At 52.6% G+C, this 56,265-nt stretch carries 54 protein-coding genes and 1 pseudogene (1 of these 55 only partly in view); 23 read left to right on the plus strand and 32 right to left on the minus strand.

Annotation, left to right across the window (positions count from 1 at the left end):
- The 3 genes from PsWM33_RS00705 to cyoD form a co-directional block, all read left to right on the plus strand.
- Nucleotides 1-1,501: cbb3-type cytochrome c oxidase subunit I (locus PsWM33_RS00705; protein ID WP_063298870.1), on the plus strand; the 1,501-nt coding region annotated here is incomplete at its 5' end.
- Nucleotides 1,498-2,106, plus strand: coding sequence for a cytochrome o ubiquinol oxidase subunit III (gene cyoC, locus PsWM33_RS00710; protein WP_063298871.1), 609 nt, complete (start codon nucleotides 1,498-1,500; stop codon nucleotides 2,104-2,106). The genes PsWM33_RS00705 and cyoC, both read left to right, overlap by 4 nt.
- A 9-nt stretch (nucleotides 2,107-2,115) precedes the next feature.
- On the plus strand, nucleotides 2,116-2,415 hold the full coding sequence (cyoD, locus tag PsWM33_RS00715; protein WP_063287574.1) for a cytochrome o ubiquinol oxidase subunit IV: 300 nt from the start codon (nucleotides 2,116-2,118) through the stop codon (nucleotides 2,413-2,415).
- Here cyoD and PsWM33_RS00720 read toward each other — a convergent pair.
- Nucleotides 2,384-3,445: a glycosyltransferase family 4 protein gene (locus PsWM33_RS00720; RefSeq protein ID WP_063298872.1), complete on the minus strand. Its 1,062-nt coding sequence runs from the start codon at nucleotides 3,443-3,445 to the stop codon at nucleotides 2,384-2,386. The two genes, cyoD and PsWM33_RS00720, sit on opposite strands and share 32 nt — an antisense overlap.
- A gap of 18 nt (nucleotides 3,446-3,463) precedes the next feature.
- Nucleotides 3,464-4,609 (minus strand): NAD-dependent epimerase/dehydratase family protein, encoded by a 1,146-nt coding sequence (locus PsWM33_RS00725; protein ID WP_063298873.1) that lies wholly within the window; start codon nucleotides 4,607-4,609, stop codon nucleotides 3,464-3,466.
- A gap of 567 nt (nucleotides 4,610-5,176) precedes the next feature.
- Here PsWM33_RS00725 and PsWM33_RS00730 point away from each other — a divergent pair.
- The 5 genes and pseudogenes from PsWM33_RS00730 (at nucleotide 5,177) to PsWM33_RS27820 (ending at nucleotide 9,929) form a co-directional block, all read left to right on the plus strand.
- A complete protein-coding gene (locus tag PsWM33_RS00730) occupies nucleotides 5,177-6,166 on the plus strand; it encodes a TRAP transporter substrate-binding protein (RefSeq protein WP_063297125.1) in 990 nt (329 codons plus the stop codon).
- Nucleotides 6,167-6,287: 121 nt separating this feature from the next.
- Nucleotides 6,288-6,851, plus strand: coding sequence for a TRAP transporter small permease (locus PsWM33_RS00735; protein WP_208991924.1), 564 nt, complete (start codon nucleotides 6,288-6,290; stop codon nucleotides 6,849-6,851).
- Between the two features lie 9 nt (nucleotides 6,852-6,860).
- Nucleotides 6,861-8,132, plus strand: coding sequence for a TRAP transporter large permease (locus PsWM33_RS00740; RefSeq protein ID WP_063298874.1), 1,272 nt, complete (start codon nucleotides 6,861-6,863; stop codon nucleotides 8,130-8,132).
- 17 nt (nucleotides 8,133-8,149) lie between these two features.
- Nucleotides 8,150-9,004, plus strand: a complete 855-nt coding sequence (locus tag PsWM33_RS00745; RefSeq protein ID WP_063298875.1) for an isocitrate lyase/PEP mutase family protein — start codon at nucleotides 8,150-8,152, stop codon at nucleotides 9,002-9,004.
- Between the two features lie 283 nt (nucleotides 9,005-9,287).
- Nucleotides 9,288-9,929, plus strand: a pseudogene (locus PsWM33_RS27820) (glycosyltransferase).
- Nucleotides 9,930-10,102: 173 nt separating this feature from the next.
- On the opposite strand, the gene map reads toward PsWM33_RS27820, so the two are convergent.
- From map to fahA, 11 genes are all read right to left on the minus strand, one after another.
- Entirely contained in the window at nucleotides 10,103-10,882 is a 780-nt protein-coding gene (gene map, locus PsWM33_RS00755; protein WP_063298876.1) for a type I methionyl aminopeptidase, read from the minus strand.
- Nucleotides 10,879-11,085, minus strand: a complete 207-nt coding sequence (locus tag PsWM33_RS00760) for a ParD-like family protein (protein WP_057461352.1) — start codon at nucleotides 11,083-11,085, stop codon at nucleotides 10,879-10,881. The genes map and PsWM33_RS00760 overlap by 4 nt, the downstream gene beginning before the upstream one ends.
- 104 nt (nucleotides 11,086-11,189) lie before the next feature.
- Complete coding sequence (locus PsWM33_RS00765) at nucleotides 11,190-12,440, minus strand: NAD(P)-binding domain-containing protein (RefSeq protein ID WP_063298877.1); 1,251 nt, start codon at nucleotides 12,438-12,440, stop codon at nucleotides 11,190-11,192.
- A 158-nt stretch (nucleotides 12,441-12,598) separates the two neighbouring features.
- Nucleotides 12,599-13,915, minus strand: a complete 1,317-nt coding sequence (locus PsWM33_RS00770; protein ID WP_063297131.1) for a TRAP transporter large permease — start codon at nucleotides 13,913-13,915, stop codon at nucleotides 12,599-12,601.
- 4 nt (nucleotides 13,916-13,919) lie between these two features.
- The gene (locus PsWM33_RS00775; RefSeq protein WP_208981804.1) at nucleotides 13,920-14,432 is read right to left on the minus strand and encodes a TRAP transporter small permease; all 513 of its coding nucleotides are present in this window, start codon (nucleotides 14,430-14,432) and stop codon (nucleotides 13,920-13,922) included.
- The gene (locus PsWM33_RS00780; RefSeq protein ID WP_063298879.1) at nucleotides 14,429-15,478 is read right to left on the minus strand and encodes a TRAP transporter substrate-binding protein; all 1,050 of its coding nucleotides are present in this window, start codon (nucleotides 15,476-15,478) and stop codon (nucleotides 14,429-14,431) included. The genes PsWM33_RS00775 and PsWM33_RS00780 overlap by 4 nt, the downstream gene beginning before the upstream one ends.
- 88 nt (nucleotides 15,479-15,566) lie before the next feature.
- On the minus strand, nucleotides 15,567-16,109 hold the full coding sequence (locus tag PsWM33_RS00785; protein ID WP_063297134.1) for a VOC family protein: 543 nt from the start codon (nucleotides 16,107-16,109) through the stop codon (nucleotides 15,567-15,569).
- A gap of 19 nt (nucleotides 16,110-16,128) precedes the next feature.
- Entirely contained in the window at nucleotides 16,129-16,350 is a 222-nt protein-coding gene (locus tag PsWM33_RS00790) for a DUF2783 domain-containing protein (RefSeq protein WP_063298880.1), read from the minus strand.
- Nucleotides 16,347-17,969, minus strand: coding sequence for an FAD-dependent oxidoreductase (locus tag PsWM33_RS00795; RefSeq protein ID WP_063298881.1), 1,623 nt, complete (start codon nucleotides 17,967-17,969; stop codon nucleotides 16,347-16,349). Before PsWM33_RS00795 ends, PsWM33_RS00790 begins: the two co-directional genes overlap by 4 nt.
- Before the next feature lie 401 nt (nucleotides 17,970-18,370).
- Entirely contained in the window at nucleotides 18,371-19,321 is a 951-nt protein-coding gene (locus PsWM33_RS00800) for an MBL fold metallo-hydrolase (RefSeq protein ID WP_057461345.1), read from the minus strand.
- A 15-nt stretch (nucleotides 19,322-19,336) separates the two neighbouring features.
- Nucleotides 19,337-20,605, minus strand: a complete 1,269-nt coding sequence (gene fahA, locus PsWM33_RS00805) for a fumarylacetoacetase (RefSeq protein ID WP_063298882.1) — start codon at nucleotides 20,603-20,605, stop codon at nucleotides 19,337-19,339.
- A gap of 310 nt (nucleotides 20,606-20,915) precedes the next feature.
- Between fahA and PsWM33_RS00810 the strand changes: the two genes are divergently transcribed.
- From PsWM33_RS00810 to PsWM33_RS00845, 8 genes are all read left to right on the plus strand, one after another.
- Complete coding sequence (locus PsWM33_RS00810; protein WP_208994329.1) at nucleotides 20,916-21,416, plus strand: MarR family winged helix-turn-helix transcriptional regulator; 501 nt, start codon at nucleotides 20,916-20,918, stop codon at nucleotides 21,414-21,416.
- 88 nt (nucleotides 21,417-21,504) lie between these two features.
- Complete coding sequence (gene maiA, locus PsWM33_RS00815; protein WP_063298883.1) at nucleotides 21,505-22,140, plus strand: maleylacetoacetate isomerase; 636 nt, start codon at nucleotides 21,505-21,507, stop codon at nucleotides 22,138-22,140.
- A 413-nt stretch (nucleotides 22,141-22,553) separates the two neighbouring features.
- Nucleotides 22,554-24,131, plus strand: a complete 1,578-nt coding sequence (locus PsWM33_RS00820; protein WP_063298884.1) for an ABC transporter substrate-binding protein — start codon at nucleotides 22,554-22,556, stop codon at nucleotides 24,129-24,131.
- 185 nt (nucleotides 24,132-24,316) lie between these two features.
- The gene (locus PsWM33_RS00825; RefSeq protein ID WP_063287592.1) at nucleotides 24,317-25,258 is read left to right on the plus strand and encodes an ABC transporter permease; all 942 of its coding nucleotides are present in this window, start codon (nucleotides 24,317-24,319) and stop codon (nucleotides 25,256-25,258) included.
- The gene (locus PsWM33_RS00830) at nucleotides 25,255-26,130 is read left to right on the plus strand and encodes an ABC transporter permease (protein ID WP_063298885.1); all 876 of its coding nucleotides are present in this window, start codon (nucleotides 25,255-25,257) and stop codon (nucleotides 26,128-26,130) included. Before PsWM33_RS00825 ends, PsWM33_RS00830 begins: the two co-directional genes overlap by 4 nt.
- Entirely contained in the window at nucleotides 26,130-27,125 is a 996-nt protein-coding gene (locus PsWM33_RS00835) for an ABC transporter ATP-binding protein (protein ID WP_063298886.1), read from the plus strand. Before PsWM33_RS00830 ends, PsWM33_RS00835 begins: the two co-directional genes overlap by 1 nt.
- Entirely contained in the window at nucleotides 27,122-28,123 is a 1,002-nt protein-coding gene (locus tag PsWM33_RS00840) for an ABC transporter ATP-binding protein (protein ID WP_063298887.1), read from the plus strand. Before PsWM33_RS00835 ends, PsWM33_RS00840 begins: the two co-directional genes overlap by 4 nt.
- Before the next feature lie 26 nt (nucleotides 28,124-28,149).
- Nucleotides 28,150-29,955, plus strand: coding sequence for a M24B family metallopeptidase (locus PsWM33_RS00845; protein ID WP_063298914.1), 1,806 nt, complete (start codon nucleotides 28,150-28,152; stop codon nucleotides 29,953-29,955).
- Between the two features lie 78 nt (nucleotides 29,956-30,033).
- On the opposite strand, the gene PsWM33_RS00850 is transcribed toward PsWM33_RS00845, so the two are convergent.
- The 7 genes from PsWM33_RS00850 to PsWM33_RS00880 all read right to left on the minus strand — a co-directional run bounded on the left by PsWM33_RS00850 (nucleotide 30,034) and on the right by PsWM33_RS00880 (nucleotide 38,006).
- Complete coding sequence (locus tag PsWM33_RS00850) at nucleotides 30,034-31,197, minus strand: iron-containing alcohol dehydrogenase (RefSeq protein ID WP_063298888.1); 1,164 nt, start codon at nucleotides 31,195-31,197, stop codon at nucleotides 30,034-30,036.
- Between the two features lie 5 nt (nucleotides 31,198-31,202).
- Nucleotides 31,203-32,585: an aldehyde dehydrogenase family protein gene (locus PsWM33_RS00855; protein ID WP_063298915.1), complete on the minus strand. Its 1,383-nt coding sequence runs from the start codon at nucleotides 32,583-32,585 to the stop codon at nucleotides 31,203-31,205.
- Between the two features lie 35 nt (nucleotides 32,586-32,620).
- Nucleotides 32,621-34,018: a glutamine synthetase family protein gene (locus PsWM33_RS00860; RefSeq protein ID WP_063298889.1), complete on the minus strand. Its 1,398-nt coding sequence runs from the start codon at nucleotides 34,016-34,018 to the stop codon at nucleotides 32,621-32,623.
- A 131-nt stretch (nucleotides 34,019-34,149) separates the two neighbouring features.
- Nucleotides 34,150-35,205 (minus strand): TRAP transporter substrate-binding protein, encoded by a 1,056-nt coding sequence (locus PsWM33_RS00865; RefSeq protein ID WP_057461334.1) that lies wholly within the window; start codon nucleotides 35,203-35,205, stop codon nucleotides 34,150-34,152.
- A 139-nt stretch (nucleotides 35,206-35,344) separates the two neighbouring features.
- Nucleotides 35,345-36,670: a TRAP transporter large permease gene (locus PsWM33_RS00870; RefSeq protein ID WP_063287599.1), complete on the minus strand. Its 1,326-nt coding sequence runs from the start codon at nucleotides 36,668-36,670 to the stop codon at nucleotides 35,345-35,347.
- Nucleotides 36,667-37,176, minus strand: a complete 510-nt coding sequence (locus PsWM33_RS00875; RefSeq protein ID WP_063287600.1) for a TRAP transporter small permease subunit — start codon at nucleotides 37,174-37,176, stop codon at nucleotides 36,667-36,669. The genes PsWM33_RS00870 and PsWM33_RS00875 overlap by 4 nt, the downstream gene beginning before the upstream one ends.
- The gene (locus tag PsWM33_RS00880) at nucleotides 37,176-38,006 is read right to left on the minus strand and encodes an N-formylglutamate amidohydrolase (RefSeq protein WP_063298916.1); all 831 of its coding nucleotides are present in this window, start codon (nucleotides 38,004-38,006) and stop codon (nucleotides 37,176-37,178) included. Before PsWM33_RS00880 ends, PsWM33_RS00875 begins: the two co-directional genes overlap by 1 nt.
- A gap of 162 nt (nucleotides 38,007-38,168) precedes the next feature.
- Here PsWM33_RS00880 and PsWM33_RS00885 point away from each other — a divergent pair, with 162 nt between their 5' ends.
- On the plus strand, nucleotides 38,169-39,044 hold the full coding sequence (locus tag PsWM33_RS00885) for a MurR/RpiR family transcriptional regulator (RefSeq protein ID WP_063287601.1): 876 nt from the start codon (nucleotides 38,169-38,171) through the stop codon (nucleotides 39,042-39,044).
- Here the strand turns inward: PsWM33_RS00885 and PsWM33_RS00890 are convergent.
- On the minus strand, nucleotides 39,041-40,018 hold the full coding sequence (locus PsWM33_RS00890; protein WP_063298890.1) for a TDT family transporter: 978 nt from the start codon (nucleotides 40,016-40,018) through the stop codon (nucleotides 39,041-39,043). The two genes, PsWM33_RS00885 and PsWM33_RS00890, sit on opposite strands and share 4 nt — an antisense overlap.
- A 155-nt stretch (nucleotides 40,019-40,173) precedes the next feature.
- On the opposite strand from PsWM33_RS00890, the gene PsWM33_RS00895 reads away from it, so the two are divergent.
- From PsWM33_RS00895 to PsWM33_RS00905, 3 genes are all read left to right on the plus strand, one after another.
- Nucleotides 40,174-41,067, plus strand: coding sequence for a LysR substrate-binding domain-containing protein (locus PsWM33_RS00895; RefSeq protein ID WP_063298891.1), 894 nt, complete (start codon nucleotides 40,174-40,176; stop codon nucleotides 41,065-41,067).
- A 272-nt stretch (nucleotides 41,068-41,339) separates the two neighbouring features.
- Nucleotides 41,340-42,308 (plus strand): AraC-like ligand-binding domain-containing protein, encoded by a 969-nt coding sequence (locus PsWM33_RS00900; protein ID WP_063298892.1) that lies wholly within the window; start codon nucleotides 41,340-41,342, stop codon nucleotides 42,306-42,308.
- A gap of 116 nt (nucleotides 42,309-42,424) precedes the next feature.
- On the plus strand, nucleotides 42,425-44,416 hold the full coding sequence (locus PsWM33_RS00905; RefSeq protein WP_063298893.1) for a copper amine oxidase: 1,992 nt from the start codon (nucleotides 42,425-42,427) through the stop codon (nucleotides 44,414-44,416).
- A 53-nt stretch (nucleotides 44,417-44,469) separates the two neighbouring features.
- On the opposite strand, the gene PsWM33_RS00910 is transcribed toward PsWM33_RS00905, so the two are convergent.
- Nucleotides 44,470-45,114 (minus strand): DJ-1/PfpI family protein, encoded by a 645-nt coding sequence (locus PsWM33_RS00910; protein WP_063287606.1) that lies wholly within the window; start codon nucleotides 45,112-45,114, stop codon nucleotides 44,470-44,472.
- Between the two features lie 404 nt (nucleotides 45,115-45,518).
- Here PsWM33_RS00910 and PsWM33_RS00915 point away from each other — a divergent pair, with 404 nt between their 5' ends.
- Complete coding sequence (locus tag PsWM33_RS00915; protein ID WP_063298894.1) at nucleotides 45,519-46,127, plus strand: TetR/AcrR family transcriptional regulator; 609 nt, start codon at nucleotides 45,519-45,521, stop codon at nucleotides 46,125-46,127.
- Between the two features lie 44 nt (nucleotides 46,128-46,171).
- On the opposite strand, the gene PsWM33_RS00920 is transcribed toward PsWM33_RS00915, so the two are convergent.
- From PsWM33_RS00920 to PsWM33_RS00950, 7 genes are all read right to left on the minus strand, one after another.
- Entirely contained in the window at nucleotides 46,172-46,522 is a 351-nt protein-coding gene (locus PsWM33_RS00920) for a RidA family protein (protein ID WP_063298895.1), read from the minus strand.
- Nucleotides 46,523-46,557: 35 nt separating this feature from the next.
- Nucleotides 46,558-47,673 (minus strand): NAD(P)/FAD-dependent oxidoreductase, encoded by a 1,116-nt coding sequence (locus PsWM33_RS00925; RefSeq protein WP_063298896.1) that lies wholly within the window; start codon nucleotides 47,671-47,673, stop codon nucleotides 46,558-46,560.
- Nucleotides 47,670-49,085, minus strand: a complete 1,416-nt coding sequence (locus PsWM33_RS28605) for an FAD/NAD(P)-dependent oxidoreductase (protein ID WP_063298917.1) — start codon at nucleotides 49,083-49,085, stop codon at nucleotides 47,670-47,672. The genes PsWM33_RS00925 and PsWM33_RS28605 overlap by 4 nt, the downstream gene beginning before the upstream one ends.
- Complete coding sequence (locus PsWM33_RS00935) at nucleotides 49,078-49,407, minus strand: (2Fe-2S)-binding protein (RefSeq protein WP_063298897.1); 330 nt, start codon at nucleotides 49,405-49,407, stop codon at nucleotides 49,078-49,080. Before PsWM33_RS00935 ends, PsWM33_RS28605 begins: the two co-directional genes overlap by 8 nt.
- A 146-nt stretch (nucleotides 49,408-49,553) precedes the next feature.
- Nucleotides 49,554-50,558, minus strand: coding sequence for a TRAP transporter substrate-binding protein DctP (gene dctP, locus PsWM33_RS00940; RefSeq protein ID WP_063298898.1), 1,005 nt, complete (start codon nucleotides 50,556-50,558; stop codon nucleotides 49,554-49,556).
- 95 nt (nucleotides 50,559-50,653) lie between these two features.
- Nucleotides 50,654-51,952, minus strand: a complete 1,299-nt coding sequence (locus tag PsWM33_RS00945) for a TRAP transporter large permease (RefSeq protein WP_063298899.1) — start codon at nucleotides 51,950-51,952, stop codon at nucleotides 50,654-50,656.
- 1 nt (nucleotide 51,953) lies between these two features.
- Complete coding sequence (locus tag PsWM33_RS00950; RefSeq protein WP_063298900.1) at nucleotides 51,954-52,469, minus strand: TRAP transporter small permease; 516 nt, start codon at nucleotides 52,467-52,469, stop codon at nucleotides 51,954-51,956.
- 143 nt (nucleotides 52,470-52,612) lie between these two features.
- Here PsWM33_RS00950 and PsWM33_RS00955 point away from each other — a divergent pair, with 143 nt between their 5' ends.
- Nucleotides 52,613-53,554 carry a LysR substrate-binding domain-containing protein gene (locus PsWM33_RS00955; RefSeq protein WP_063298901.1) on the plus strand — a complete coding sequence of 314 codons (942 nt, stop codon included), beginning with the start codon at nucleotides 52,613-52,615 and terminating at the stop codon, nucleotides 53,552-53,554.
- Nucleotides 53,555-53,649: 95 nt separating this feature from the next.
- Here PsWM33_RS00955 and PsWM33_RS00960 read toward each other — a convergent pair whose 3' ends face one another.
- The 3 genes from PsWM33_RS00960 to PsWM33_RS00970 are packed head-to-tail and all read right to left on the minus strand — an operon-like array spanning nucleotide 53,650 to nucleotide 55,343.
- On the minus strand, nucleotides 53,650-54,267 hold the full coding sequence (locus PsWM33_RS00960; protein ID WP_063298902.1) for a pyridoxamine 5'-phosphate oxidase family protein: 618 nt from the start codon (nucleotides 54,265-54,267) through the stop codon (nucleotides 53,650-53,652).
- A gap of 14 nt (nucleotides 54,268-54,281) precedes the next feature.
- Nucleotides 54,282-54,746 carry a nuclear transport factor 2 family protein gene (locus tag PsWM33_RS00965; RefSeq protein ID WP_063298903.1) on the minus strand — a complete coding sequence of 155 codons (465 nt, stop codon included), beginning with the start codon at nucleotides 54,744-54,746 and terminating at the stop codon, nucleotides 54,282-54,284.
- A 51-nt stretch (nucleotides 54,747-54,797) separates the two neighbouring features.
- Nucleotides 54,798-55,343 (minus strand): carboxymuconolactone decarboxylase family protein, encoded by a 546-nt coding sequence (locus PsWM33_RS00970; RefSeq protein ID WP_063296063.1) that lies wholly within the window; start codon nucleotides 55,341-55,343, stop codon nucleotides 54,798-54,800.
- Nucleotides 55,344-55,473: 130 nt separating this feature from the next.
- Between PsWM33_RS00970 and PsWM33_RS00975 the strand changes: the two genes are divergently transcribed.
- A protein-coding gene (locus PsWM33_RS00975; protein ID WP_063298904.1) for a LysR family transcriptional regulator crosses the window boundary here: on the plus strand, nucleotides 55,474-56,265 show its 5' portion. The gene runs 108 nt beyond the window's last position; only the first 792 of its 900 coding nucleotides appear in the window; its start codon is at nucleotides 55,474-55,476; its stop codon lies beyond the right edge, outside the window.

Here is a 56,265-nt window from a genome sequence, read left to right on the forward strand (position 1 = left end):
GGCTGGGTGGACCGGCTACCCGCCGTATTCCGGCGCTGAGTATAGTCCGGGTGTGGGCGTTGATTACTGGATCTGGGCGCTGCTGGTCAGCGGTGTGGGCAGCACCATGACGGGGATTAATTTTGTTGTCACGATCATAAAGTGCCGCGCGCCCAAAATGCGCCTGATGCAGATGCCCCTGTTCACCTGGACCACTTTATGCACCAGCCTCCTCATGTCTTTCGCTTTTCCGGCACTGACAGTTGTTGCTGCGATGCTCGGATTGGACCGGATTCTCGGGTTTCACTTCTTCACCAATGACGCTGGCGGTAACATGATGAATTACGCCAATCTGATTTGGATCTGGGGACACCCGGAAGTTTATATCCTCATACTACCCGCATTCGGAGTTTTCTCCGAAGTGACTGCAACCTTCTCTCAAAAAAGGCTTTTTGGATATCGGTCACTGGTTTACGCAACAGCGGTAATTACCATACTATCCTTCACCGTTTGGCTGCATCACTTCTTCACCATGGGTTCCAGTCCCAATGTGAACGCTGTTTTTGGTATTGCGACCATGATTATCGCTGTGCCGACGGGTGTGAAGATTTTTGACTGGGTGTTCACCATGTACAAGGGCCGAATCATCTTCCACCCTGCCATGTTATTCACCATCGGTTTTCTGATTACCTTCGTGCTCGGCGGTGTTTCCGGCGTGTTACTGGCAATCCCACCTGCAGACTTTTTGATGCATAACTCCACCTTCCTTGTGGCGCACTTCCACAACGTGCTGATCCCCGGCGCGGTCTTTGGGTACTTTGCTGGCTTCCAATACTGGTTCCCCAAAGCAACAGGCTTCACGCTCGACAGAGCGTGGGGTGTTCGTACTTTCTGGTTCTGGATTATCGGCTTCTACCTCGCCTTCATGCCTCTCTATGCGCTTGGTTTCATGGGTATGTCTCGCCGAATGGAACGCTATGAAATGGCTGAGTGGCAGCCGTTTCTGATCCTTGCAGCGGTTGGAGCACTGAGTGTGTTGATTGGTATTTTCTGTCAGGGAATGCAGCTTTATGTGAGCATTCGCGACCGTGAGAAGAACAAGGACATCACGGGTGACCCATACAATGCCCGGACTTTGGAATGGCAAACCTCTTCACCACCTGCCGAGTATAACTTTGCCAAGGTCCCGGACGTGCAGGACATTGATGCCTTCTGGGACATGAAGCAGCGCGGCGTGGCTTATGCCCCTGCGCAAGACTACGAGGACATTCACTTGCCGCGAAACACAGGCATTGGTGTCTTCCTCGGTGGCCTCGGGTTCCTCATCGGCTTCGCGGTCACATGGTACATCTGGTGGCTGGTCGCCCTCGGGTTCCTCGGCGTGCTGGCGTGTTTGATAACTCGGAGTTCGCAAGATCACACCTACGAGATTATCCCCGCTGCCGAGATCGAGGCCCATGAGAAGACCCGTATCAAAGCACTGGAAGACCACAAACCAACACCGGGGGATTTCTGGTCATGAGCACATACAGCCCTAAAACCACCGGCTCTCCCGGACCGACAGAAGAAACGTTAGATATCAGAGACTTGGGCTTCTGGCTCTACCTGATGACAGATGCGATTATCTTCTCGCTTCTGTTTGCAACTTACGTGGTCATGTTCCAGAACACTGCCACCGGACCGCTGCCGATTGACGTGTTCGACATCAAACACGTTTTTGCCGAAACCATGTTCCTACTCTTTTCAAGCGTAACGTTTGGCTTCGCGTCCCTCGCCTCTGTCAGAGAGCATAAAAGTCAGGTAGTGTTCTGGCTGATTGTTACCATCGTGCTTGGTATGGGCTTCATATCTCTGGAAGTGATTGAATTTATTGGCATGATTGAGTCTGGTGCCGGACCTCAGACCAGTGGCTTCCTCACCTCGTTCTTCACGCTGGTGGGAACACATGGCGCACATGTGAGCCTTGGCATGATTGGGATCACGGTGATGATCTTCCAGATTCTCATCAAGGGGCTGACCTCTCCGGTCAAATCCCGCCTCCATCGCCTCGGCATGTTCTGGCATTTCCTCGACATCGTCTGGATCGGCATTTTCTCAATCGTCTACATGCCCGGCTGGCTTATTTAGGAGAGTAAGATGCACCCGCAATCTCACAGTGCAAAGAGGCTGATCACCGGGTTTATCCTCGCGTTGGCGCTCACACTCATTCCGTTTGCCATTGTCTGGACCATGGCGTTTCCGGTTGAACTGACCTTCGGCATCATCGCTTTATGCGCGCTTGTTCAGGTTGGCGTACATCTGCATTACTTCCTTGGCATTGATAGCAGAACCCCGATTGAAAACGTGCTTGCCATGAGTTTTGCAGGCGTTCTGATCTTCCTGATGGTTGGCGGAACGCTCTGGATTATGTTTGATCTGTATGAGCGGATGATGTGAGGATATCCTTGGCTTTCTGAGACTGCTCAGTAGAGAAGCTGACGAGGTTATTCAGAAAGTCCTGCGTTGCCCGCTCCCAGGAGAATGTTTTGGCATGGGCGATGCAATCCTCTGGTTTCATTGGTAAAGCACGTTGGATTGCAACTGCGAGATCCTCATCCATCGCCCCAACCGGCTCATCACTAATAATGTCTTTGGGGCCCGTCACCGGATAGGCTGCAACGGGGATACCACAGGCCATCGCCTCCAGATTAACGAGGCCGAATGTATCGGTTTTAGATGGAAACACCATCACATCTGCCCCACAATAAGCCTTGATCAGATCATCTCCGGTTTTTGCCCCAGTAAAGACGGCATCTGGATAACGCTTTGTAAGCGATGCCAGATCCGGCCCATCCCCCACCAGAATCTTCGTTCCCGGCACGTTCAGATCTAAAAACGCCTCCAGGTTCTTCTCGGGCGCAATCCTCCCCACATAGAGCATTATTGGTTTGGGAAGGTCTGCAAACATTTCAGAAGGAACAGGCCGGAACTTCTTCAGCTCAACTCCCCGCCGCCAACGCACGGCACGCTTAATTCCGATACGATTGGCCGTTTCCAACATAGTCTGTGTGGTGACCATGGTGTGGGTGGCTTGATTGTGAAAGGTAATCAACCACTTGTAAAACCAAGCCTCAGGCAGACCGGTGCGCATGGAGGCATACTCCGGGAACTTGGAGAGCCATGAACTGGTGAAGTGATGCGCATTGCGGCGGCAGTATTTGCGAGTGGCCCAACCTAACGGCCCTTCGGTCACCACATGCAATGCATCGGGTTTCAGCTCGCGCAGCATGCAGGAAAGCTTGTAATAGGGGAACAGCGCCAACTTGATGTCCGGATAGGTTGGCAGCGGCATTTGGTGAAACTGATCGGGCGTGATGAGGATAACTTCATGCCCCAGGGCGGATAACTCGCGGCGTGTGATCTCTAAAACACGAACCACCCCGTTGATCTGCGGGTGCCAGGCATCGGAGACAATGACAATTTTCATCGGCCTATCCCCGTAACGTTACCAGAGGGACAAGCAAGGGATTTTAGTCGTATCGCAGCGATCAGAATACTTTTTCGCAATATCAGTCACTTCCTCAAGCAACCGATCACTTAGCGTGATTGGCTCCAGTCCCATCTCCAGAAATTTATGATTGGCCACCATTAAATCGTTTTCGGCAGCTTCCTTGCGCGGATTTTCCAGATATGCGATTTCCACATTTGCCATTTTGGCGACCATCTCAGCCAGATCACGAACCCGGTGAACCTCTGTCATCTGGTTGAGGATCTTCACGCGATCTCCACCCTCTGGTGGATTTTCGACAGCGAGCTGAACGCAGCGCACAGTGTCCTGAATATGGATGAAAGCCCGCTTCTGGCCGCCTGTGCCGTGCACGGTCAGCGGATACCCAATTGCGCCTTGCATGAGGAAGCGGTTGAGTACGGTGCCATAGTCGCCGTCATAATCAAAACGATTGATGAGCCGCTCGTCCAGTGAGGTTTGCTCGGTCTGTGTGCCCCAGACGATACCCTGATGCAGATCGGTTATCCGCAGTCCATAATTCTTGGCATAGAACTGGAAGAACAGCTGATCCTGCGACTTGGTCATGTGGTAGATGGAACCGGGGTTTGTGGGATAAAGGATCTCCTGCTCGCGCATATCTCCGTTCACATCCAGATGAACCCGCAAGTATCCCTCGGGAATTTCGCAGCCCACCGTGCTGTATCCGTAAACCCCCATGGTACCAAGATGAACGAGATGAGTATCCAGTTCCGCTTCAACAATTGCAGAGAGCACATCATTGGTCGAGTTGAGATTGTTAGAAACCGTGTAGCGCCGGTGCCAGGAAGACTTCATGGAGTACGGCGCTGCTCGTTGCTCTGCAAAGTGGATGATCGCATCCGGCTTCTCGTGCTTCAACAACTGCAGGAGACGGTCATAATCTGTGCCAAGCGTTATATTAGCAAAACGAATGGTGTTGCCCGTCAGTTCTTCCCAGGTTGCCAGCCGCTCACTGATCGGCTCAATGGGAGTGAGAGAGGAAACCTCAAGCTCTACGTCGATCTTGCGGTGAGAGAGATTATCGACAATGACAGTGTCGTGGCCAAGGCTGGAGAACAACAGACTCGTGGGCCAGCCGCAAAAACCATCGCCGCCCAGTACCATAACTTTACCCACGAAATCGCCCTTCCCGCCGACTCACCCATGTTTGAATGAGGTAGCATCCGATTGGTACAGACTGATGACCTCGCCTTTTGCCCATGACGAAAATCCTGCATGATTAGCCCACACTCTTTCAGGTGGTCACAATGCGCAGTCTAAACACACGCTAGATAAGCACGTGCGCAGGCTGGCTTCATCTCCATAAAATCAAGGGCAAAGACCGCTGAATATGCAGGGAGCAACGCTGTCGTGCGAGCTGTGCCGTGCACGTCATGTTTATAACTCGGGCTCCTTTCGTTTGAATTTGCCGAAATGTTTTGCGGCAGTCGAAACGTGATTTTCAGAGGAATTGGTCAGATGTGATCCCTGTTAGAGGTCACAGGAACGTAACGGTCACTGGGAGTTCGCCGCAAGGTCTCGCAGACAAGAGATGCCTTTCTAGCCAGCTGGAATTGAGAGATCTGGACAATATAATTACATTTTCTCAGCAATAACGGCCTGTACTTCCGCAAAAAACACTCTCTAATATACCACATATTTCAAAAGATTTGTTTTGGGAGAGGGACACCAATGAGAGTTAAACTAATTTCAATGCTGGGCGCAGCCGCGCTTTCCTTGTCATGCGCGACCGCAATGGCTGCGGAAACAATTCGCGTTACTTTACAGCTGCCTGAAAGCCATAGTCTTGGCCAGAACTGGAATGCCTTCAAGGAAATTATTGAGGAAAAATCGGGTGGTGAGCTGAGTCTTCAGCTGTTCCCGTCTGCGCAGCTGTTTAAGGACAAAGAAGTTCCGGAAGCGGTTGGTTCTGGCGCGATTGAAGCAGGTTCAGCGTTTCTTGGCCGTTTTGCAGGCTCCGTTCCTGCCGTTGAAATCGTCAACCTGCCGTTCTTCTTCCGTGATGAAGACCACCTGAGAGCAGCTGCTGCCAACGGCTCGCCGATGCGTGAGATTCTCGATAAAGCCGTACTGGAAGAAACCGGCGCCCGCGTTTTGTGGTGGCAGGCTTATGGCCGTAACATTTATCTCAACAACGGTGATCCGATCAGAACCCCTGAAGACATCAAAGGTGAAAAAGTTCGTACCTACGGCAAAGTTTTGGGCTGGACTGTTGAAGCACTCGGCGGTGCACCTACTATGATGTCCGGGTCGAAACAGTTCCTCGCTTATCAGCAAGGTGCAGTTGATGTGGGGATGACTGGCACCTCTGGCGTAACCAGCCGCAAACTTTATGAAGTGATGGAGAACATGACCCTCTCCTATGACTTTGCGATTGAGTTTGTTGCGGTGATCAACAACGAGTTGTTCGAGAGCCTTTCTGCTGAAAACCAGCAAATCATTCTGGATGCGGCAGCCGTGGTCGAAAAACAGCTGCGTGATCAGGTGTACTCTGGTGAGGATGCTTTGGTTGAAAGCGTCAAGGACAAGATCAACGTGATCCGCCTCAGCGATGAAGAACGCGCCAAATGGGTGGAAGCAACTGCGTCTGTTCAGGACCGCTTTGTTGAAGCTGCTGGCCCTGTTGGTCAGCAAGCCATTGATGCTGCAAAAGGCATGTAAGATCTACTGGTAGGTTCACCTGCTCAGATCTTCAACTTGATTTGGAAAGGGAGCCATTGGGCTCCTTTCCTGCCCATCCTGTTCTGGGTCCCCTTTATTTTGAGGGAGCCGACTGCACAAAATGATCATTCCAAACAGTGTGTGTCTGCTCTCCGGCAAGTCCATTTGGTGTTCAGCCGTGATTAAGCTCATCGATCATATTTCCGAATTCACCGGCAAATTGGCTGCCTGGGTGTTTTTCGCAATTGGTTTTTTCATCTGTTATGAGGTCGTCTCCCGGTACGTCTTCAACAGCCCGACTGTATGGGTGGATGAAATCTCTCGGATCGGTCAGATCTGGGGGGCTTATCTTGCCGCAGCCTTTGCACTGAAGCACCGCGAGATGATCGTCATTGATGTTGCCTTCCGACGTCCTGATACAGTGCTGCGTAAGGTGGTTGAGACCTTCTCTATTCTGGTGATCCTGCTCTTTTGCATCACTGCGGTTTGGTATGGTTACGGTCTCTGGCTCAAGTCCACATTGCGTGGCCACACCACAGATACTTATCTGGCTTTGCCGAAGTGGTTCACTCATGCCTCCGTATGGGTTGGCTTTGCCTTGTTGGGCCTTCAGTCCATTGCTGAGGCCGTGAAAATCTGGCGCGACGGTGTGCCAGCTGACGATACCTTGCAACATGAGATCTAGGGGCTAAGCATGACTGCGTTTCTCATTCTCGCGGCCTTGCTGCTGCTTCTTATTCTCCGTGTGCCGGTTGCGTTTGCGCTAGGTTCGCTGGGTGTCTTCTTGCTCTGGTATTTCCCGCTGCCACTGAATGCCGTCCCCCAGCGCCTTTATGGCTCAATGGACAGTTTTGAACTTCTGGCCGTGCCTATGTTTCTGCTCATGTCAAACGTGCTGCTGAAAGGTGGTGTGGGCAAGGATCTGTTTGCGGCTGTTCAAAGCTGGGTTGGCCATTGGCCGGGCGGACTTGGCGTGGCGACCATTCTGTCTTGCGGTTTGTTTTCTGCCGTTTCGGGCTCTTCTGTGGCGACCGCGGCCACCATTGCAACAGTTGCGATCCCCGAGATGACCTCTCGCGGTTACGAGCGCCCGTTTGTGCTGGGTATGTTGGCCGCTGGTGGCACATTGGGAATTCTCATTCCCCCTTCAATCCCATTGATCCTGTATGGCATCGTCACTGAGAGTTCGATCCCGAAACTGTTTCTGGCGGGTATTGGTCCCGGCTTGTTCCTGGCCAGCGTGTTCATCATCTACGGCATGCTCTATTCGCGCTTTAACAGCAAGTATGAGCGCATTGAGAAAGCGAGCTGGGCGGAACGCAGGCGCGCGACTTTCATGGCGCTGCCGACAATGCTATTGGCTGGATCAATCATCGGGTCCATCTACATGGGCATCGCCACACCCTCTGAAAGTGCAGGCATTGGCTTTGTTATGGCGCTTCTCATCACATTTGCCATGGGGCGGATGAACTGGGAGAAGATGAAGGAGGCCACTTACAAGTCGATGAAGACCACAACGATGGTGTTCCTCATCATTGCAGGGGCAAAGGTCTTTTCTTATGCCATCACGCTTTATCGCTTGCCGCAGGATATTTCCACACTGCTCACCACCAACATCTCTGAGCCTGGCCTGTTTATTCTGGCGGTTGGTCTTGTGCTTCTGATCGTCGGTTTCTTTCTGGAATCCCTCAGCATGCTGCTGATTATGGTGCCAGTCCTGTTTCCTGCGCTGGCGGGCATGTCCATTGATCCGATCTGGTTCGGTATCTTTTTCGTGGTGCTTATCGAGACTGCGTTGATTACACCACCAGTGGGAATGAATCTGTTTATTATTCAGGCTGTTGGCAGAGCGAAACTGTCAGAGGTCGCCAAAGGGGCGTGGCCGTTTGCATTGATGATGCTGGCAACTGCTGCCCTGCTTTACTTTTGGCAAGGGCTTGCCCTGTATATCCCTTACAACACATAGAAAATGGGCGTATAAAAATGTCAAAAGCTCAGGTGCTCAAAGCTCTCCTCGAGAGCGGCAAACTGAATGTCACGCCTTGTTGCTGGGATGCTCTCTCTGCCCGCCTGATCGAGCAAGCTGACTTCCCCCTCGCCTTTATGAGCGGGTTCGGGGTTTCTGCTGCTCGACTCGGGCAACCAGATGCTGGCCTCATCTCCTATGCGGAAATGGTTGATCAAGCCCGCAACATTGCTTCGGCAACCAGCATTCCCGTGATTGGGGATGGTGATACGGGGTACGGAAACGCTCTCAACGTCAAACGCACAGTCAAGGGCTATGCCAATGCAGGCATGGCCTGTGTGATGATTGAGGATCAGCTGGCGCCCAAACGCTGCGGTCACACAAAAGGCAAGCATGTGGTGGACCGGGACGAGGCCTTCATGCGCATTCGTGCCGCTGTCGATGCCAAGAACGAAGGCGCAGACATCCTAATCCTCGCCCGCACAGATGCCCGTGCCGAGCATGGTTTGGACGAAGCCATAGAGCGCGCCAGAACCTTCCGGGAAATTGGCGCTGATATGACCTTTGTGGAAGCTCCTCGGACCGTTGACGAAATGAAACGCTATTGCGACGAAGTTGATGGGCCGAAAATGGCAAACATGCTGGAGGGAGGATTAACGCCGTTCCTTCAACCAGCTGAGCTTCAGAAGCTTGGTTTCGCCATCTCAACCTACCCTTTCACCGGCCTGATGAGCATGATTAAGGCTCAACAGGATGCTCTTGCCCAGATGAAACAGGGGATCTTCCCTGACCCTGCCATGAGCTTTGATGATCTGCAAAAGGCTGTAGGCTTCGATGCGTACTATGAGGCTGAGGAGCGATATCGGCATTGATTTTTTAGTTAGAGCGGCTGCGTAAAAACATGCAACCTGACTTTTGCAATGCATTGCGAATAATTAACTAAGCTAAGGAATTTAACGAAGGCAGAATGAAAGGTGGTCGTTTTACAATCATCTGGTAGTTTAGAAATATTACAATAAATCAATGACCTACGGAATGTGACAACGCATTAAAACACAGCAAGAACTCGCGGATTTATTAGTCTGACATTTTCCATTCAAATTGCACCATTAAGTTTGTGAAATTTATTTTCTCAGCAAAGTGGTGGTGCTTGAAATGCCAGAGAGTGTTCGAATATTCATTGGTTATGATTCCAATGAAACGATTGCCTATCATGTGCTTGTTCAAAGCATTATCGAGAACTCATCCCTTCCACTTTCCATTACACCCATCGCTCTGAATAACGTGCGCAGTATCTTCAAACGCGACAAACATCCGCTTCAGTCCACCGAGTTCTCATTCAGTCGCTTTCTGGCGCCGTATTTGTCCAATTATTAAGGCTGGTCGATCTTTATGGATTGCGACATGATCGTGCGAAAAGATATCGCAGAGCTTTGGAATATGCGCGATGACGACTATGCGGTGATGTGTTGCAATCACGATTACACGCCAGTCAGTGACACGAAGTTCCTCAATAACGTCCAGTCCAAATATGAAAAGAAGAACTGGTCGAGTGTAATGATGTTCAATAACGCTAGGTGTAAAGCGCTGACACCAGAGTATGTAAACACTCGGTCAGACCTCGAACTGCACCAATTTAAGTGGTTAGGAGATGACAACCTGATCGGCTCTTTGCCGCTTGTCTGGAACCATCTGGTTGAAGATTATCCATACAATCCAGAGGCCGCGCTCGTTCACTACACCTATGGTGGCCCTTATTTTGAAGAGTATCTGGATTGTGATTATGCCGAGGACTAGCAATACAAACGCAGCACATTGCATGCCACTCAGCGCGCCAAAGCGGAACCAGAACTGGCATAGGCTGGTAACTCACTGACACATTCACACACCCCGCATGCGAATAACGCTTCCGGGGTGTGTGAATCTAACTTGAAAATTGCCCAGAAGGGAGAAGATAAAGCCTCATTCTCCTACCCCGGTACCCTTTCCCCTTCCCGCAGTGTCAGCACTTCAAAGCCGGTGCTTGTCACCAGTACGGTGTGTTCCCATTGGGCGGAGGGTTTGCGGTCGAGGGTTTCGACGGTCCAGCCATCTTCTTTGGTGACGGTGAGCTCTGTGCCTGCGTTGACCATAGGCTCGATGGTAAAGGTCATGCCTTCTTTCAGCACAACACCAGTGCCACGTTTGCCGAAGTGCATCACGGATGGGCCTTCATGCATGTCCCGCCCAATGCCGTGGCCGCAATAGTCACGCACAATGGAATAACCTGAACTTTCGGCAACCTGCTGGATGGCAGCACCTACATCACCCAGTCTTGCACCGGGGTGCACTTCTTGGATGCCGGCCCACATGGCTTTGTAAGTGGTCTTGACCAATTTTTGTGTTTTGCGAGAGGCACCCGGCATCACAAAGGTGGTGCTGGAATCTGCGATGAAGCCATCCTTCTCCAATGTAATGTCTACATTGATGATATCTGAGGCTGTCAGCTTGCGTGCTTTGTCGGGGATGCCGTGGCAAACGACTTCGTTGATGGAAGAGTTGAGCGCAAACATATAGCCGTACTGGCCTTTGCTGGCTGGGCGGGCGTGCAACTCGTTGACGATATAATCTTCTACCCGGTCATTGATCTCAAGCGTCGAAACCCCGGGCTTCACAACGTCTTCCAGCATTTTGAAGACTTGAGCGAGAAGTTTGCCCGACTGGCGCATCAGTGCGACTTCATCGGTGTTTTTGATGATAATCGCACTCATGTCTCGATCACCTCTGGGGGAGCGACCTTGCAAGCTTTGAGCTGTTGTTGAACCAGTTCTGTGTAACTCAGCGTTGGGTTTAACTCTGCAAGCATGCCCATTTTGATCCAGAACTCTGCTTGTGCGTTGATGGAGCGAGACATGACTGTGCTCGCTTTTCTGATTTCCTCATGCAGGTCATCAGAGATTTTTACAATGCCCATGGAAGTATTCCTTTATATGATTAATATACATGTCGTATACGAATCGCATAAAGGCAAGAGGTGAGTTGCAGTGCGTGCAGCAGATCAGAACGACCGTTTCTGCTCTATTCCTTCAGGTCGTAGGTGAAGGGATGAAGACGGTAGTTTTGTTGGTACTGGCGTTTATGATCGTTGAGCGTGTTTAAAAAGGTCCTCCAATCCAGGTCAGGCTCTCCGGTCATATCGCTCAGTCTGGTGAAACTCTCGAACACGCTGTTGTGGTACTCTTCCAGATTGGCTGGATTCTTTTGCAGGACACAACCACCATTGGCGATTTCCCGTTTGATCTCATCGGAAGGTGGTAGATCCAACTCACCATTTAAGATCTTTGCGCAGTAAATGCTTTGCAGATGAATGTTGGCGAAGTGGACGGTGAACCGCGGCAGACCAAGGAAAATAAGGGTCGGGTCTGGTGGGTAAAACATGTTCAGATACAGCGGCCCCATGGAGCACCCGCTCAGTTCAATGTCATCCAGAGAACCTTTCAGGAAGGGGAAGTTGTAGATGTATCCCGTACACAGGATGATATCATCCACGTTGTGCAGGACTTCCCCGTTTTGCAGGTAGACTTTACGTCCTTCAATGCGCTCTGGCCGTGCATGCTGGCTGATATTGAGCCCCTCCCCGTAAAGCCCGTCGCGCACATAGCATTTGTGACCGTTTGGTGGGAACGTACCACAGATATACACCTGCTCGGCATGTGGGCTCAGGTCCAGCGAAATATCCTCTGAGGAAACGCAGGCTCCAATCAAAACAACACGCTTGCCTTCATAAAGGTTCGGCAGGCGGTAAGATTGCGAATGAGTGACTGGTCCTTCAAAACTTTCCAGTCCTGCGATCTTAGGAATGTTGGGGTAGCTGTCTTTTCCAGTTGCGACAATCACATGCGTGAAGATCTTTTCGGTGCCTTCAGTGCTCACACGCCAACCATCGCCTGCCTTGGCAACATGCTTGACCGGTGTGTTGAACTCGATGAGCGGCTGGATACCTGCTTCTCTGGCGGTGGCGTCGATGTAATCCAGCACATCCACGCGGCCCGGAAACAATTGTAAGTCTTCCGGCAGCTTGTAATCGCTGATTTGCATGGCGCGTTTGGGCAGGTTGGCCCAAAGCTTGGGGTACATTGCAGAATAGACGCTTTGGCTTTGCGGATCGCGCACATCAACGGGTTCGTCTGTGAGAACCTCATAGGCCCACTGTCCACCCAGACAGTTGCGTGCTTCAAATATAGTTGGAATTATGCCGCGACGCTTGAGCTCAATCGCAGCAGTGAGCCCGGTTGGGCCAGCCCCAATAATGGCGATGTTAGGAGCCATGAAACCCTCAGCCTTATTATGGTTGCGACCACTATGGGCCTTGCGGGTTAATTGCCGGTTCGTGCGTTTGTTAGGATGTGAGATGTGTACGCGGCCCTAAGATACAAAAGGGAGAGCTGTTGCCCTCCCTTTTTTCGTTGATCTGAGATCCGGCGTGGTTACATGGCACCAACGAGCCACAAAGAGAACCAGGGGAACGCAATTAGCAGTGCCAGGCGTACAAGGTCAGACACCCAGAACGGGAACACGCCCTTGAAGATCGTAGAGAGTTTCACATCCTGCAGCACGTTACGCAGCACGAAAACATTGAGCCCGACAGGTGGCGAGATCAGACTTATCTCCGTGACGACCACCACAATCACTGCAAACCAAATGAGCACGGCTTCAGGATCGTTCAGCACTTCGGTGCCAAAGTCCAGTTCCAGAATGAGCGGATAGAACACAGGCACGGTCAACAGGATCATGGAGAGGCTTTCCAGCACACAGCCCAGCACGATGTAAATGAGCACGATGCCGAGGATTACCATGTAGGCGTTGACTTCAAGATCCAGCACCCATTCCGCCAGTGTGTCTGGCAAACCTGCAAAGTTCACGAAGTTGGAGAACACTTCTGCGCCAATGATGATCATGAAGATCATAGCTGTGGTGCGGGCGCTTTCCAGCATGGCGTGGTAGAGGTTTTTAATGGTCATACCGCCCATGAGCAGTGCGATCAGAAAGGACGTGCCTGCGCCGATGCCAGCAGCTTCAGTCGGCGTGAAGAACCCGCCATAGATACCAACCATGATCACTGCAAACAGGCCGAGCACAGCAAAGACGCCGAGCTTTTCTTTGCGGGTGAATGGTTCAACACCTTCTGCCTTGGGAGCGAGAGAGGGGTTGATTAACGTGGCGACGTAGATGGCTCCAATGTAAAGCAGGAGCCCCAGAATGCCTGGAATAACACCAGCAACAAACAGTTTACCGATGTCGGATTCTGTCAACAGGCCGTAGATGATCATTACCACGGATGGCGGAATGAGGATGCCAAGCGTGCCGCCAGCGGCGATTGAACCAGAGGCCAAGCTGTCTGCATAACCGTATTTGCGCATGGACGGCATTGCCACTTTGGACATGGTGGCCGCTGTCGCCAGAGACGATCCGCAAACAGCTGAGAACCCGCCGCATGCCACAACTGATGCCATGGCAAGGCCTCCGCGCGCGCCGCCCAAAAGGCGGTTTGCAGCAGCATAAAGGCCGTGGCTGACACCAGAGATGGTGAGTAGGTTGCCCATGAGGATGAACAGCGGAACAACAGAGAGCGAATAAGACAGGCTGGTTTCAAAACCCACGCTGCTGACAACAGACCATGTGGCAGACCAGCCGCGCAGCCACGCAAAACCAGCCGCTCCGATAAAGATCATAGCGAAGGCGATTGGCACGCGCAGGAAAATGAGGACGAGCAGAGCTGCAAAGCCGATAAGGGATTCGAACATGACTTTAAAAACCTCTGCGGAATGCTTTTTTGAAGAATACGAATGTGTAACAGGCGCTCAGCAGCGCACAGACAGCAGCGATCCAGGCAAGGGGTGCCAATGGGATGTCTAAAGCATTGGTGACGGCTCCATCTTCCATGAGGCGTTCTGCGTGTGCAGCCAGCCGCCAGGAGAAGATCAGGAGCGTGACAGTGGAAACAGACCAGGCAATGCCCTTCATCAGAGATTGCATGACTGGAGGAACCATGCCGTAGATCATGTCCACTTCAACATGTTCTTTACGAGAGGTTGTTAGCGGCAAAGCTGTAAAAACCAGAGCGCCAAGCATCAGCTGGGTGATTTCGAAAGCACCGCGAACAGGTGCGTTGAACCAATAACGGCCAACCACATCAACGACTGTAAGGCCAGTCAGACCCGCGAGGAGTAACGCGCAACATATTCCAAGGCCAAGCTCAATGAGGTTGGCGAGGGAGCGCACCCGCGATGCGCCCCCTGAAGAGTTGTTCGACCCGATCACTTTTCTACGCCTGTAGATTTGCGGAACTTTGTCAGAGCAGCAGTGCCGTCAAAGCCATCTTCTGCAACAGCCTTTGCCCATTCGGTCTCGTAGGCAGCAGCTTTTTCCTTGATGGCCGCAACCATTTCAGGAGAGGCATCATAAATTTCGATGCCAGCTTTGTTGATACGCTCGATTGCTTTTTCATCCGCACCATTCCATGCCTTGCCAACACGCTCAGCAAAAGCATCACCGGAAATTGCCATGATAGCAGCCTGATCTTCAGCAGAAATACCGTCCCACTTGCCTTCGTTCATGACGAGGAACCATGTGGTGTTGTAGATACCACCTGGAACGCGCATGGAGTATTTGACGTGGTCCAGCAGTTTGAACGCGGTCAACGCTTCATAAGTGAAAGTCACACCGTCGATGATGCCGCGAGACAGGGTCTCATAGACTTCGCCGGATGGCATGAACAGCGGAGATGCGCCAAGATCGCTTGCCAGATCAGCAATGTAACCGCCCGGCACACGGACCTTCAGGCCTTCGATGTCCGCTGGTGTGTTCAGCTTGCGCACGTTGTTGTGGAACACGCCTGGGCCATGAACGAAGAGACCAAGAACCTTGGTGCCTTTGTGCTCGGCTTGCGCATCCAGATCGTTTTCGTAAACATCCCAAAATGCTTTGGAACCGGAAACAGCGTCATCTCCGAGGAAGGAAAACTGGCCGATACGGGAGCGCTGGAAGCGGTTGTCTTTGGTGAAGGAGTGCAGACCATATGTGATGTCGACAACGCCGTCAGCAGCCATGTCAAAGTGCGCAGGTGGAGCGCCAGCAGGTTTTGCCAGAACGCGCACAGAAACGCGGCCATCAGTAACCTTCTTAACTTCCTTTGCCCACGGCTTGATTGCGTTGACCACAATCGGGTGGCGTGGTGGCAGCCAGCTGGATAGAACCAGTTTGGTTTCTGCGTAAGCAGCGGTTGCAAATGCAGTTGGCGCCAACATGGCAGCTGTTGCCATGCCAAGCAGCGTGCGGCGAGCAACTTTCGTGTTCAAGAAATCCATGGCTCCCTCCCTTAAGATACCACTAAAGTCAGTTTGTTGAGTGAAGAACGGGAACCTCCCAGTCCCCATTCTTCAGGCAGTCCTAGTCCTAGGCTTTGCCGAGTTCTTTTGCGTGCAGCCAGTCAGCATGGTGCGGTGCTTTCTTGGTGCGGCTCCACTCTTCCAGCATGTCCCACTTCACAGCGTCGAGACGCTTCAGTTTTTCTTCTTCTGCTGGATCCGGACAAGCCAGCTCAACGCGGTGTCCGTTTGGATCGAAGAAGTAAATGGAATGGAAGATGGAGTGATCTGTCACGCCCAGCACATCAATGCCGTTGCCTTCAAGATGCTCTTTAAACTCAATCAGAGTTTCACGGTCCTTCACTTTGAAGGCGATGTGCTGCACCCAGATTGGTGTGTTCTCGTCGCGGCCCATTTCCGGCTTGGTTGGCAGTTCAAAGAATGCCAGCACGTTGCCGTTGCCTGCATCAAGGAACAGATGCATGTACGGATCAGGCTCGTGCGTGGAAGGAACCTTGTCCTCTGCGATCGCCAGTACGAAGTCCATGTTGAGGTTTTTGGTGTACCACTCAACGGTCTCTTTTGCGTCTTTACAACGGTAGGCAACGTGGTGAATTTGCTCAATTTTCATAAGACTCTAACCGAGGCGACTAAGCCTCGCCTCCTCCCTGTATTCTGGCCTGTGTTTTGGCAGCCAGGTCCATTGCTTCACGAAGAACACTTGCATCCCCGATGTGGTTGGCAAGAATGAGAACCAGCTTGGCGTTGAGCGCTTCGCTTTCTTCTTCAGAACGTCCTTCATGCAGAACCAGAAGATTGTGATAAAACTCGTCCGGTTTGGCGATGTTTGCTTTTGTATTCAGATGGCTCATTGTGCGGCCTCCTGCTCAAAAATACCGATAGCGCGGTTCAGGGCCTGTGCGACGTTGGCACCGTCATAGGTCTCCCAACGGGCAGCAACGTGCTGGTCCGGGCGTATCAGGTAAACAGCGGAAGACTTGTCTCCCAGATAACGATCCTTGATCTCATCGGTCGCGTTTACACGCAGTGCAGAGATGGTCACGCCGCCAACATCGACAGTGTCCGGCACATCCGTGTTGATTGCCAGCAACTGAAATTTGTTGCCCATCTGATCCAGCAACCAGCCATTCGCCGTTGGTGCATCTGCTGCCGGAGAGCCCGGACGGGAGCGCACTGGCATGCCAGCACAATCATCACTGTTCAGAGAAGACCCGTCATAAGTGGCCGGAACGGACAGACGACCGGAGTTGACCAGTGGACGGGCAAACTCGGCTGCCTCGGAAAGATCCAGCACAGCATTGCGGAACACACGGCTGATCGCAGATTTCGGCGTGATGAAGTCAGTGGAGCGCGAAGAGTTCAAAATGTTCTCTTCAGCCGCAAAAACACGCTCTTCATCATAGGTGTCCAGCAGGCTCATCGGAGCCGTACCGTCCATCACCAGCTTCAGCTTCCAGATCAGGTTGTCTGTATCCTGCAGGCCGGAGTTCGCACCACGGGCACCAAACGGAGACACCTGATGAGCACTGTCGCCAGCAAAGATCACACGGCCTTTGCGGAACTGTTCCATGCGGCGGCACTGGAAGGTGTAGATGGAAACCCACTCAAGCTCGAAGTTCACATCCTCGCCCAGCATGGCTTTCAGGCGTGGAATGACGTTTTCCGGCTTCTTCTCTTCTTCCTTGTCGACATCCCAGCCAAGCTGGAGGTCGATGCGCCACACATTGTCTGGCTGCTTATGAAGAAGAGCGGATTGACCACGGTTGAATGGCGGATCGAACCAGAACCAGCGCTCTGTCGGGAAGTTTGCTTCCATAACCACGTCAGCAATCAGGAAGTTGTCTTCGAAGATGCGGCCTACGAAATCCAGCCCCATCATGGCACGGATTGGAGACGCAGCCCCGTCACAGGCGATCACCCAGTCGGCTTCAACGCAGTAGTTGCCTTCCGGTGTTTCCAGCTCAACAGTTGCAAAGTCATTGCCCTGATCAACGGAGACAACCTTGTTGTTGCCGCGGATCTCGATAGGCTTGCCTTGGGCCTGAAGTTCTTTAACCCGGTCAACCAGATACTCTTCAAAGTAATACTGTTGCAGGTTGATGAAAGCCGGACGTTTGTGGCCATCTTCCGGCAACAGGTCAAACTGATAAACCTGACGCTCGTCAAAGAAGACCTTGCCCACGTTCCACTGAACGCCTTTGTCGACAAACTGGTCACCACAGCCAATGCGGTCGAGGATTTCCAGCGGGCGCTTTGCATAACAAACCGCGCGAGAGCCCCAGCTCACCTTGTCGTTGTCATCAACAACAACAACTTCAACATCCTGCATAGCCAGTTCAATTGCTGCGGCCAGACCAATCGGGCCTGCTCCCACCACAACAACCTTATGGCGCACTGCCTTTTCCGCATCCTGATCCGGCGACCGGACATATGGATAAAGCGGAACTTCGAAAATCTTTTTTTTCGTCATACGCTGCCTCCCAGCAAGTGTGATGCCTCAGCCAGCATCCGGCAAAACATCAATCAACTTTGGAGTGCCGGCTGGAACTTGGGGTCCATCCGGCGCCCTGACGCATATGGGGTGGCTTTCGCCTGCGGTATTGAAGGTGGAAGGGGCCAGCAAAATTGGTGTTCAGGATAAACACTGCCAAAATGCTGAGAGAGACAAGAACTCAAGGTGTTGCCGTGAGCCAGTATTTTCTATTTCTTGGACGCATTCGCTCTGTTGCGAGTGACCCAAATTCTGTAGTTTCCTGTCGTCTCTATTTAGGTCTTCCACCTCGAATTTGCTTGAGCTTTGCGGTCTTTATCCCTTGAAGGGGAAAAGGTGGTGAGGAGGATCTTGGACATCCTCACCTCGGCTCATTCATATTAACCCTGCAACGCTGCCCACATTTCCTGATCTCGTTCAGCGGTCCAGATGCGTGGGGTGTCGATGCCGCGAGCCTCATCAAAAGCGCGGGCGACGTTGAAAGGCAGACAATGCTCGTAGATTGCGTAGTCAGCGAATTTCGGATCGCATTCTGCGCGCACTGCGTCCCATGCTTCTTTCAGCGTGCCGCCTCGTACTGCCACGCGGGCGGCTGGTTTATAGGTGCTCTCAACAAAGTCGCGCGTGTTTTCAATGGCTTTGTTGACCATGTCCTGACCCACAAGCGCATCACCGCGACCCGGTGCAATTGCGTCTGGATTGTAGGCTTTGATTGCGTCGAGCGTGTTGCCCCAGTCCTTGAAGTGACCGTCGCCGCAGTAACAAGCAGAGTGGTACTCAACGATATCACCGGTGAACATCACGCCTTCGTCTGGAACCCATGCAACAATGTCGCCAGCGGTGTGGGCACGGCCCAGATGCATCAGCTCAACCTTGCGGCTGCCCATGTTGATGGTCATGCGGTCTTTGAAGGTCATGGTTGGCCACGTAAGACCCGGAATGGAGTCTGCTGCATCAAACAAGCGAGGGAAGCGACCGAACTCGGAGTCCCAGTCTTCCTGTCCGCGCTCATAGATCATGCCCTCACACTTTTCAGAGGCAATGATTTCTGAAGCGCCATAACCGGATGCACCCAGCACGCGCACAGCGTGGTAGTGCGACAGGGTCACGTATTTGATCGGCTTGTCAGTCACTTCGCGGATTTTATCAACCACGAGCTGAGCCATGACAGGGGTTGCCTGCGCATCAACCACCATGACGCTGTCATCACCAATGATGACGCCGGTGTTTGGATCACCTTCAGCGGTGAACGCGTACAGATCGCGTCCAACTTCGGTGAAGGAGATCTTTTTGGCTTCCATGTCGCCACTGGATGCAAATGCTTTAGCCATCGTCACTATCCTAAATTATGCTTTGAAATCTGGAGCTGGCAGAATTTTGCCGGTGCATTCGCCGAAGCCGATGCGGAAGCCATCGCCCTGCGCCCAGCCTGTCAGCGTCAGGGTGTCACCGTCCTCGATGAACGTGCGGCTTTCACCGCTGTCCAGAGTGATTGGCTCTTTGCCACCCCATGTGAGTTCCATCAGGGAGCCAAACTCGGATTTTTCTGCACCGGAAATGGTGCCGGAGCCGAGCAGGTCGCCCGTGTTCATTTTACAGCCGCCAATGGCATGGTGTGTCAGCTGCTGTGCCGCAGAGTAGTACATGCGGTTGTAGTTGGTGTGGCACAGCAGTGTCGCTTTATCAGCGCCTTCCGGCTGCATGTAGGCCTGCAGCTCAATGTCATAGATCATCGGACCCGGCTCATTGAGGTAAGGCAGAAGCTCTTTTTCGCGCTCTGGCGTGCTGGTGCGGAAGGATTCCAGTGCTGCCTTCGTCACAACCCACGGGCTGATGGAAGTTGCGAATGCTTTCGCCTGAAACGGACCAAGCGGCTGATATTCCCAGCCTTGAATGTCACGGGCGGACCAGTCGTTGAGCAGCACATAACCGAAGATCATATCATCGGCTTCCTGCACGGTGATCGGCTGACCCATAGTGCTTGGCGTACCAACAACCGCACCCAGTTCCAACTCGATGTCGAGGCGTGCGCAGGCTTTAAAAGAAGGCACCTGAGCCGTTGGTGCTTTGGTTTGACCCAGAGGGCGCTTGATATCTGTACCGGATACAATGACCGTTGAGGCGCGGCCATTGTATCCGATTGGGATATGCAACCAGTTTGGTGGTAGTGCATTCTCAGCGCCGCGAAGAATAGTGCCAATGTTCATGGCATGTTGCTTGCCGGCGTAAAAGTCGGTGTATTCGGAAACTGCAAAAGGCAGGTACATCTGCGCAGCGCTCATTGGCACCAGCGCTTTTGCTTTCAACTTATCATTGCCGGACAACTTATCATTGCCGCCTTTCGCAAACAGCGATGTCAGCTGTTCGCGAACGCTGTCCCAGGATGTTTTGCCAAGGCCCATGAAGGCATTCAGAGTTGGCTTATCGAAAACGGTGGTGGCGGCGCCCGCTTTGAGAAGCCCGGCGGATTCCAGCACAGCCATGTCAACAACCATGTCACCGATCGCAACACCACAACGTGGCTCTTCACCGTTTTTGGCAAACACGCCGTAGGGAAGATTTTGGATTGGGAAATGGCAGTGCGGTGCGTTCGCACTCTCGATCCAACTCGTCATAACACATCCTTGGCAATTGAAGATCACCTGCTGGTCCTCCCAGACTCAGGCAATCTGTAATTTATCTAATCTCAGAATAGTTTCACTTGTAACTTTGTCAATAACATTTTCCGCCAAAACAAATTCCCTAAGCGTAAGAAAGCGGGCTAAAATGCTGCAAAATGGCTAAAAATAGCTGATTATTCTACTTTTGGATATATATCAGAGGCGCTGATCATGCTCTTGACATATAGTTGCAATTGATACTATCAGGATGATTGTGCAAATATGAGTGCGCAATAGTTTCAATTTAAACCAACGAGACATGATGATGGCGACTGCGAATAACACGATGGACAAGGAAGACTTCCAGCTTGGGTCGTTCTTTCCCTATAAGGTCCGTGTTTTTGGCACTGCCGTTAGTACTGCTGTCTCAAGTGTTTACCGGGAACGGTACGGCCTCAGCGTCTCTGAGTGGCGCACTATGGCAATTCTGGGTCGCAATCGGGCGCTGTCCGCCTCTGAGATCGTCGAGCGCTCCAGTATGGATAAGGTGAATGTCAGCCGCGCTGTGCAGGCCCTTCGCAAAAAAGAGTTCCTGCGCCGCGACATTGACGGAGAAGACCGCCGCAAGTCCGTCCTGCGCCTGACCGAAAAAGGCCTTGCCGTGTTCAACGATGTCATTCCGTTGGTCCGGGATGTGGAAGCTGCGCTGACTGGGAACCTTTCCGCGGAAGAACAGGCCGTTCTGTTGTCTTTGATGGAAAAGGTTCAGAAAAATGCAGAGGGACTTATTGGGGAAATGAGTGCCGAGGCTGCCAACGGGACCTAAAGCGTATCTCCCAAAAGTCGGGAACCGACTCTCGGGGAAGGATACGCGTAAGATCATGAATTGAGCTCTGGGAGGGGGCGCCAATACAATGAGCAACATAAAATTATATGATTACTGGCGTTCTTCCGCGAGCTACCGGGTCCGCATCGCACTGAACCTGAAAGGGCTCTCCTACGATATGGTCACAGTCAATCTGCTTAAAGGCGAGCAGAAGGCTGATGAAAACCTGAGCCGCAACCCGCAGGGCTTTGTGCCGTCTCTGGATCTGGACGGTGATATGCTGACCCAGTCTCTCGCCATCATCGAATATCTGGATGAGCTGCACCCATCCCCTGCCCTGTTGCCATCCACCGCCCGTGAACGGGCCCGCGTCCGTGCGCTGTCTCATGCAATCGCGATGGACATTCATCCGGTTTGTAATCTGGGTGTGGTTCAGCGCATCGTGGAGCTGGCTGGCGGAGACGATCAGGTCAAAATTGACTGGATGCGTGAGTTCATCGCCAAAGGCCTCGATGCATTTGAGCAGATGCTGGCAGATGGGCAAAGCGGCACGTTCTGTCATGGGGATCAGGTGGGACTGGCTGATATCTGCCTTGTGCCGCAGGTTTACAATGCGGATCGCTGGGGCGTGGACCGCTCTCACCTCACCCGCATCAGTGCTATTTTCGAGCAAACAGAGCAGATCGAGGCCTTTCAAAAGGCTGCCCCAAAACAGGTTGCGTGAGGGAAAATATCCCTCAGTTCAATGAATGAGCTTCATTTTTAACGCGGTGTTGGAAAAATATTCCTGCGCCGCGTTTTCGCGTTTGAAGAGCATCATTCCAGAATACATCAATAGTTTGGCTCCGAGATTGTTAGAATACCTCCAAGCTTCCTAGGAGGAATGGGCGCAAGTTTCTCTCAGTGAAACTGCAATTTTAGCAATATTTCACTTCTAAACTATCTCCCCGAATAGATTTGTTGTCATGAAAATTCTTCTTTACTGAGTTTTGCCTCTTGCCAACAGAGATATATCAGAGATAATACTGATATATCACCGGTGGCTAATGGAATTTTTGGGAGAGGCCACCACCTGCACGCCACCATGCATCATAAAATAATAAGCAGGTCCGGCGTGTATCAATTGAGGGGACTATCATGAAGACTTTGTTGATTGCCGCGCTTGCAGGCGTGTCGATGCTCGCCATCAATTCGGCTCAGGCCGTGGAACGTGGTGGCACGCTCACCTTCGCCCGCTATGATGATTCCAATCTGGTTGATCCAGTCTATGCAGACCGGAACCCGGATATCTGGATGGTCACAAACCTCTATGATACCCTGCTTCGCACCAAGGCAGATGGCAAAACCATCGTTCCAGGCCTTGCTTCCGGTTATGAGGTTTCCGCAGATGGTAAAACCATCTCCATCACCTTGCGTGACGGCATCAAATTTTCCGATGGTTCCGCGATTACTGCGGCAGACGTGAAATTCTCTTTGGAACGCGCCACAAATCCTGACTTCGGCCCATGGTCCGGCCTTTTGGGCTCTGTTGAAAGCATCACCGAGACCAAGAATGGTGTCACGCTTTCCATGAAGAACCCTGACCCGACCATCATCTCAATTCTGGCGACCTTCAACACAGCGATCGTGTCCAAGGCCGCGTTTGAGGCAGCGCCAGGGGCAAACGATCAGGAAAAGGCAACTGCTCTTTTCGCTCCCGGTACGCCTGTTTCCGGCCCGTTTACGCTGAAAGATCGTAGCCGCGGCAGCACCATGACATTTTCCGCCAACCCGCATTACTGGCGTCAGGGCGAAGACGGCAAACCACTGCCGTATCTGGATGAGGTCAGCTTCGTCGTGATTCCGGATGATGCAACCCGTATCCTGAAACTACAGGCTGGTGAAGTGAACGGTGCTGAGTTCGTTCCATTCTCTCGCGTGGCTGAGCTGAAGGCAGACCCTGCGATCAACATGGAGCTGTATCCATCCACCCGCATCATTTACAGCCCGATCAACTCTCGTGAGACCCGCGCAGATGGCTCTCCAAACCCGATGGCAACCAAAGAGGCGCGTCAGGCGCTGAACTATGCCATCAACAAAGACGCGCTGGTTCAGCTGATCACGCATGGTACAGGCAAGTCGATGACATCCCCACTGATGGCATCGACAACCCAGCTGGCACATGATGGTGGTCCGCTTTACCCTTATGATGTTGCCAAGGCGAAAGAACTGGCAGCTGCATCAGGTCTTGAAGGGGCTGAAATCACGCTGACCACGCTTGCAGGTTCTTCTGATGACGCAACTCTGTTTGCAGCCATCCAGCAGATGTGGGGCGCTATTGGCGTCAACGTGAAAGTGGAGCAGGTTGATAACCCGACCCGCGGCGCGAAGAACCGCTCCGGCGAGTTCGACATTCACACTTATGGCTGGGTGAATGATGTGAATGATCCGGCACAGGTTGCAGGTTGGCTGGGTTATTACCCAACCCGTAAAGCAGTTGGGACTGGCTGGAACAACGCGGAGTTCAATTCCCTGTTTGAGGCCTCCAACACTGAGATCGATCCGGAAAAACGCAGCGAGCAATACAAGCGCATGCAGGAAATCTATGCAGATGCGGCCCCGCTTCTGTTCCTCTATGAAACGCCATTTGCTGTTGCACTGTCGGCCAACGTGAACGGTTATCTCCAGACACCGTTGGGGAACAATGAGTTCTCCTCGGCGTGGATTGCAAAATAACTCCTCCTCTGAGTGCACCCGGTCTGCATCAACAGGCAAGCCGGGTGTGAAGTAAACAGAGCGGGTGGTCTGATCAGAAAACGGCAGGACCAGACCGTCTGCCCTTGCAATCCGGAAAGCCGAAGCGTCAATCCCATTATCTGTCGCTTCGGCTCTCAATGCTCACGCCCTATTAGGACTCAGGAATGTCGTCACTTTCCTATCTGGTGTCACGGCTGCTGCAGATTATTCCGACCTTTCTTCTTGTGATGGTCGTTATCTTTCTGCTGGTACGTATGCTGCCAGGGGATCCGGCCATCGCCATGGCCGATGCCAAAGCCACCGAAGCTCAACTGGAACTCATCCGCCAAAAACTCGGGTTAAATGAGCCGCTGGTCATGCAGTTCTTTTATTTTGTCAGGAACACTTTGAGTGGAGATATGGGCACATCCATTCTTCTCAAAGCGCCAGTTCTGGAAGTCATCATTGAACGCATTCCAGTCACCGCGTTCCTCACGCTCTATGCCGTTTGTCTTTCCATTCTCATTGCCGGCCCATTGGCCTTTGTCGCCGCGCTGAACAAAAATCGTGGGCTCGACATTGCCATTCGCAGTGGTTTTCAGGTTGGCTTGTCGACTCCTGTGTTTTACATCGGCCTGCTGCTGCTCACCTTCCTCGCCGCCTCCTTGCGATTGTTTCCGGTTGGTGGTTATGGCACGACGTTTTTGCAGCATCTGCACCACTTGATGTTGCCCGCGCTGACGGTTGCTCTTTACACCTCTGCCATCATCATGCGGAACCTGCGGTCTGCCGTGATTGAGGTGCTGGATGCCGACTATGTGCAGTTCGCCCGCTCCAAGGGGTTATCCCGAAGCGTTATTCTGGGTCGCCATGTCCTGCGCAATGCGCTCATTTCCACCGTTACACTGCTCGGCCTTTCCATCGGCAATCTGATGAGCGGAACGCTGGTGACGGAGACGGTGTTCGCGGTTCCCGGTCTTGGCCGGTTGATGCTGGAGGCGATCTTTGCCCGTGACTACCCGCTGATACAGGGCCTCACCCTCACCTTCGCTGTTATGGTTTCTCTCGTGTTTCTGTTCACCGATATGGTGCAGGCATGGCTTGATCCGAGGTTACGCCTGTCATGACCCAGCTCGATACACTTCAAACCACCACGCCGCAGAAGAAAAAACTCCACCCACGGGTCAAAGCTCTGCTCCGCCCAGGGTTCTTGCTGGGCTTCTTCATCCTGTCCTCTTCCATCCTGCTTGCCGTATTCCCATGGGCGTTCGCACCGTATGATCCCAACGCTTTTGACTTCAATGCGATCCAGAAGTCACCAAGCTGGGCGCATCCGTTTGGCACGGACAATCTGGGGCGCGACACGCTTTCCCGCGTGATCTGGGCGTATCAGGTTGATATGCAAATCGCGGTTTTTGCCACCTTCTTTGCCATGGTGATTGGCGTTGTGGTTGGCTCGCTGGTTGCTTATCACGGCGGCATTGCAGATGTGCTCTTTGGCCGCTTGGTGGATGTCACCATCACCTTCCCGTTTCTGGTGCTGGTCATTGCTGTTGTTGCAGTTCTGGGACCGGGACTGACCAACATGTACGTGGCGGTGACGCTGGTGCAGTGGGTCTATTATGCCCGTCTCACCCGTGCAGAAATCATGACGCAGATGACCAGCGATTATGCCTCTGCCGGACGGGTGATGGGATATTCCTCCACCCGCATCATCTTCCGCCATTTGTTGCCCAACGCAACGACACCACTCATTACTTATTGGATGACCGACATGGCCCTCGCCATCCTGCTCGGGTCTTCTCTTGGTTATCTCGGCCTTGGCGCACAGCCGCCACAGGCAGAATGGGGCGTTCTGATCGCAGAAGGGCGCAATTTCATCACCACCGCCTGGTGGATGAGCCTGATGCCGGGCATTGCGATTGTGTTGACGGGGCTTGGGTTCTCTCTTGTGGGAGACAGCCTTGCCGATGTTCTCAGACCACGGGGGGCATCCTGATGACCAACCAAAATGAGACCCTGTTACAGGTTCGTGGCCTCACAACCACCTTTCACAGCAAAGGCCGCGTGTTGCGGGCTGTCGATGGCATTTCCTTTGATGTGTGCGCTGGTGAAGTGCTTGGTCTGGTCGGGGAGAGTGGTTCCGGCAAATCCATCAGTCTGCGCTCCGTCATCGGCCTTGCTCGCGACTATGGCACGGTGGAAGGTAACGTCTACTGGAAGGGAGAGGATCTGCTCACCCGCACAGACAAGCAGTTGCAAGCCGTGCGCGGCAGTAAGATCTCAATGATCTTTCAGGAGCCGATGACCTCGCTCAATCCGCTGCTCACCGTGGGTTTGCAGATTGAGGAGAACCTGAAAGCCCACACCGATCTGGACCGCCGTACCCGCAAGGCGCGTGCTATTGAACTGCTGGATACGGTTGGTATTCCCAGCGCCTCGTCCCGCCTCAAAGACTTCCCGCACCAGTTCTCCGGCGGCATGCGTCAGCGGGTGATGATCGCCATTGCACTGGCCTCCAACCCAGAGCTGTTGCTGGCCGATGAACCAACCACTGCGCTTGACGTCACCATTCAGGATCAGATCTTGCAGCTGCTGTTGTCGCTGGCCAAGAACCTCAATATGGCGATTGTGCTGGTGACCCATGATCTGGGTGTAGTCGCACAAACCTGTGACCGGGTGGCGGTGATGTATGCTGGTCGACTGGTAGAAACCGGTTCTGTTCGCGATGTCCTGAAACGACCGAAGCACCCCTATACACTCGGGCTGCTCAAATCAGTGCCAGAGAACATACCACCGCGCACACCGCTGTATTCCGTGCCGGGCACGCCGCCTGCTCTGGATGCTCTGCCCAAAGGATGTGCCTTCGCGCCGCGTTGCCACAAGGTGGAGGATATATGCCTTGGAACCAAGCCGCCCCTGTCTGTTATTGATGAAGGCATTTCATCTGCCTGTCATTTCCCTGAGGTTGCTCGTGAGGAGGTGCCTGCATGACCTATGACACTCCGGTTTTGCAAGTTGAAGACCTTCATTTACACTTTTCGCTCAAAAGAACCCTCTTCGACGCAATTCAACGCACACAACAACGCAAAGTCAAAGCACTCAATGGGGTGAGCCTTGAGGTGAAACGTGGTGAAACCCTTGGCATTGTTGGTGAATCTGGCTGCGGAAAGTCCACTTTAGCCCGTTGTCTGGCCCGCCTTTATGAGGCTGACAAAGGCACTATTCGCTATGATGGACAAGAGGTTGCTGCCAAAGATGCCAGTGCGTTGAGGGAGTATAACCGCAAGGTCCAGATGATGTTTCAGGACCCGTACTCCTCCCTCAATCCCCGTATGACAGTCCGGCAAGTGCTCACGGAAGCTCTGCGTGTTCACAATATGCGGCCACCTGAGCGGATCAATGATCGCATTGCCGAGTTGCTTGATCTGGTGCGGCTGCCGCAAGATGCTGCGGATAAGCTGCCCCATGAGTTTTCCGGTGGGCAACGCCAACGCATTGCTATTGCACGGGCTTTGTCGGTTGAGCCGGAGGTGTTGGTTGCGGATGAGCTGGTGTCGGCGCTGGATGTATCGGTTCAGGCACAGGTGGTGAACTTGCTACTGGAACTACAGGACAAACTGGATCTGACCATCCTGTTCGTGGCCCACGACCTCAGACTTGTCCGCCATGTATCCCACAGGGTCGCGGTGATTTATTTGGGCACAATTGTTGAGATCGGCGATTCAGAACAGCTCTTCAACGCCCCAAAACACCCCTACTCTAAGGCTCTTCTGGCAGCAGCACCTTCTCTTGATCCAGACAAACGCCATACTCGCCCGTCAATATCAGGCGAACTGCCCAGCCCGCTCAACGTGCCAAAGGGCTGCGCCTTTCATGCAAGATGTCCCCATGCCTCGGGGCGATGCCAAAGTGAAACTCCCAGATTGAGGGCATTAGACGAGCTAGGTAAAGTGGCTTGTCATCATGCCGAAGCTCTTCTATCAGAATAAATCCCCATCACATGATCGAGCTAAAAATGTTGGAAAATCAGAAATTTGAAAGAACTACAGACCGCTTGAACCTCATACGAAACGAGCTGAAGCGCAACGGTTTGGATGCAGTTATCATTCCACGGTTCGATGAGCATCAGGGGGAATATTGCGCCCCGCATGATGAGCGTCTGGCATGGGCAACCGGCTTCACAGGCTCCGCTGGTCTGGCAATTGTAACAGTAGATCAAGCAGTTATGTTTGTTGATGGCCGCTACACCGTTCAGGTGCGCAACCAATGCAGCAATGAGTTCTTCTCTTACCAGCATATCTTTGATGAACCACTGGAAAACTGGATATCCACCAATATGAACGCAGGGCAGCAAATAGGCGTTGACCCGATGCTTATCCCCTCAGTCTGGTGGGATCGTTTTGCTGGTGGAGCTGAAGACGCAGGCGCCACACTGGTGGCAACAGCCAGCAACATCATCGATACAGTCTGGTCTGATCAACCAGAAAAACCACTCTCTCCGATAACGTCATATCCTATTGAAAAATATGGTAAAACCAGTATGGAGAAGCGCGCAGAGATCGCCGTACATCTGAGGGAAGTTGGCGCAAAAGTGCTGGTTGAAACCCAGCCCGACAACATTGCCTGGCTTTTAAATGTTCGCGGTGATGACGTGGAATTCAACCCCATCCCACACTCTTTCCTGCTCCTGAAAGATGATGGCTCTGCGAGTTGGTTCGTGGATTCTCGTAAACTTTCCAATAGCTTGGATGAGTATGAACTGGAGAAGGTGGAAACCGCAGACCCTGCCAGCTTCATCAGCTCGCTGGAAGAAATGACCGGAGAAGGAACGCAAGTTCTGATCGATCCGATGTTCTCTCCTGTCGCCACACGCCTCGCCGTTCAGGCCGCTAGTGGTATTCCCGTCATGGAACAGGGCGCGATTACGCTCACCAAAGCCAAGAAGAACGCAAATGAACTCAAGGGCTTGCGTGACTGTCATCTACGCGACGGCATCGCATGGACCGAGTTTTCTGCCTGGTTAAAACGGGAGGTTCCGCAAAGAGCCAAGACAGGCGATCCGGTGCACGAGCTGGAAGCGGAAGAACGCATTCTGACCGAGCGCAAACGCCAGAAAGACTTTGTTTATCCAAGCTTTAGAAGCATCTCTGCCGCAGCCGGCAACGCCGCAATGTGCCACTACGCCGCCACTGAAGCGTCGAATACTGCAATCCTGCCCGAGAATACGTACCTGCTGGATTCCGGTGGTCAATATCAGGATGGTACCACCGACGCGACGCGAACCTTTGCCTTTTCTGAAACCTCGGAGGAGTTCAAACGCGCCTACACCGCTGTTTTCAAAGGCTTTGTTGCGTTGGCGTCCTTACGTTTTCCAAAAGGAACGCAAGGCCATCACATCGACGGGTTTGCCCGCAGGCCCCTGTGGGATTTAGGTCTGGACTATGACCACGGAACCGGTCACGGCATCGGCCACTTCCTCTCTGTTCACGAACAGCCACAACGGATCGGGAAGCCATACAATCCGGTGGATCTGGTCGCTGGCATGGTGATGTCCATTGAACCGGGATATTACGTTGCAGATCAATACGGTATCCGGATTGAGAACCTTTTTGAGATCGTAGAGGAAGACGATGGTTTCCTCGTTTTCAAGAACCTCTCCTACATCCCGATTGAACCGCAGATGCTCAACATGGTTGATCTCACCCGCGCTGAAATCAAATGGCTTGGCGACTACAATGCTGATTTGAAACGGGTTCTTGGCCCGGAACTGAGTCCTGATGCCTATGACTACCTGATAAGTTGCTGTGAGTTGCCGGAGTAATCACGGCTGATGCGATAAGAAAAAGCCTCGCAAAACCAGAAACTCTGCGGGGCTAATTATTTGTAGTTTAATGAGAAATCAGGCTGATACCTGCTCTCCAATAGCCTCAATAAGCAGAGCTTTTGCAGCTTCCAGCGTAAACTCGACCGGATTGCCACCTGCACTTGGATCCTTCACTGCTTCTTTTGCAAGCACGTCAATCTTGTCAGTGCCCACACCAAGCTCGGCCAGAGTATTCGGAACACCCATGTCCAAGCGCATCTTCATCACGAAATCAAAGAACCCGTCGAAACCACCGGGAATATCAAGGTAAGCCGCTAGTTTCTCAATGCGCTCTTCAATCGCTGCACGGTTGAACTTGAGCACAGTTGGCATGATCACAGCATTGGTCAAACCGTGATGCGTGTTGTAAACCGCCCCAACCGGATGAGCCAGCGCGTGAATACCACCGAGGCCCTTCTGGAATGCCACTGCACCCATCGCAGCGGCACTCATCATGTGCCCGCGAGCTTCGATATCATTTGGATCATCAAAGACTTTTGGCAGGTTCTCCTTCACAAGGCGCATGCCTTCCAACGCGATGCCCTGAGACATCGGGTGGTAATGCGGAGAGCTGTAGGCTTCCAGACAGTGCACGAATGCATCAATGCCAGTTCCAACTGTGATCATAGTCGGCATGCCAACAGTCAGCTCAGGATCACAGATCACCACGCTTGGGAGAATCTTCGGATGGAAGATGATCTTCTTCACGTGGCTCTCAGAGTTGGTAATCACGCTTGCACGGCCAACTTCAGATCCGGTGCCAGCAGTCGTTGGAACGGCAATATTCGGATAAATCGCATCCGCATCAGCCCGTGTCCACCAATCGCCAATGTCTTCAAAGTCCCAGACTGGACGGGTTTGACCTGCCATGAACGCAATCAGCTTGCCAAGATCGAGGCCTGAGCCGCCGCCGAATGCAATCACGCCGTCATGACCACCAGCGTTGAAGGCTGCAACGCCTGCTTCCAGATTAATCTCGGTTGGGTTTGGATCAACCTCAAAGAACATGGCGCGGCCAAGACCTGCTTCCTCCATCACGTCCAAGGTACTTGCGGTAACTGGCAGGCTAGCAAGGCCCTTGTCAGTTACGAGCAATGGCTTCTTGATGCCAGCAGCAGCACACGCGTCGGCCAGTTCTTTAATGCGTCCGGCACCAAAGCGGATGGCGGTCGGGTAGCTCCAGTTTGCTGTCAGAGTCATTTTTCTTATGCCTTTTTAAGATGATACGATTTTGAACGGGTCAGGTTCTGGTAGCCGATCTCAGACAGAGCACCTCCGCGACCAGTGTCTTTGCAGCCTGTCCAGCACAGGGCCGGGTCCAGATAGTCTGCACGGTTCATGAACACGGTACCGGTCTCGATCTGAGCGCCGAGCTTTGCTGCCCGTGCAGAGTCCTGTGTCCAGAGAGACGCCGTCAGGCCGTAGTGACTGTCGTTCATCAGCCGGATTGCTTCTTCGTCGCTCTCCACTTTCATGATGCCGACCACAGGACCGAAGCTCTCTTCGCGCATAACTTCCATATCGTGGTTTACATCCACGAGGATTTGAGGTGCGAGGTAAGCGCCACCATCATCTTCCGGGAAGAGGCCCGCGTCGATCATAGGCTTTGCGCCCTGCTCAACAGCATCTGCCACCTGTTTGCGTACCAGCTCTGCAAAACGAACGTTTGCCATCGGGCCGATGGTGGTTGTCTCATCCAGCGGGTTGCCGAGCTTATAACCGGAAACGATCTCTACAGCCTTCTTAACGAAAGCATCGTATTTGGAAGAATGCACGTAGATGCGCTCGATACCGCAGCAGCACTGGCCGGAGTTGAACATAGCACCGTCAATGAGTGTTTCGGCAGCAGCCTCAACATCTGCATCGTCCATCACGTAACCTGGATCTTTACCACCCAGCTCAAGGCCAAGACCTGTGAAAGTGCCCGCCGCCGCGATTTCCATCGCACGACCACCACCAACAGAGCCTGTAAAGTTGACGAAACCGAAATTGCGGCCCGCGATCAGGTGCGATGTGGTGTCATGATCGAGGAAGAGGTTCTGGAATACCTCTGCCGGAACACCTGCCTCTGCAAAGGCACTCGCCATACGCTCACCAACCAGAAGCGTCTGGGTGGCGTGCTTCAGGATCACCGCGTTGCCAGCAATCAGGGCCGGAGCAACGGTGTTGATCGCAGTCATGTATGGATAGTTCCATGGTGCGATCACGAGGATGACGCCGTGCGGTTCCTTCTCGATGCGGCGCTCGAAGTTGTCGCTCTCTTCGGCAATGATCGGCTTAAGGCTCTCTTCCGCGATCTTTGCCATGTGCGAGGCGCGCTCGTTAAAGCCGCCAAACTCACCGCCATAACGGACCGGACGACCCATCATTTTTGCAAGTTCAGGAACGATTTCGTCGTTCTGTTCACCAATCTTTGCAACGCCAGCCATCACCAGTTTGATGCGCTCTTCGAGTGGACGAGCAGCCCACCCTTTCTGCGCAGTCTTGGCATTGGCAATGACGGCTTCTGCTTCTTTCTGGCTTGCCACCGGTCGTTCTGCAAAAACAGAACCATCAACCGGCGAAATACATTTTAGTGTTTTTGTCATGGTCAACTCATCATTCACAGCGTGGGCTGATTTAATCAGGCCCGTTCAAACCCGCGCGCAACTTCCCAGTCGGTTACACGGCGGTCATATTCATCCTGCTCGATCTTGGCGGCATGTGCGTAGTGATCAATCACATCGCCCCCAAACGCAGCACGAAGCATCTCGGAAGACTTCATTTCGGTAGCAGCATCGCGCAAAGTCGTCGGAATTTCGCGAGCGCCCTTACCTCCATAGGCATCACCTCTGAACTCTGGCTCCAACTCAAGTTCGTTTTCGATGCCATCAATGCCGGCAGCCAGCAGCGCCGCCATTGCTAGATATGGGTTCAGGTCTGCGCCGCCAACACGGCATTCAACACGCACAGCCTTGGTGCCATCGCCACATACACGGTAGCCAGCAGTGCGGTTGTCCATACTCCAGATTGCTTTGGTCGGCGCAAAGGTGCCAGCCGCAAAGCGCTTGTAGGAGTTGATGTTTGGCGCAAGGAAATAGGTGATCGCACTTGCGTGCTTCAGCAAACCAGCGAGGTAATGGCGCATCATCTTGGACATGCCGTATTCGCCGGATGGATCGTAAAACAGAGACTCACCATCCTTGCCCCAAAGAGACTGGTGCACGTGGGAGGAACTGCCGGAAGCATCATAATGCCACTTGGCCATAAAGCTAATGCTCTGGCCGTTCTGCCATGCGATCTCTTTACAGCCGTTTTTGATGATGGAATGGCGGTCTGCCATATTCAGTGCATCAGAATAACGGACGTTGATCTCTTCCTGACCAGCATCAGCTTCACCTTTGGAGCACTCGACCGGAATGTCGGCGCCGTTAAGCCCGTTACGAATGGCACGCATCACCTTCTCTTCCTTGGTGGTCTGGAAGATGTGATAGTCCTCATTATAGGCGGAGACTGGCGAAATATTGCGGTAACCCTTGGCATGGGCTTCTTCAAAACTCTCTTTGAACAGGAAGAACTCCAGCTCAGTCGCCATGTTAGCGGTCATGCCCATGCCTTCGAGGCGGTCGACCTGGCTTTTCAATATGGCACGCGGAGAATGTGGAACTTCTTTGTGGGTGTGGTGGTCCAGCACATCGCACAATACCAGTGCGGTGCCTTCCAGCCACGGAATAACGCGCAAGGTGGCAAGGTCCGGCTTCATAACGTAGTCGCCATAACCCGCTTCCCAACTTGTTGCCTTGTAGCCATCCGGAGTGGCCATCTCCATATCGGTTGCAAGCAGATAATTACAGCTGTGGGTCTCTTCCCAGGCGCTGTTCACGAAGAACTCACCCTGAAAGCGCTTGCCCATCAAGCGGCCCTGCATGTCCACTTGTGCGGCAATAACGGTGTCTATCTCACCGGTGTCGACCAGCTCGCGTAACTCGTCGAGGGTCAGTTTTCCGGTTCTACGTGTTTTTTTGGTTTCTTCTCGCAACATACCTGTTCCCCGAGGACCCTGTTAAAGCGGCGGATGCCTGTGCCTCTCCTGCATGGCATCACCGACACTGCTTCGTTACTGTGTGGTGTGGCCAGCCCGAAAACCGGGCTGACCAATCTTGGAAAAACAGTTTAGCCGTAGCGGTAAGGACGACCAGCTTTTGCCATTGCTGCGTTGTATTCCTTCAGGATCTTAACAACGCGGGCGTTACGCTCGGACTTGGCTGCAATCTCGTCCCAGAACTTGAGAGCTTCGTCTTCAACAGTTGCCCACTCTTCATCCGGAATGGAGGTCAGCTCCATCTTCTCGCCTTGTGTGCGCAGCTTGGCTTCGCCTGCCCAGTACCAGTGCTGGCGGTAGTAGTGAGAACTATCCATGCACAGGTTAAAGAGGGTCTTCAGGTGATCTGGCAGTTCATTCCAGCGCTCTTCGTTGGCAAAGTAAGAACCAGCCCACGCACCGGAGATGTTGTTGGTGAGGAAGTAGTTGGTCACGTCAGCCCAACCTACAGTGTAATCCTCAGTGATACCGGACCACGCAATACCATCCAGTTCGCCAGTCTGCATTGCAACTTCAATGTCTTCCCATGGCAGGGTGACCGGAACAACGCCGAAGCGTGTCAGGAATTTACCAGCGGTTGGGAAGGTGAAGACGCGCTTGCCTTTCAGGTCAGCAAGGCTGCGGATCGGGTCTTTTGTCGCAAAGTGACAAGGATCCCATGCACCAGCGGAAAGCCACTTAACGCCTTCTACTTCGTCATAAGCTTCTTCCCAGATCTCTTTCAGGCCCCAGTGGTTAAACAGGGCTGGAACATCAAGGCTGTAACGGGAAGCGAATGGGAAATAGCCACCGAAAACAGATACATCTACTGGTGCTGCAATAGAGTCATCATCAGACTGCACAGCATCAATGGTGCCGCGCTGCATGGCACGGAAAAGTTCACCAGTTGGTACCAGCTGGTCCGCGTAGTACAGCTCGATCTCCATCTCACCATTTGCTGCCTTGTTGAAGGCGTCAATGGATGGCTTGATCACGTGCTGAGCAAGTGCTGCACCAGCATATGTCTGAAGGCGCCATTTGATAGGACGACCTGCAGCATGAACAGCCGGAGCTGCAAGGGTAGATGCACCAGCAGCGGCGACGGTTGTTAAACCAGCTTTCTTAAGAAAATCACGTCTATTCGTCATACTCAATTCCCCTTGGAATATGAATTTCTGGATCCCTCAGAACCGGTGGACTTTTTATAGCGAGGGGTGTGATTTTTATCTGTCTCCATCCGGAATTCGCTAATTACTTCAATAGGTATGTTTGTGATGCCTTGTCATGTCACCTCGCGTAGTAAAGGTTGGGCAGCCAGAGCGCGATTTGCGGGAAGACCGTGACCAGAGCCAATCCAAACACCATGATTGCCACGAATGGAATGATGGATTTGTAGATGTCTGTCAGCGAGATCTCCGGCGGCGCCATGGCACGCATCAGGAACAGGTTGTAGCCAAAGGGCGGTGTCATATAGGCGATCTGACAAGTGATGGTGTACAGCACGCCGTACCAGACCAGATCAAACCCAAGCACTTTGACCAATGGCACGTAAAGCGGAGCCACAATCACCAGCATCGCAGTGTCATCCAGGAACATGCCCATCACGATGTAGGAAAGCTGCATCAGCAGAAGGATTTCCCATGGGCCAAGACCGAGGTCACCCACGAAGAAGCCTTCAATCGCACGCACAGCGCCCAATCCGTCAAACACAGCGCCAAAAGCAAGAGCTGCAAGAATGATCCACATGAACATACAGCTGATCTGCAGCGTCTTTTCAGTGGTGATGTGCAACAAGCGGAAGGTGAGGCGTCGTTTGAATGCAGCGGCCAGTGTCGCAGCTGTTGCTCCAACGGCGGAACTTTCCACGAGGCTGGTTACACCCATCAGGAACAGACCTGTCATCGCAAAGAAGATGAACAGCGGGATCACACCAGCTTGTAAAAGGCGGATTTTTTCGGACCACGTGATCTCTTTGCGCTCTTCTTCAGAAAGGGTTGGACCCAGTTCCGGCTGAAGGCGGCAACGCACCACGATGTAAAGAATGAACAGCCCTGCCAGCAGCAAACCCGGAATAGCACCTGCGAGCCAAAGCTTGCCTACCGGTTGGCGGGCAATCATGCCGTAAAGAACCAGAACAACGCTTGGCGGTACGAGAATGCCCAGTGAGGAACCAGCCTGAATAACGCCAGTCACCATAACCTTGTCATAGCCTCGACGCAGCAACTCAGGCAGAGCGATGGTTGCGCCGATGGCCATACCGGCCACAGACAGACCGTTCATGGCAGAAATCATCACCATGAGGCCGACTGTGCCGATGGCCAATCCACCATGAAGGCCACCTGTCCAGACATGGAACATCTTATAAAGATCTTCGGCAATGCCTGATTCAGAGAGCATATAGCCCATGAAAATGAACAGTGGCAGCGTGAGGAGCGGGTACCACTTCATCAGCTTCATGCTGGCGGAGAAGGCGATTTCGGAGCCACCATCACCCCACAGCAGAAGGGCGGCGATAACAGCAACGGAACCAATTGCAGCAAAAACACGTTGCCCGGTCAGGAGCATCAGCATCATGCTGGAGAACATCAAAATTGCGATCAGTTCATAACTCATGGCGCCGGCCTCCCAAGGGCTGCGGCCAAGTCTTTAAAGAACGTCGCGATTGCCTGAAGCAGCATCAAGAATATTCCAAAACACATAATGGCTTTGATTGGCGCCATAGGTGGTGCCCAAGCCGAGTAGCTTTCCTCACCATATTTGACTGCGTATTCCAACGAGGAAAGACCGCCGTAAAGGAGGAAGATGAGGTACAAAATCAGAAGCAGGATGGTCATGACATCCATGGTGGCTTTACGCCGTGGAGACCAGCTTCCATAAAACAAGTCCATGCGCACGTGAGACTGTGTCTGCATGGAATAGGCGCCACCCAGAAGGTAGTAGGCTGCCATGGTGAACTGGGCTGTTTCCAGCGTCCAGAGCGGCGGTGCGAAAAAGGTCTTTGCGATGGAGGAGTACAACAGCACCCCCAGCATCACGAAAATGAGGTACATGGCAAAGCGGCCAACATATTTGTTGATCCAGTCCACATACCTGACGAAAACAACTATTCCCCTTGGCATTAATCTGCTGCCCTTGCTTTTGTTGTTGCTCCCTGCCCGCTCACAGTTATTTCAGCGCTAAACTGTGGCAGGACTTGCAGAATTGCCTCTCCTAACACCTCTGCAATTTTCTTCTGGTCTGCTCGCTTTGCGATTAAGTCGTTGCGCACTTCAATCATAACGTTTAGCAGGCCGCGGGATTGTGCCTGATCAACGAGGGTATGCGTAACCCCGTCTTCCGGCCCATATGGTTCGTTTCTTTGGATGACGTAGAGATCCGATGGGCACAGTGCTTCCAGCAGTGCATCGGCAAAGCGGGTATCGCTGTCATGCAGCACACCTACCTCAACGGCTCTTTTCTTGCCGTTGTAAACTGGTGTGAACGAGTGGATCGTGACCATCACCGGAAGCTGACCCGCCGTATATTTGGCGTCGATCACCTGTTTTACTTCAGACTGGAAGGGGCGATAAAATTTGTTGGCCCGGTCTTGCCGCTGTTCATCATTCAACGAAACATTGCCCGGCACCTCGTAGATCTCGCTTTTTTCCGGCATGGCACTGGGTGCTTCCGGTGGGCGGTTACAATCATAAACGAGGCGCGAAATTCGTTGAGCGACCAAAGGTGCGTTCAGCTTGGTGGAGAGAAGTTTGGCAATCGCCAAAGCTCCTGGATCCCAAGCTGCATGGCTGCTTGCAGCTTCTTCACTTAGACCGAGGCCATTTAGGTATGCAGGAATAAACTTGGATGCATGTTCGCAGATCAACACAACTGGAGCCGTTCCTCCTGTATTGATCGTTTCAACAGTGTCGTTGCCAACAGATTCTATCTGGTCAGTTTTGACTTCAGACAAGAACAGTCCCCCCGAATGCATCTTGTTTTTCCTTGTACTTTCAGTCTTTTTATTCGTAAAAGAGTTTCTGAAAGAAACGTTTCCAAGGAGACTAGTCTGAAAGGAACGTTTCACAAAGCCTAAAAACTAGGCAAATATACATACATCAGGTAGGTGAGAGACGTGCGAGACCCAAATGAACAGACCGTCGCCGAAAAATTACGCGGACATTTTAATGGGTTAACTCGTGCAGAGCGTCAGCTGGCCGTCTCCTTGCTTGCAAATTATCCAGTCAGCGGATTAGGCAGCGTGTCAGAGCTTGCAAAGTCGGCAAATGTTTCTGGTCCAACGGTGGTCAGAATGGCGCAAAAGATTGGTTTTGCTGGATTTACCGAGTTGCAATCAGCCTTGAAGTTGGAAGTGGAAGAAACAATTTCCAACCCGATTTCCAAACAAGAGCGCTGGACCCGAAATGCACCCGATGCACATATTCTGAACAGGTTTGCTGACGCGGTCATCGACAATCTGAAACAAACCTTACAGCAGCTTGATACGCAGGATTTCGATCAGGCTGTGGGTTTGTTGACGGAGCGGGAGCGGGCTGTCCACATTGTAGGTGGTCGTATTACACGTGCGTTATCGGACTATTTCTTTACGCATTTGCAGGTGATCCGTGACGATGTAATTGCCATCGCCTCCAACTCCAACACGTGGCCGCACTATCTCCTGAACATGAAACCGGGTGATGTTGTGGTGGTGTTCGATATCCGTCGATACGAACACGACATTCTGCGCTTTGTCGATCTGGCGCGCGAACGCGGGGCGGTTGTGATCGTGTTTACCGATCAGTGGACTTCACCAGCAGCTGTTAATGCGGAATATGTTTTCAACGCCCGCATTGAAGCACCATCGGCCTGGGACAGCAGCGTTGTCATCATGTTTATTCTGGAAGCCATGATTGAGGCCATGACCACCTCCACATGGAAGGTGACCAAGGAGCGGATGAACACGCTAGAGAACCTGTTCGACAAGACCAAGATGTTCAGCAAGTCCAGTTAGTTGGTCTGCTGTCCCGTTGCACGCGCTGGCAACAGAGCCGGTGCGAAGAATGTCAGGTATTTGAAGCTGACATAGAGAACGACGGCTGTTGCCACATAAAGCTCAATGTGCGCCAAGGCTCTGATCTGCGCGACAAGACTGGTATTCGCACCCAGACTTTCCATCCATGTTACCGTTTTAAAGAGCGCTGTTGCGCCAATTACGAGCGGAAATGTGAAGGCGGAAAAGCCCGGAGAAAATGGCAGGCGGAACAAGCGCAGGAATGAGATATAAATCAGCGCCGTCATAGCCACAGCAATTCCGCCAAGTACGGCGACCATGATTGGAGATGGATTGCTCGTCAGAGTGAGATAACCAGCAAGCGAAAGACTGGCAGGTGCAGCGAGGATCGCGATGGTTGGTTTCGCTGCATCGGGTACTTCGGCGTGGAAAATCAAACGATACAGCATCATTGGTAACATCAGCGCATAGGCGACCAAACCAAACCAGAGCAAAGCGTTCGCAAAGCCTTCAAACACACCGCCGGGAAAAGCAACGGCTGCCACGATGATTCCAACTGGTGGCACAAACCAGCTTGGGACCATGTGCTGTAGATTGAAGCCTTTTGCGCGATGATAAATGAACACAGATAACAACGTGAGATGCAGGCCAATGCCTAACAGCCAGAGCATCTGCCCGATGGTGAAATTGTATTGCGCGATGGCATAGGAAACGATCATAAGCGCCATTGCGGTTGTCGGGAGCACACTGCCAACAACGGGATGCCTCAGATCTTCAAAAACTGCGGTATGCGCAAAAAAGATTTTTCCAAGCAGTAGCACGAGCAAAACGCTCGAAATCAATGCGCCCGTGAGTTGCAGCGCCCCTCCAAAATTGCCAGCATTTTCCATTGACCAGCCGAGACTTGCTATCCCTAGCGCGAGACCACCGAGAGGGGCCGGAACATGAGCCAGTTTGTTTCGAAGAGTATTCATCGGAAATGCCAATAACCTGAGGGTGAGAAGACAAAGTATGCAACTCGAGTTCCTAGCTGATTTGATATGTCCTGAAAATCTGAATATATTGAATAGGTGGTTCAGTAAAATTGAACCTCATACAATACTGTCCCACAGATTGGCCTTGAAAAGAAATGAATGTAACGTTTCGTCAGCTTAAAGTGTTTGTTTCGATTACGCAGGAAGGCTCGATCACAGCTGCGGCAGAAAAACTGTTTCTCACCAAATCAGCCGTTTCGATGGCTCTTGCTGAGTTGGAACGCCAGCTGGGATGGAAGATGTTTGATCGTGCCAACAAGCAACTCATCTTAAACGAGCAAGGCCGCCGTTTACTCCCTCTGGCGGATGAACTGCTGGATAGATCTGAAGCGATCATGCAGCTTTTTGAAGGGGATGATGCAACCAACGGTAACTTGCGGATTGGGTCCAGCTACACAATCGGCAACCATTTGCTGCCTACCTTGCTTGGAGATTTTCGCGAAAACACGGGGTATCTGCACCAGTCCATGAGCCTATCCAACTCCACAAAAACCTGCAGAATGCTACTGGATTTTGAGTTAGATCTTGGGTTCATTGAGGCAAAGGTCAGTGACAAACGTCTCAAGGTTGAACCGTGGATGACGGACGAAATGGTCGTGGTCTGCGCGCCATCTCAGTGTCCCGCTTCCGATAAGCCGCTTGAGTTAGATGCGCTCGAAGGAAAGAGCTGGGTTTTGCGGGAACCGGGATCTGGCACACGAGAATATTTTCTGACTGAAGTTGCAGCGAACCTGGAAGAGTGGACAGAAGCGTTCGAGCTCAACAGCACCACAGCTATCGTCAACTCAGTCATCGCAGGGCTCGGTCTGACTGTGCTTTCTCGCCGCTCTGTCAATGCCGCCGTTCAAGATGGCCGCTTATCGATCGTGCCCTTGAAGCACAAGATGATCCGGCAATTCTCGCTGGTCTATAACACGGAGAAATACCAGAGCCCCGTCTTCAAATCCTTTCGGGAGTTCGCCCACAGCTGGACTTTGGGTCGGGAATAACGGGTAGCTTGCGCAATATTAGTTTTATGGAAATGCAAATAATCAGCGTTTGAATGAATTTCGAAATTCGCACTCATTTCTGTGGTTTAATGGTCGTTTTTTCTAAAAACCAATATTTTACAGTAGTATATCCAAAACTCACTTAGTTGAACTTATAGTTGAAACTGACTTAGTCTGAGCATGAAATAAGCGATTTATAGGAAAATGCATATATCTGGCTTGATTGCTGTTTAGATTCTTTCTAGCATTCCCCTTGGTTAGGGGAGACGCCAGTGTGTATTCAGATACCTTCAACTCAATCCTGCCGATATGAGCTGGATGAATGGAACACACGGCTGACTGAAATCTGTGGTCACTTTGTTACAAACACAGAAGCCGGAAGTGTCATGGGAAGTGCCTCCATACTCCAGCTTGGCGATGTTGATTGCGCCCGCGTCACTCACAATGCAAGAGAGATCACCCGTGGACCTGCTGATATCAGCAAGGATGGCGAGGCCTATTATTTTCTGATTCTGCAGCTTCAGGGAGAAGCGGAGCTGGAACAGAATGGACAAACCGCGCTGCATTCCAAGCCCGGAGACATGACGTTGATCGATTCCGTCAAATCCTCCACTTTCCGGGCAAACCGTACTTTAGGGTCTGACCAGATATCCATTCATATCCCGCGCCATTTGCTGCATCGGTATTTCAATTCTGCTTATGCCTGTGGTCGCAAGGTCTCCGCGTTTTCCGGGGCTGGCCAGCTGATCAACGCCCACCTAAATCTGCTGCTTGAAGCGCAGCCGGGAAGTCAGAAACAACATTTGCTCTCAGGCGCTTTCAATGATGTGGTGAGTGCGACCTTTCTTGAAGAAGACACCAGTGCTTTGCAGGAAGGATATGACAAGCTGCAGTTCCTGTTGTCTCTTATTCACGACAATGCGTTGGAAGAGAGCTTCAATATCGATGAGCTTTCAAAGCTTTCCAGCATGTCGCGCAGTAGCATTTATCGTCTTTTCAGAGAACACGGATTGAGCTGTAACGAGCAGATCGCCAAGGTGCGTGTCGGGCGGTTCAAACGCGAGTTATCGCGCCGTCTGCACTCCCGGCAGGCCTTCAGAATCTCTCAGCTGGCGTTTGAGTTTGGCTTTCGTGACCTGTCGACCTTCAACCGAGCATTTCGGGCACAGGTGGGCATGTCTCCACGGACCTTTGCCGAGCAGATACGGCAGAACGAGCCAGCTGTGAACCGATATGCCTAGTAAATTGCACAGGATGCGCAGACACAGCGATCCGGGCTCGCCTAAGCTTTGATTGGACGGATTTAAGGGGAGAAGACACAGGTGGGTTCATCTCCCCTTCCGATGGGAGGGAACCAATGACTTTAAAGATGCTGGGGGGGCTTGTGGCCGCCTCAATGCTCACGTCTGCCGCGTATGCTGCAGACCCTCATCCACTCGATGGCCTGACGGGAGACGAACTTAATGCGGTTCGTGCAACCCTGATTGTAGCCAATGCTGCCAGTGATAAAACCCTTTATCCGCTGATTGAGCTGTTGGAACCGCACAAGAAAGCGGTCATGAGCAATGCGACAGATGGGAGCCTTGATCGCAGAGCGACTGTTCATTTTCAGGAAGATGGCAAATTTCACCAAGCGGTGGTGAATATCACCAAAGGCACTGTCGAAAGCAGATCAGACCTTGAAGGTCAGCCCATGATCATGCTGGCGGACTTTTTGTCGGCCATGGAGATCGCGCTGGGAGATGAACGCATGGTTGCCGGGCTCGCCAAGCGCGGCCTGACGCCAGATGACGTTTATTGCCTTCCACTGACTGCCGGCAACTTCTTTACTGACGCAGAAAAAGGCAAACGCCTGATGAAGGTGCCTTGTTATGTGAACCCGACAAGCTCCAACTTCTACGCCAAGCCGGTTGAGGGGCTGGTGGCTGTGGTGGAGCTTTCAGAGCGTAAAGTTCTAGAAGTTATCGATGAAGGCGCCGTCCCTCTTCCAGAAGATGACTGGGGCTACAACGAGGATGAAGTCGCCAAGCGTACAGCATTGAGAGCCAAAACCAATCCGGCACGCCTGCGTCAGGAGGGCGGTCCAAACTTTACCATTGATGGCAGTGAGATCACCTGGGACATCTGGAAGATGCGGTATCGCGTCGACAAGCGTCCTGGACTTGTTCTGTCGCAGGTCAAAGCCAATGATGGTGCGAACTGGCGTTCAGTGCTCTACCAAGCCTCTCTTTCTGAAGTGTTCGTGCCGTATATGGACCCCTCCGCTGGCTGGTATTGGCGGACCTATATGGACAGTGGCGAATACGGGTTTGGCCTCTTCCTGACACCATTGCGCAAGAACGTGGACTGCCCGGATTACGCAACTTTCCTTCCGGCATTGATCCATGATGATATGGGCCAGCCGCTGGAGATTCCCGACGCGATTTGCATCTTCGAGCGTGACATCGGAAACCCTGCATGGCGCCACTTTGAAGTCTTTGCCCAGTCAGAAACTGAGTTTGTGCCTGCTGAAGGGCGGCCAGAAACAGAACTGGTCATTCGGACCGCCTCTGAGGTTGGCAACTACGACTACCTGATCGACTATCGCTTCAAGCAGGATGGCACGATTTATCTGAAGGTTGGCGCATCTGGTCTGGATGCCGTGAAGGGCGTTGCGTCCAAGTCCTTACAGGATCCAACTGCTGCTGAAGACACGAAGTATGGCTCGCTCATTGCGCCCTATCTGGTTGCTCCATTCCACGACCACTACTTCAACTTCCGCCTGGACTTTGACGTAGATGGGCCGGACAACACCATGATGGTGCAGGAAATTGTTGGTGGTGAACCTCCGGTCAACGTGCCACGCCGCTCATTCTGGACGGTTAAGAACACACCGGTCAAAAGCGAGATGGAAGGTCGCTTCCGCCTCAGTTCTATGAAACCGAAAGCCTTTATGGTGATGAACGGAAATGTGGACGGCTATCTTGGCCACAAACCAGCATACATGCTCCACCACGGTAGCGTGTCCTATGCCCCATTTGACTTTGAAAACGATGCTCCATTCGTGCGTAACCGCTATATCGAGTACAGCGTCTGGAACACTGCTTATGATCCAAATGAGCGTTATGCAGGTGGCGCACTTGCCATGGGGTCTGATGGGTCTGATGGTCTGGCGAAATGGGTCAAGCAGGACCGCAATCTCATGAACAAAGATGTAGTCACGTGGTTCACTGCTGGCTTCCACCATGTACCACGGTTGGAAGATTGGCCGGTCATGTCAACAGAATGGAAGACCATCCATATTCAGCCGATGAACTTCTTCCCTCGCAACCCGGCTCTCACAATCCGGTTGCCTGACGAGTCCAGCTGAGGCTGAGCCTTGGTTAGAGTATCCTCCATGATTGCCTTCAAACGGATAATGCTCTAACCGAGGCTTTTGTAAGTATACCCCTCACCGGGCACGGGTTTCACGCGCCCAGCCTTGGGGGGTAAATCTATTGTCACTCCGAGTTTTTCCATGAAGGCCTGCATCCACGTCCAAAGGCCATGCCACTCCACGCCGTAAACGATGTTTCCATCAACCACGACGCCTTCATACCCCAGCTTCTCATAGGTGTTGCCAGCCATCTGAACCTCTGTCTGGCACACAAAGTTTCCCGTCATGGTTTTGCCCTTCAATAGGCCCGTGGCAAGCAGGATCTGCACCCCTCGGCAAATGGAAGCGATCGGCTTGTTTTCCTTGATGAAATGAGATGTTACATCACGGACAATCGGATACGTGCGTAAGTATTCGCAAGAGCGACCTCCGGGAAGCACAAGGGCGATGTAATCGGCAGGATTCAGATGCTCAAGAGACACGTTGATGTTGATCCGATGCCCTTCCCATTCAGTGACTGTTTGATAGTCCTTATTGATATCGTGAATGGACGAGGCGACCGTTTCGCCCTCCCGTTTTTTAGGACAGGCAACATGAACTTCATAACCGATGGCTTTCAGCAGCATGAACGGAACAATGACTTCATAGTCCTCACCAAAGTCACCGGTAATCAGGAGAATCTTGAGCTTCATAAGGACATCCTTCCAAAATAATTGGTGTGAAAGATGCCATGGTGCACTGAGCAAACTATTTGGCGATCAACTCAGTTTTAAGTCAGTTTGTGCTGAGTTGCTCGCTGATTGGTGGCTGGAAACTCGGCAAAGTGTCCCACAAAACGTAAGCAACCCGTCTTCAATCTGAGTTGTGATTTCAGCTGCCGAATATGAACTTAGCAAGTTTGTAAACTTACGCAAATTCGTCAAACTCAAATCAATAGAAGCTTTGAGCTTAGTGAACAGGAGAAAAACGTATCAACCTTGCGCAACATCCCCCGGCCTCACCCCTGTGATTACATGCTAGCTTTTTCTCTGAGTTCCTGAAGGATGCCGACTTTTAGCCTGAAGTGAGATTGCAAACCAGCGTGCGGAGAGCGTTTATGGATGACCCCCAACAACGGAGAGAGGATGTTCCCGCTGCTCTGCAGGATGATCGTTTGATCATTCTCAATGGGGCGTTGTGTTGTTTCGCACGCAACGGTTACTTCAACACCACTTTCAAAGAAATTGCCAAGGAAACCGGGCTTTCACAGCAAACTATCGGATCCATTTTCGCCAGTAAGGATGAGATTCTGGCAGAATATCTGCAAATGTGTGACGACGAGATCGTTCAGCAAATTAAAGAGGAAACTGCATCAGATACGGATGTTCTGGAACGGATTCAGTCCATTTGTGTCACCACCCTCATCTATCTTGGGACACATTCTGAGCTGACCGCGATTTGGGTGGAGTTTTACAAGCACCATGTGGCGCGTGTGGTTCTAAAGAAATTCTTTGGCCTGCTTCGCACGCGTATTAGTGAGCAGATTGTTGAGGGAATGGAAAGTGGTGTTATCCGGCAGGCAAATGCAACGCATATCGTGGAAGCCATTGTAGAGTTGTTTGAAGGGACACTGATCCTCAGTCGTTTGGAAGGCACCAACAACGAAGTGGAACGGCGCTTCCTTGCTTCCTGGGAGGTGATGGTGGAAGGGCTCATTCAGAAGTAACAGGAGTTGGCAAGAGCCCGCAAAAACCACGGGCTCTCTATGTTTTACTGAGCTGCAACCACAGTAAACTCAACCAGAATATCCGGATGGGCCATGCGTGCTTCAACGCAGGCACGTGCTGGCTTTTCACCCTCTGCAACCCAAGCATCCCACACGGCGTTCATCGCAGCGAAGTCTTTCATATCGCGCACATAGATGGTGGTGGACAGGATCTTGTTGCGGTCGCTGCCAGCTTGTTCCAGCAGGGCGTCAACTTTGGCCAGACAGCGTTTTGTCTGTTCGGTGATGTCCCAGCTTGGATCATCAGCAGCCGTCTGTCCGCACAGATAAATTGTGCCGTTGTGCTTCACGATCTTACTCATGCGGTGGTTGGAATCCACGCGTTCAATTGTCATGGTTTACTTTCCTGTTGTCTTGGAAATCTTGGGAGCTAAAGAACCTTGCGTTCAAAGCGGTCGATGCGGAACGGGTTCAGGTCATAACTGGTTTTTCCTGTGGTGATCAGCTGCGCGAGTACATCACCAACGACTGGTCCGAGCTGGAACCCATGGGCCGAAAAGCCGAAGGCATGGTAGGCATTGCGCGCATTCACCCCTGCCCCAATCACCGGCAGGTTGTCGGGCATGTAGGCTTCCAGTCCAGCCCACATCCGGTTGATGACGGCTGTCTTCATGATTGGGAAAAAGGTCTTGGTTGTCTCCGCAGCAAGGGCCAGCTTTTTGTAGTCCAGCGTTGTCCGATTATTATCACGATCCGCAAAACCTTTGGCGCCACCACCGATGAGCACAGTGCCATTTTCGAACTGCTTGAACGACAGCTGACGAGAGATGGCGCCTACGACCGGACCAGCAAAATGCGGCATTCGGGCGGTGATCATCAACATAGGCGCGCTGTAAGAGAGCGGGGTGTTGTCGCCCATCATCATGGCAGTTTTGTCCGCCCATGCTCCAGAGCAGTTGATCACAGTGCCTGTGTCATAGCTGGCTTTGTCGGTTCGCACCTGCCAAGCATCACCAATCTGGCGCAGGTTTACGAGTGCTTCACCTTCGTGAAATGTTGCACCAAATAGTTCAGCTGCTCGGCGAAAGGCACTGGTTGCTTTGTAGGGGATTGCATAGCCGTCTTGTTCAGACACCACGCCGCCCACGCAGTTATGCGCCACATGAGGCAATCGCTCGCGCAGTTCCTGCTGGTCGATCTGTATTTCGTGATCGTAACCCAATCCGGCGAGCTTAGTGATCCGGGTCTTGATCGTGCTCATGTCTGTGTCATCAATGGCAATGTTGATCAGGCTACGCCTGCGAAAACCAGTATCGCCCTCAAGTTCATCATCCAGTGTTTGCCAGCGGGACATGGCTTCTTTGGAGAGCGGCACCTCAGCAAAATCTCGGCCTAACAACCGCACACCACCTGCGTTGACACCGGAGGCATGACGGCCAACATATTCCTTTTCCAGCACCAGCGTCTTCATACCAGCCTTGGACAGATAGCAAGCCGTTGCGCTGCCGTGAATGCCACCGCCAATGATGATTGCATCAAAATTCATGCGGACACCTCAGCCGGTTTTTTTGCTGGTTTGATGTTTTGAAACTGACTTAACTCATCAACACTAAGCAACCTTTGTGGAGAGCGCAGGCGATAATAGCCGATGTCGGAAACAGGCTTGTTCTGCCAGACAGCAAGTAACTCACTGACGGTATACCCGCATTGGCGGCCCTGACACGGGCCCATTCCACAGCGGGTCAATGCTTTAAGCGCATTCGGGTTTTTCGCACCTTGCTCAAATCCAGCACGCAGCTGACCCATTGTTTGCTCTTCACAGCGGCATACCAGCGTGTTGGACGCAGCAGGGATGCGATGCTCTGGTGTTGGTGCATAATACGCATCAAGAAAACTGCGGAAGGCTTTGAAGGACTTCATGGCTCTCAGATGATCAGAACTTTGTTGCTGCAGACTTGCCTCGCTGAGTTTGCCAAGTTTGCTCATGGCCTTAAGTGCTGCAAGGCGTCCGGCATGTCGCGCAGCTTCCGCCCCCTGAATACCAGCTGCATCACCGACCACTGCAATGTGTGGGATCGAGCTTTGGCCCCAGTCGTCCAGTGTCGGTGTCCAGCACAGTTGTTGCTCTGCCCAATGATGTTCCATACCAAGTGCGCGGGTCATGTTGAGGTTGGGTATGACGCCCTGATGCAGGAAGATATGATCTGCGTTGACGGAGTGGGTTCGTCCATCCTGTTCAAACTGAAGGCCAACGGCCTTGCTTTCTCCAAGCACGCTCAGGTTTGAGGCATGGCGGAAGACAGGAACACCTGCACGGCGAATTTCATTGAGGAGCATCAGACCTTTGATAAGGTAGGCTGGTTTGCGGAGCGCACCACCAATGTACTGCATCGCACGGCCAACACCGCCAGCTGGCGTTGTGTCCACTACAGCGTTGACGGTTACACCAAGCCGCAGATACTGAGCTATGATCAGGTAAAGCAAGGGTCCGGTGCCAGCAAAGATAGCACCGTCTTTGACGATGCCGTCAGACTTGAGCATCACCTGTGCGCTGCCTGCTGTCATCACACCTGGCAAATGCCAGCCTTCAATAGGGAACGGGCGTTCCATGGCGCCCGGACTGATGATGAGTTCATGTGCAACAAGACGGCGGGTCTGATGGTCTTGGGAGTACAGGACTTCGCCGTTTTCTCCGATATGCCAGACATCCGCATTTTGGTGGCGGTCAATGTCTGCCTCCATAAAGGCTTCAACCAGCTCCGCGCCCTCGGTGTATTCACTCCCGAGAACGGACGGGTCCAACAAGGGGCTCTGCGTCACGTCCCGATAGATCTGCCCACCGGGAGTTGCCTTGCGATCAAGCACCGCGACCGAGGCTCCCTGTTGTGCTGCCTCTAGTGCGGCGGACATGCCGGCCGGGCCTGCACCGATGATTGCGATATCGAAAATGTCACTCATGATCAGCACTCTCTTTTTGATGAAGTGCAGCAATGGATTGTTCGGTCAGGTCTTGGCTACAGACGTGCATGCCCTCTTCTACCGTCGTTAGGCAGGCCTGCTGGTTAGGCACGCCATTGACCTCAACGAGACACTCGAAGCACACGCCCATGGCGCAATAGGCGGAGCGTTGTTGGCCCGAGACTGAAGCAAGGCGGGTTTGTGTTTCACCGTGCAACGCCATGGCTGCCCAAAGGCTGGAGCCTTCAGCAACCTGAACCATCTGCCCGTTAATGTTGATGGAGACGCTTTGGGTCTCGGGTTTGCGCAGTGAGCGGAACATTGGACCTGACCTTTAGTGGCAAGCTTTAAAACAAGTGGGTTTCCCAATGAAACCGGGAGGATCAGGCAGTTCAGGTGAAACCGGGATTGGGATCCGGTTAGGGAACAAAGCTGCCTGATCCTTTGGAGACCTATCGGTCTGGACTGTTAGTTCTTGATTTTTTCAAGAATGGACTGACCCCAGTCAGCACCAACATCGTTCAGGATCTGTGGCCATACGTCTGCGCGAACTTTCTTGGCTGCCGCTGCCAGCTCATCATCCGAGAGATTGACGATGGTTGCACCGTAGTCTGCCAGTTTCTGCTCAAACGCACCCTGATCGGATTCCGCTTTAGCCCAACGCTTGGCTTCAAACTCTTTTGCTGCTTCTACGAGAGCTTTGCGGGAGCTTTCGTCAAGACCTTCAAAACGTTCGGAGTTGATGATCAGGTACCAGACTTCGAAGTGCGTGTTCACCGGGATGTAGGTTTTCGCAACATCGCGGAAAGAGGCGTAATAGCCTTCAGCACCGGAGCCCACGACACCATCAACAACACCGGTCTGAACAGCGGTGAAGGCTTCTGAGAATGGGATTGGGGAGCTGATGTAACCCAGAGCATCTGCTGTCAGCTGGAAGCTCTTGATGCCAGGTACACGAACTTTGATGCCTTTGTCAGCGTTTGGATCACCTGGAGCCACCGCATCACGGTTCAGCGCGATACCGCCGAAGTACACCGGATAAGCTGCCAGCATGGTGATGTCCTGCTTGGCGTAAAGCTCTTTCATCGCGTCATGTATTGCGCCTCCCGGACCGTAAATCTTTTGCGCCTGCTCCCAGTTTTCTGCCACATATGGGAAGGCACTGATCTGCATTTTACGCTCAACAGCGGTTGCTGCTGGCTGTACGGCCATGTCGATCGCACCAACAGAAATTCGCTCCTGTACGGTGGTGTAGTCACCCAGTGCGCTTGCTGCAAAGATCTTCATCTTCAGGTCGCCATTGGTTGCTTTCTTCAGCTCTTCAGCAAGGTCTTTCACTTCAAGATCAACAGTTGCGCCTTGCGGGCGGATATGGCTGATCTTCAGCGTTTTGGCGTGTGCGATGGATGCTGCACTTACACCACCAATGATGGTTGCCAGCGCAAGGGTCGTTTTCAATGCCTTCAAAATCATAGTTCACCTCTGTGTTTTGTTTTCAATCGCAACTGAGGTTGCTGTTATCGGAGCTGCTCCCACAGCTCGCTTTGGGCTCTTGTCTGGTGATGGGGTCAGTAACCAAAGAGCCGGGGAATGAAGAGAGACAGGTCTGCCCAGAAGGAGGTCAAGAACACCACTGGCAGATAGCCAAACAGGATGAGGATCATGGCTGGGCGGATCACTTGCGTGACCGGCACCTTGCCGATGCGTGCGCCCAGATAAAGGATCGAAGCGTATGGAGGGGTCACACCGCCCATGGCTGTGTTAACACCCATGATCGCTGCGAACTGGATCGGGCTGATGCCAATGGCTTCCATGAGCGGCAGCAGCAGCGGCGCAATCAGGATGATAGCAGTCACGTCATTCACCACCATGCCCACAAGGAACAGCAGGATGTTGATGAGGATCAGCAGCAGAACTTTATTCTCAGTGATGGAGAAGATTGCTTCCACCAGTTCCTGCGGCACACTTTCGAGCACGAACATCTGGGAGAGGATCATGGAGAACAGGATCATCAGCATGATCGCGCCAACCGAGGTTGCTGCCTCTTTACCTGCCCCGAGGAATGTTTTGGCATCCAACCCGCGGTAGATAAGGAAACCGACAGGGATCGCGTAAATCACTGCAACAGCCGCAGCTTCTGTCGGGGTCATGATGCCACCGTAGATGCCGCCAAGGATGATAACTGGCATGAGAAGCGCTGGGGTTGCCTTGAACCTGCGGTGGCTGGCTTCCTGCACAAATGCTTTGCCGCGTGGGCGGTCTTCCAGTTTCAGGTCAAACTTGCGTGCCAGACGCAGGTTTACAACGGAGAAGCTGGACATGATCAGGAGGCCCGGGCCTAGCGTTGCGAGGAAGCAGGCAAGGATGGACGTGTCAGTTACCCAGCCGTAGACGATCATGGTCACGCTTGGTGGGATCAGCAGGCCAAGCAAGGAAGCGTTGGCGATGAGCGCAGTTGCATAGGCACGCGGGTAGCCCTGCTTTTCCATCTCAGGAATGAGGAGTGGACCAATAGCGGCCACGCCAGTCAGGCCAGAGCCGGAAATCGCACCGATCAACGCACAGCTGACGGTGGCCACAACGCCCAGACCGCCACGTAAATGGCCGATGAAAATGTTGACGAAGTTGAGTAGACTTGCGGCGATACCGCTGACGCTCATAATCGTGCCTGCCAGAACAAACAGCGGAATAGCAAGCAGAACCGGATTGCCGAGCTGCTGGAAGCCCCAAAGCATGTTGCCCTTCATGATGACGTCACCAGCGAAGTACATGGTCATCAGACCCGCGCCAAAGCAGTAAGGCAGCGGTACGCCAAGAGTGAGCAGAATTACGAGAACTGCAACGGAAAGAAGTGCAATCTCAACCATATCAGGCCAGCTCCTCTTTTAGGGATTCTGTGGTGGTTGGGAGCGGCTCAGGGAACGTCCCTGTCAAAACCTGATGGATGTGTCGGCCCAGCTGGATTGCGGTGAACACCATCATTAAGACAAGGCCGGTGATCAACGAGATGTCCACGTAAAATGTCGGGATATAGAGGGTCGGGCTTTCGCGCCACACACGCATAGAATATTTGGTGAAATCCCATGCCCAGTAGGTGAGCCAACAACCAATCGCGAGGCTCAATGCTTCCCCAATGAGGGCGAGCACGGCCACTTGCTTTGGTGTTTTAAGGAATATTTCCAGAACGTTGGCGCGGATATGGCTGTTTTCACGGGATGCGTTGACCGCGCCCACCATGTAGAGCCACATTGTTGGATAAAGCAGACTTTCTTCCAGCCCCAGAACTGGAATTTCAAGCAGGTATCGCGTGATCACCTGTACAAATTGGCCCAGTGCAACAAGGCATATCAGCCCCGTCAACAGCAGGCTCATTAAGCGATCCATCAGCAATCCTTCCTAAGTAGATGTCCGCAGCGCTGTTCGGAGAAGATTTCGATTTTGACCTATAAAATCAAAGTGATTTAATCTATTAAGGTATAGAAAAAAATTACCGGGCATGTTATTGCCTCACAATAACAGGCGGTTACATGAACCTGAGTTTTCGACAGTTGCAGGCATTTCGTGAAGTTATGCGAACGGGCTCAATCTCTGAGGCGGCACGTATCCTAGGGCGGACGCAACCTGCGGTAAGTTCTCTGATTTCCAATCTGGAACAGGAACTGGGGATCGAACTGTTTGAACGTCAGCGCGGCAAACTCTTCCGAAAACCGGAAGCGCAATTCTTTTTGGGGGAAGCAGAAGCAATTCTGGATCGCCTCGCCCGTTCGACACGGACCATGCGCGAAATTGGCTCCTTGCAGCAGGGTCGGCTCAACGTGGCGTTCATGCCGGCCTCCTCTCAGGTGCTTATTCCGCAACTGATCTCCGAGTTTGTCCAAGACAAACCGGAGGTGAAGGTCTCGCTGATGATGCGCGGGTCCAACGTGATTGAAGAGTGGGTCACCTCTCAGCAATATGATGTGGGACTGGCAGAAACCCCCGCTCCCAACAGTGCGTTGATTACGCATGATTTCCTGCTCAACTGTATTTGCGCTTTACGGAGTGATGATCCGTTGGCGCATAAAGAGGTCATCGAAGCAAAGGACCTTTCGGGCAAACCATTGGCGACATTGCCTGAAATGCACCCCAATTGCGTCTCCACACGAATGGCGTTTGAGGAGCAGAAAGCGGAGTTCAACCAACGCTTCGAGCTGCGCAACTTCCTCCCGGCCCTGAAGTTGGTGGAAGACGGCTTGTGCTATTGCATTTGTGATCCGATGACGGCGGACGGTTATCTGAACACAGCACGCGAACACAGCTCTCTCGTTTTCCGCCCGTTTGCACCTAAGGTGGTGCTGGCGATCTCCATTTTGCTGCCGTCCCAACGTCCGGCGTCTGCATTGGCAGACGCGTTCAGCGAAAAACTGCTGGGCGCAGTTACGGAGATTGAAAGGAAGCAATGGGGAGATTTTTATGGGGGGCCACAATAGTGGTGAAGGGTAGTGCGTATTCCCGAGATTAGGGCCAGATAAGTTTCGGGAATACGCAGTAACGGGAGAGTTTGCCCACCCGCTATTCGATGTAATCAGTTCGCTTGTACGGCGCTTTGCAGCTTATGGATTTGCTCCTGCAGTTCAGCGATCTTCTGTTCTTTTTCTTCCAAAGCGGATTTGACCCAATCTGCGTCAATGCGCACTGGAATGTGCTGGGGGCAGTTGGCATCCCATGCATCAACACTGAAGATGATTGCTTGCTCAGGCGCTGCACGATAGGGTTGATCGTAGTCCATCAGCTGTTCAATCAAGCCCGGGTCATCCTCGATGACCTTAGCTGTGCCCCAGATCTTGATCCGCGTCTTCTGCACGTAATCGATCAGAAAAATGAAGGCCTTGGAATTATCTTCCAGATTTCCCTGGCTGATGTACTGACGGTTGCCGCGAAAATCCGCAAACCCGAGGTGGCGATTGTCCAGCACCTTAAGGAACCCGGTTGGGCCCCCACGATGCTGAATATAGGGTTGGCCATCCGCATTGGACGTTGCCAGAAAGAAGCTGCGCTGATCGGCAATGTACCGCGCCAACTCTTCTGTCACTTCGTTTTTCCAACCACCGCCCTCTTCCATGCTGGCATAGCCGCGTCGGGAGCCTTTGCGGCTCTGGATGGCTTTCACTGTGGGAGTGAAGGCAATATCACTGGAATACATGGGGTTTCCTCCAGTTACAGACCCAGATCACTCAGGCTTGCATGATCATCAGGGCGGCGACCTATCGGCCAATGGAACTTGCGGTCCTCTGGTGTGATCGGATGCTCGTTGATGCTTGCAATCCGGCGCTTCATGAGGCCGTCCTCTGCAAACTCCCAGTTTTCATTGCCGTAGGCTCTGAACCACTGTCCGGAGTCGTCATGATACTCGTAGGCAAAGCGAACCGCGATCCGGTCTCCCTCAAAGGCCCATAGCTCTTTAATAAGGCGGTAATCGAGCTCTCGGATCCATTTGCGAGTGAGCAGCTGCTCAATCTCAGGGCGTCCAGTTACAAATTCTGCTCTGTTCCGCCATTGGCAGTCTGGCGTGTAGGCCAGAGCTACCTTTTGCGGATCTCTAGAGTTCCAGCCATCTTCCGCCGCACGGATTTTGATGCTGGCTGTTTCCCGTGTGAATGGAGGGAGTGGTGGTCTGGTCATGACGATCTCCGGAAGGGTGGCAGGTGGATTGGGCTCCACCCGCCCGTGGTGTCAGGCAAGTTCTTTAACAGCAGGGAAGTCAACTTCGGTTCCCAATACTTCGTTCATGTAGTTGGTCAGCGTGTTCAGAGCGACATGTCCAACAATCTCAACGAGTTCTGCATCGGAATAACCAGCGTCGCGCACAGCCTGCACCTGTGCATCAGAAACCTTTCCGCGGTTTTTGACGATTGCGACAGCGAACTCGACAGCAACGGCTGCTTTCGCATCTTCAGAACTGCCGCGGCGGTTCTTTGCAATTTCATCTGCAGAGAGTTTGGCAAGGTTGGATGCAAGGTAAGTATGCGCGGAGAGGCAGTAGTTACAGCCATTCTGCTCGCCAACGGCCAATGCGAGACGCTCACGCGTAGCAGCAGGCAGTGTTCCTTTGCCGAGCGCGCCGTTCAAACCGAGGTAACCTTCCAGCGCCTGCGGGCTATTAGCAACAATTCGGAACAGATTTGGCACCGAGCCGAGCTGAGAGTTGACGGCCTGAAGGGAAGCCTGGGAGTCCTGAGGAGCGGCCTCGATGGAAGATGGGGTAGGAATGCGTGACATTATTTTATCTCCATTTTTTGAAATCGGATGATGGTCTTCATGTAACCAATGTTTGAAAGGAAATAATTGGGCTTCTGTGCAATTCACTATTACACTTAGCGCAATAAATGAGCGTGATTGTGAGATTGAAATGGATAAGCTTGAAACAATGCAGGTGTTTGTAGAAGTGGCTGAACGGGAGAGCTTCGTGGAAGCCAGCAAGAAGCTTGGCCTTTCAGCTCCTGCCGTCACTCGCTCCATTGCCCGGCTGGAGCAATCCCTTGGCACAAGATTATTCAACCGAACCACTCGTCACGTCCGACTGACGGATGCGGGCCGGCACTATCTTTGCGATGTAAAAGGCATTCTGGAGAGTGTCGAACAGGCAGAAGCGTTTGTCAGCGGCAGTTATGCCAAGCCAATCGGCGAGCTTTCCATCACAGCGCCCATACTGTTTGGGCAGAAGTACATCATCCCTCTGATCACAGAGTACCTCGACCTCTACCCTGAAGTGACTGCCAATGCCGAGTTCTACGACCGTATCGTCAATATGGTGGAAGATAATCTGGACGTGGCGTTCCGTATCGGGCATCTGCAGGATTCCGGGCTTTATGCGACCCGCGTGGGCAGCATCCGCCGGGTGATCTGTGCTTCACCAACTTACTTTAGTGAGCACGGCACCCCGCAAACACCGTCAGACCTTGCCGAGCACAAGATCATTCAGCCGACATCGGTTGAGACGAGCAACCATTGGAAGTTTTCAGGCGAGAAAACCGAGGTGGTGAAAATTAACCCGCTGCTGCGTTGTAATCACAACTGTGCAGCTATTCAGGCGGCAATAGGTGGTGCTGGCATTACCCGATTGCTGTCCTACCAGGTAGCAAAAGATGTGGCGAATGGCGTGCTTCAATTGGCGCTGGAGGACTATGAGCCTGAGCCGCTT

It is taken from the genome of Pseudovibrio sp. WM33 (genome assembly GCF_001623165.1).
In the GTDB taxonomy this organism is placed as follows: Bacteria; Pseudomonadota; Alphaproteobacteria; order Rhizobiales; family Stappiaceae; genus Pseudovibrio.

What these genes read in the sequence shown, in the direction of transcription:
- cyoC (WP_063298871.1), top strand. Translation starts at nt 1,498, where the DNA reads ATGAGCACATACAGCCCTAAAACCACCGGCTCTCCCGGACCGACAGAA.
- cyoD (WP_063287574.1), top strand. Translation starts at nt 2,116, where the DNA reads ATGCACCCGCAATCTCACAGTGCAAAGAGGCTGATCACCGGGTTTATC.
- PsWM33_RS00720 (WP_063298872.1), bottom strand. Translation starts at nt 3,445, where the DNA reads ATGAAAATTGTCATTGTCTCCGATGCCTGGCACCCGCAGATCAACGGG.
- PsWM33_RS00725 (WP_063298873.1), bottom strand. Translation starts at nt 4,609, where the DNA reads ATGGTACTGGGCGGCGATGGTTTTTGCGGCTGGCCCACGAGTCTGTTG.
- PsWM33_RS00730 (WP_063297125.1), top strand. Translation starts at nt 5,177, where the DNA reads ATGAGAGTTAAACTAATTTCAATGCTGGGCGCAGCCGCGCTTTCCTTG.
- PsWM33_RS00735 (WP_208991924.1), top strand. Translation starts at nt 6,288, where the DNA reads ATGATCATTCCAAACAGTGTGTGTCTGCTCTCCGGCAAGTCCATTTGG.
- PsWM33_RS00740 (WP_063298874.1), top strand. Translation starts at nt 6,861, where the DNA reads ATGACTGCGTTTCTCATTCTCGCGGCCTTGCTGCTGCTTCTTATTCTC.
- PsWM33_RS00745 (WP_063298875.1), top strand. Translation starts at nt 8,150, where the DNA reads ATGTCAAAAGCTCAGGTGCTCAAAGCTCTCCTCGAGAGCGGCAAACTG.
- map (WP_063298876.1), bottom strand. Translation starts at nt 10,882, where the DNA reads ATGAGTGCGATTATCATCAAAAACACCGATGAAGTCGCACTGATGCGC.
- PsWM33_RS00760 (WP_057461352.1), bottom strand. Translation starts at nt 11,085, where the DNA reads ATGGGCATTGTAAAAATCTCTGATGACCTGCATGAGGAAATCAGAAAA.
- PsWM33_RS00765 (WP_063298877.1), bottom strand. Translation starts at nt 12,440, where the DNA reads ATGGCTCCTAACATCGCCATTATTGGGGCTGGCCCAACCGGGCTCACT.
- PsWM33_RS00770 (WP_063297131.1), bottom strand. Translation starts at nt 13,915, where the DNA reads ATGTTCGAATCCCTTATCGGCTTTGCAGCTCTGCTCGTCCTCATTTTC.
- PsWM33_RS00780 (WP_063298879.1), bottom strand. Translation starts at nt 15,478, where the DNA reads ATGGATTTCTTGAACACGAAAGTTGCTCGCCGCACGCTGCTTGGCATG.
- PsWM33_RS00785 (WP_063297134.1), bottom strand. Translation starts at nt 16,109, where the DNA reads ATGAAAATTGAGCAAATTCACCACGTTGCCTACCGTTGTAAAGACGCA.
- PsWM33_RS00790 (WP_063298880.1), bottom strand. Translation starts at nt 16,350, where the DNA reads ATGAGCCATCTGAATACAAAAGCAAACATCGCCAAACCGGACGAGTTT.
- PsWM33_RS00795 (WP_063298881.1), bottom strand. Translation starts at nt 17,969, where the DNA reads ATGACGAAAAAAAAGATTTTCGAAGTTCCGCTTTATCCATATGTCCGG.
- PsWM33_RS00800 (WP_057461345.1), bottom strand. Translation starts at nt 19,321, where the DNA reads ATGGCTAAAGCATTTGCATCCAGTGGCGACATGGAAGCCAAAAAGATC.
- fahA (WP_063298882.1), bottom strand. Translation starts at nt 20,605, where the DNA reads ATGACGAGTTGGATCGAGAGTGCGAACGCACCGCACTGCCATTTCCCA.
- PsWM33_RS00810 (WP_208994329.1), top strand. Translation starts at nt 20,916, where the DNA reads ATGGCGACTGCGAATAACACGATGGACAAGGAAGACTTCCAGCTTGGG.
- maiA (WP_063298883.1), top strand. Translation starts at nt 21,505, where the DNA reads ATGAGCAACATAAAATTATATGATTACTGGCGTTCTTCCGCGAGCTAC.
- PsWM33_RS00820 (WP_063298884.1), top strand. Translation starts at nt 22,554, where the DNA reads ATGAAGACTTTGTTGATTGCCGCGCTTGCAGGCGTGTCGATGCTCGCC.
- PsWM33_RS00825 (WP_063287592.1), top strand. Translation starts at nt 24,317, where the DNA reads ATGTCGTCACTTTCCTATCTGGTGTCACGGCTGCTGCAGATTATTCCG.
- PsWM33_RS00830 (WP_063298885.1), top strand. Translation starts at nt 25,255, where the DNA reads ATGACCCAGCTCGATACACTTCAAACCACCACGCCGCAGAAGAAAAAA.
- PsWM33_RS00835 (WP_063298886.1), top strand. Translation starts at nt 26,130, where the DNA reads ATGACCAACCAAAATGAGACCCTGTTACAGGTTCGTGGCCTCACAACC.
- PsWM33_RS00840 (WP_063298887.1), top strand. Translation starts at nt 27,122, where the DNA reads ATGACCTATGACACTCCGGTTTTGCAAGTTGAAGACCTTCATTTACAC.
- PsWM33_RS00845 (WP_063298914.1), top strand. Translation starts at nt 28,150, where the DNA reads ATGTTGGAAAATCAGAAATTTGAAAGAACTACAGACCGCTTGAACCTC.
- PsWM33_RS00850 (WP_063298888.1), bottom strand. Translation starts at nt 31,197, where the DNA reads ATGACTCTGACAGCAAACTGGAGCTACCCGACCGCCATCCGCTTTGGT.
- PsWM33_RS00855 (WP_063298915.1), bottom strand. Translation starts at nt 32,585, where the DNA reads ATGACAAAAACACTAAAATGTATTTCGCCGGTTGATGGTTCTGTTTTT.
- PsWM33_RS00860 (WP_063298889.1), bottom strand. Translation starts at nt 34,018, where the DNA reads ATGTTGCGAGAAGAAACCAAAAAAACACGTAGAACCGGAAAACTGACC.
- PsWM33_RS00865 (WP_057461334.1), bottom strand. Translation starts at nt 35,205, where the DNA reads ATGACGAATAGACGTGATTTTCTTAAGAAAGCTGGTTTAACAACCGTC.
- PsWM33_RS00870 (WP_063287599.1), bottom strand. Translation starts at nt 36,670, where the DNA reads ATGAGTTATGAACTGATCGCAATTTTGATGTTCTCCAGCATGATGCTG.
- PsWM33_RS00875 (WP_063287600.1), bottom strand. Translation starts at nt 37,176, where the DNA reads ATGCCAAGGGGAATAGTTGTTTTCGTCAGGTATGTGGACTGGATCAAC.
- PsWM33_RS00890 (WP_063298890.1), bottom strand. Translation starts at nt 40,018, where the DNA reads ATGAATACTCTTCGAAACAAACTGGCTCATGTTCCGGCCCCTCTCGGT.
- PsWM33_RS00895 (WP_063298891.1), top strand. Translation starts at nt 40,174, where the DNA reads ATGAATGTAACGTTTCGTCAGCTTAAAGTGTTTGTTTCGATTACGCAG.
- PsWM33_RS00905 (WP_063298893.1), top strand. Translation starts at nt 42,425, where the DNA reads ATGACTTTAAAGATGCTGGGGGGGCTTGTGGCCGCCTCAATGCTCACG.
- PsWM33_RS00910 (WP_063287606.1), bottom strand. Translation starts at nt 45,114, where the DNA reads ATGAAGCTCAAGATTCTCCTGATTACCGGTGACTTTGGTGAGGACTAT.
- PsWM33_RS00915 (WP_063298894.1), top strand. Translation starts at nt 45,519, where the DNA reads ATGGATGACCCCCAACAACGGAGAGAGGATGTTCCCGCTGCTCTGCAG.
- PsWM33_RS00920 (WP_063298895.1), bottom strand. Translation starts at nt 46,522, where the DNA reads ATGACAATTGAACGCGTGGATTCCAACCACCGCATGAGTAAGATCGTG.
- PsWM33_RS00925 (WP_063298896.1), bottom strand. Translation starts at nt 47,673, where the DNA reads ATGAATTTTGATGCAATCATCATTGGCGGTGGCATTCACGGCAGCGCA.
- PsWM33_RS28605 (WP_063298917.1), bottom strand. Translation starts at nt 49,085, where the DNA reads ATGAGTGACATTTTCGATATCGCAATCATCGGTGCAGGCCCGGCCGGC.
- PsWM33_RS00935 (WP_063298897.1), bottom strand. Translation starts at nt 49,407, where the DNA reads ATGTTCCGCTCACTGCGCAAACCCGAGACCCAAAGCGTCTCCATCAAC.
- dctP (WP_063298898.1), bottom strand. Translation starts at nt 50,558, where the DNA reads ATGATTTTGAAGGCATTGAAAACGACCCTTGCGCTGGCAACCATCATT.
- PsWM33_RS00945 (WP_063298899.1), bottom strand. Translation starts at nt 51,952, where the DNA reads ATGGTTGAGATTGCACTTCTTTCCGTTGCAGTTCTCGTAATTCTGCTC.
- PsWM33_RS00950 (WP_063298900.1), bottom strand. Translation starts at nt 52,469, where the DNA reads ATGGATCGCTTAATGAGCCTGCTGTTGACGGGGCTGATATGCCTTGTT.
- PsWM33_RS00955 (WP_063298901.1), top strand. Translation starts at nt 52,613, where the DNA reads ATGAACCTGAGTTTTCGACAGTTGCAGGCATTTCGTGAAGTTATGCGA.
- PsWM33_RS00960 (WP_063298902.1), bottom strand. Translation starts at nt 54,267, where the DNA reads ATGTATTCCAGTGATATTGCCTTCACTCCCACAGTGAAAGCCATCCAG.
- PsWM33_RS00965 (WP_063298903.1), bottom strand. Translation starts at nt 54,746, where the DNA reads ATGACCAGACCACCACTCCCTCCATTCACACGGGAAACAGCCAGCATC.
- PsWM33_RS00970 (WP_063296063.1), bottom strand. Translation starts at nt 55,343, where the DNA reads ATGTCACGCATTCCTACCCCATCTTCCATCGAGGCCGCTCCTCAGGAC.